Raw genomic sequence first — 57,671 nt, forward strand, 5'->3', positions numbered from 1 at the left:
TGGGCAAACACAAATAGCCAGAGTACTTCAGCACGGTATTGATGAGAGCCGCAGACATCCGGTGCAAGGGCTGGTTTTTATAGGTGACTGCGTCGAAGAGCCTATCGATCTTCTATGCGATCTGGCTGGGCAGCTAAAGCTTTGTGGTACCCCGGTTTTTATTTTTCATGAGGGTGGCGAGCACGCTGCAGCTCAGTGCTTGAAGCAGATTGCGCGGGTAAGTGGCGGAGTGTATGTGCCGTTCAATAGTTCTGGAGCTGCGGTATTAAGCGCGCTGCTCAGTGCGGCTGCGGCCTTCAGCCTGGGCGGTGTTGAGGCTGTTGAAAAACTCCCCGCCTCTCAAATGATCTATCTTGAGCAGCTAAAACAACAGTTGAGGAGTTAGCGTGTGCAGTTCCTGATGTTAGGCTTGTTCGTTGCTGGTATGGGGCTTTGGATCGCTTCCCAGCCCCCATTGCGCAGGCGCAAGATATCTCTTGCTCTACTGGTCGCCCTATTATCAATAGTCGCTGTCTATCTCTTGGTGAGTGGGAAAGGGACTGTTTTGATCGCGTTCTTTGCAGCGCTGCTCCCTTTCGTAAGAAGGTTTTTGCCGCTATTGCGATGGTTGCCCCAGATTAAACAGCTATGGAGCCGCCGAGCGCGACAAAAAACAGCAAATACTTCAGAAGTTGTGACCGAAATGTTGCGTATGACCCTGGATCAGGGGACCGGTGAGATGGATGGAGAGATACTGGTCGGCAGGCACCGTGGCGCAAAGCTCAGCGAACTCGACTTCGATGCTATCCTGAATCTTTATAATCATTGCCCGCCTGCGCAACAAGATACGCTTCGCCTTTTACAGGGTTACCTGGAAAAAATGCACCAAAGGCAGTGGAGAGAGTATCAGGGCTCCAGTAGCGCAACTGATCAGCAAACCAAAACGATGGGTGAGATTGACGCCTATAGGGTTCTTGGGCTAGATGAAGGTGCTAGTCGACAGCAAATAATCGATGCCCACCGGCGACTTATATCCAGGGTTCACCCCGATAAAGGCGGTAGTGCCTACCTTGCAGCGGAGCTTAATGCTGCTAAGGAGAAGTTACTGGGGGAGAGCGGGCGGTGACCACGTTCTTAATAACCGTCCTGCTTGCCACCCTTATACTGCTTGGCTTTTATGCACTGTTTTATTTATCCCAACGCAAGCGCAGGCGACTCGGTCGTGATGATGTTCTGCAGTTGATAAGCGCTCGGGTCAGTGGTGAGGGTGGTATCCAGTGGGTTTCGTTCCTTTCGCTTCCTATATATTATGATGTGTTTCTTGAAAGCGTTAGAATTGATTGTAACAGGATAGAGAGCGACGAAAATCTGGTTGGGCAGGGGCAGCCTGTACAGCTATCTGCTGATGCTTGCGACCGCTACCGGGAACTTATTCAACGTGTGCAGCATCATTTTGAATTGACCTGTTGAGAGGCGTTTAAAGAAACTGCTAACAGGCTTTTAATATGAGTTTTTTTGATATTTTCGTGCGAGCTTGCACGAATGCGGCGGCATTGCCGGTAGCCGGTTGAGATTTCGGACGAACCCCAACGCCGTTACAAAGGGTTTGGTTTCCTGGTGCCCAACTGCCCCCCGTTTTCCTCTTCTTTATATCGAGCGATAAAAAAACCCCGGCTATCCTGGGGGGTGGATACCGGGGCAAGACCATTAGGAGTGAAACAAAGGTACACATTCCTACGTAAGCAAGGTCATTGCTGACCCAGATCAAGACCGGCCAATTGGGGGATAGGAGCCGTCTTGATTCGCTAAGTATTGTCGCTTGTATAGAAAACGTCCAATGGAGAGAGGGCTATTTTTACATTTTTTTCGCATATCCTTATTGGGTTCCCCGCATTTTTATTATAGTTGTCGGGATCAATAGCACCTCTATCTCCCTCGCAGGGCCTCTATCTTGGGCGGTTGGGGTTCATTAGTTCCATTGGCCACTATTTTCATAGGGTTATTACGGTTTTTTTTAGTGGTAGGGTGCCGGTAGCAGTGGGCGCATCAATGGCCTAAAAAATGGGGTCGGGTGCAGTAGTTGTTCGTTAGGTTCGGTAGAAGGGTTGGCTGCTTGAATGAAAAAGGTATCACGTAAAGAGAGAGAGTTTTTGCGCCGCGAGCAGGAGATTCTTGATATCGCCTTGAATTTGTTTCTGCGCAAGGGGGAGGAAAACGTTACCGTTGAGCTTATTGCTGAAGAGGTTGGGATAGGCAAAGGCACAATCTATAAGCACTTTCGTTCCAAGGCGGAGATCTACCTTAGAATGATGATCGATTACGAGCGTGAGCTGGCAGACCTGTTTCAATCACAGGAGGTAACACGAGATAAGGACTCACTGGCGCGTAGCTATTTTGAGTATCGCCTGAAAGACCCGGAAAAATACTATCTTTTTGAGCGTTTGGAGGAGAAGCTGGCCCAACGCAATCCCTTGCCCGGTATGTTGGATGAGTTGCACCAAATTCGGGCCTCTAACTTTGATCGCTTAGCGGATCTAATTCGTGCCCGAATAGCTGCCGGAAGCCTTGAGGATGTGCCAGAGTACTATCATTACTGCGCCGCATGGGCCTTAATATCTGGTGGCGTAGCCATGTACCACTCTCCATTTTGGCGGGGCGTTATTAAGGATAAAGAAGGCTTTTTTGACTATATGATGGATATTGGTGTGCGCATGGGTAATCGTGGTCGTAGTCGGACCTCTGGCACTAAAGGGGAAGTTAACGCCGTGGATGAAGGGGATAACCTGTGAGTCGGCAACCTTTCGCTTATATAGAGCCTCTGTATCGTCCACCTAGTGAGGCGCGCTCGCTGATCTTGCAGGCTACCAACGGTTGTTCCTGGAATCGTTGTACCTTTTGCGAGATGTATACCGAGCCGCAAAAAAAATTCGGCGTGCGCCCGGACGAAGAGATCGAACAGGATCTGCGGTCAGCTGCCGCTTATAGGGGAGATATCAGGCGGGTGTTTCTTGCAGACGGGGACGCGATGGCGTTGTCGGTAAGGCGGTTAATCTCCATCCTTGAGATGATTCAGCGTCACCTTCCTAATGTTGAGCGCGTTTCAGCCTACTGTTTACCTCGCAACTTACGCGGTAAGAGCAGGCAGGAATTGGAGCAGCTGCGTATGCTTGGTTTGGGCCTGCTGTACGTTGGTGCGGAATCAGGAGACGATGAGGTGCTACAACGAGTAAACAAAGGGGAAACCCACAAGAGCACCTGTGACGCATTGCTGCTCGCCGGAGAAGCCGGGATAAAGCGCTCGGTGATGATTCTCAATGGTTTGGGGGGCGTTAGCTTGAGTCGCCAGCACGGGATTCAGTCGGCACGATTGGCCAACATCACGCAGCCAGAGTATCTTTCGACATTGGTGGTTAGCTTTCCAATGGGCGAAAACCGTTTCAGGGAGCATTTTCCCGACTATGTGCCCTTGCAGCAGGAGCAACTTTTTGAGGAAATGGAGTTGTTGTTATCGAGTTTAGAGCTCGACAATACGATTTTCAGGAGTGATCACGCCTCCAACTATCTCGTGCTGAAAGGACGGTTAGGGCGGGATAAGGCGCAGTTGTTGAAAGAGGTCAGGCGGGCCATGTCTGCACCGCAACAGGCGGGCTTGCGTCAGGAGTGGCAAAGGGGTTTATAAGGGGTGTTGGAATGAAGCGATTTTCGCTAGTGATGGGTTGCACGTTTATGCTGTTTTCGGTGGTGGCTTGTATGCCATCGGAGATCTATTCTGAAACGGAGCGTTATGCTCGAGATGCCCGTCTCTTGGATTCCTTTGATCTGTATCGAACCGGGAACTGGGGTCTTCCCAAAGACCCGGCGATATCGGTTGTTCGGGTCCAAAGCTCCAATATAGAAGCGGATCGATACAGCGCTCAGTTGGCCGATACGATGGTGGGAGGGCTGCGTAGTTACTTTCCCCATATTCATGAAGCCAGATCAGCAAAGAACTTTAACGCAGCCTTGACGATGGCGCGTAAAGAGAGGGCCGATTACTTACTGGTTCCCCAGTTACTGGTTTATGACGATGCCATTGGCGACTGGAAGCAATGGCGGGAATCTCAGGAAATATCAGAGGTTGGCAGGGATAAAATTAAAATCACCCTGGCGCTCTATACCGCGGCGACCGGTGGGTTGGTCGAGAACGCTTACATCGAAGGGCGCAGTGGCTGGCTTACGTTTATTAATAGCGATCCGGCAGACCTCCTTTATCCGGCTATTGAAGAGTATGCGCAGCAGCTCTACGGTAATCACTAGTTTGCATCGATGGGGGTAGTATGGGCAATACACCGGGGGCTTTAGCGAGGGCACTAGCCGGCCTGCGGCCTAATAAAGGCTTGCCCCCGGTAGAGGATTGGCAGCCTTCAACCCACGGCGATAGCGAGATGCGCATAGATCGTAATGGTGATTGGTATTATCAGGGGTCTACGATTGAGCGAAGCGCCCTGGTTCGCCTTTTTTCTACGATTTTGCGCTGTGATGAAGGTATTCACTACCTTGTGACCCCGGCGGAGAAACTAAGTATCGAGGTTGAAGATGCACCTTTTGTTGCGATCGACCTCGAACCGCAATCAATGCACGCTGACCCACTGCGCTTCGTCACTAATTTGGGAGATGTTGTCCCTCTTGATTCACAGCACCCCCTTGAAGTCGTGATCGATGCTAAAGGCGAAGGCATACCCTATATATTGGTTAGGGGGGCACTTAGAGCCCGTATTCACCGCAATCTGTTCTACCATCTAGTAGAGCATCATTGCATTGAGAAAGTTTTGGGAAATCAACGCCACCTTGGAGTCGTCAGTAGTGGAGCATTTTTTTCCCTGGGGAAACTGCAGGAACATTAACCGACTAACCGCAAGGTAAGGACACAGCTTGCAACCGACCTCTACTGATGACCGCCCCCATGAGATGCTTGAGATTCGTGATCTGGTGGTTGAATTCGAAATGCCCGGAGGCTCTATCAGGGCGCTTGATCGGGTCTCTTTCAATGTGCGTGAAGGAAAAACCCTCGCGCTAGTAGGGGAGTCCGGATCCGGAAAGTCAGTATGCTCCCAGGCTATTTTGGGAATACTGCCGGAGAATGCGCGTATTCGGTCTGGCAGTATCGAATTTAGAGATCCAAATCAGCCTGGAAACTGTGTCAATATTACAGCCCTGGATAATCGTGGCGCGGAAATGCGCAAGATACGTGGGGGCCAAATATCCATTATTTTTCAGGAGCCGATGGTCTCGATGTCGACGATGCATACCGTCGGAGATCAGGTGAGTGAAGCCCTCTTTTTGCACCGGAAAGTTAGTCGATCAAAAGGGTTAGAGCTAACTCAGGAGATGCTGGCACTGGTGGGTTTTAGAAATCCACAGCAGGCAATGAAGCTCTATCCGTTTGAGCTCTCCGGTGGTTTGCGTCAGCGGGCTATGATCGCTATGGCGCTAGTCTGTCATCCGGCGTTACTGATTGCCGATGAACCCACCACCGCACTGGATGTTACGGTACAGAAGCAGATTCTTCGTCTGATGCGTCGCCTGCAATCGGAACTGAACATGGGGGTTCTGCTGATAACCCACGACCTGGGTGTGGTTGCCAATATGGCGGATGAGGTCGTGGTGATGTACCACGGCCGGGTTATGGAGAGCGGTCCCGCCAAAACCCTGTTTGCGAAGCCCGGGCACGCTTATTTGCAATCTCTATTTCGGGCCGTACCGAGATTTAACTTGGGGCCTTCGGAGCGCCTGAACCCCATACGTTCGAGTGAAGGTGGGCTTGCAAACATACAGGAACTCTATACTCCCTGGACAGAGCAAGAGCGCCAACATGCGCCTCATCTCAGTATAAAAAGCTTGTCAAAAACCTATGTGCAAAGGAATAGCAGTTGGTTCGGAGGTGGGGAAGAGGAGCAGATTCATGCGGTTCGTGATTTCAATCTCGATATCGCGGTAGGAGAATCGGTGGGTCTGGTCGGCGAAAGCGGCTGCGGAAAAACCACTCTATCCAAGATGCTGATGCGAGGACTCGAGCCCAGTACCGGGTCAATATCGTACAATGACCGCGGTGTTACCGTACCGCTGCTGGAGCTGGAAGGGCGGGAGCTGGAGAAGTTTCGGCCACGAATGCAGTTGGTGTTCCAGGATCCCTATAGCTCCCTTAGCCCGCGCATGACCGTCAATGATATTATCTGCGAGCCGCTACTCATTCATCAGGTGGGAGATAAGAGATACCGTGAGCGACGTGCTTGTGAGCTAATGGAATTAGTTGGGCTCAGGCCCGAACTGCTTAATCGATATCCCCACAGCTTCTCTGGCGGGCAGCGTCAGAGGATCAGTATCGCTCGAGCGCTGGCTTTGTCTCCTGACTTGCTTATTCTGGACGAGCCTGTATCTGCGCTGGATGTTTCGGTTCAGGCGCAGATACTTAATCTGTTAAAAGACCTTCAACGAGAGCTGGGACTCACCTATCTGTTCATTAGTCACAACCTTGCGGTGGTTGATTATATTGCGGAGCGCGTAGTGGTGATGTGCCATGGTCAAGTTGTAGAAATCGCCCCTGCAGGAGAGCTTTTCGCCAAGCCCCTGCACCCCTACACAAGAGCCCTGATAGACGCAGTACCGGCTCCCGACCTCAACCAGTTGCTCGACTTTGACAATCAGGAGGCAGGGTTGGCACAGCCCGAATTTTGGCCCGCTCCCTATACGCTGTCGCCCCATATCAGCAGTGAGTTGGTGGAAGTGGAAGCCGCTCACTGGGTGAGGATGCATACCGATGAAAGCTAAACGTAGTTTATTCCGGTTGCTGTGCCTGCCCCTGTTGGGTTTGCTGCTGTTGCCGACCTCTTCGCAGGCGATTCAGCCGCAGCCCCCGGAGACCCCCCGGATTATGGAGCTTTTGCCGCCGCAAACTTACGGAAAACCCGGTGGAACAATCCGTATGCTAATGGCCAAGTCCAAGGATATTCGAATGATGAATGTCTATGGCTATGCACGGCTGGTCGGCTATGACCGCAACTTTGAGTTGATGCCCGATATTCTACTCGCCTACGAAAATGAAGATGACCGGGTCTTCACCTTCCACCTTCGTCCCGGACACCGCTGGTCCGACGGTGTTCCTTTTACCGCAGAAGATTTTCGCTTCTACTGGGAAGACGTAGCGCTGAACAAGGAGCTTTCGCCCTTTGGTCCCTCTAAATCCCTGCAAGTGGACTCTGAGCCACCTTTGGTGGAGGTCGTCGATGAGCTCACTATCCGTTACAGCTGGAGTACCCCCAACCCTCATTTTTTACCTCTGTTAGCCGGCCCCAGGGCATTGGCGATCTATCTGCCAGCCCATTATATGCGTCAGTTCCATAAGCAATATGCAGAGCCTGACCGGCTACTGGCCTTGCAAAAGGAGGCGAAAAAGCGAAACTGGGTCGCCCTGTTTAAATCTCGCGCACATCCCTACAAGATGGACAATCCTGAACTGCCTACGTTGCAGCCCTGGTATAACAGTACGAAACCTCCCGCAGACCGCTTTGTTTTTTTGCGCAATCCGTTTTATCACCGTGTCGATGCTAAAGGTACGCAGCTTCCCTATATTGACGAGATCGTCGTGAATATCGTTGGAAGCAGCTTGATTGCTGCCAAGACAAGAGCGGGGGAGAGCGATCTTCAGGGCAGGTATATACGTCTGGATAATTACACCTTTCTTAAAGAGGGTGAAACGCAAAACAATTATCAAGTTCGGTTTTGGAAGGCTGCGAGAGGGTCTCAGTTTGCCTTTTATCCAAACCTTAACGCAAATGATGATCAGTGGCGCACCCTCAACAGGGATGCGCGTTTTAGGCGGGCGCTGTCATTGGCGATCAATCGTCATGAAATTAATCAGGTCGTGTATTACGGACTGGCGAGCGAGGGAGGTAATACCCTGCTTCCAGAAAGTAGCCTGTTCCAGCAAGATTTTATGGAGGCCTGGAATCAGTATGATCCTGAACAAGCCAGCGCTTTGCTTGATGATATCGGTTTAATCGAAAGAGATGACCGGGGAATACGCCTGCTTCCTGATGGGCGCCCGATGGAAATTATTGTTAACACCGCAGGGGAGGAAACCGAGGAGACAGATGTTCTGCAGTTAGTACACGATCACTGGATGGACGTCGGCATCAAGTTGCATATTCGTCCCTCCCAGCGCGAGGTCTTTCGCAGCCGAGTTTTCTCCGGCGACTCCATTATGTCTGTGTGGAAAGGGTTGGACAATGCGTTGGCCACCAGCGATATGAGCCCTTGGGAGCTGGCTCCCTATTCCCAGCAACAATTACAGTGGCCGATGTGGGGAGACTATTATGAGACAGGCAAGGGATCTCCCCCCGACCTGCTCCCAGCCGTCCGTCTGCGTACCCTGGTGGAGACCTGGGAGCACTCCCGTAGCCGACAGCAGCGTTGGGACGTGTGGCAGGAGATGTTGAGAATATACTCCAATCAGGTGTTTAGCATAGGCACTGTCACCGGTATTATGCAGCCAATTGTTGTGAGTAATCGTCTAAAAAACGTCCCGAACCAGGGGTGGTATAGCTGGGAGCCGGGTTCCTATTTTGGTGTGTACAATCCAGACACATTCTGGGTTCAGGATGCTGGGGGGCGCCAATAGATGGGACAGTATATTGTTAAACGGGTGTTGATGATGATCCCCACTTTGCTGCTGATCAGCTTTGTGGTGTTTGTGATCATCCAGCTACCGCCAGGGGACTATCTGGAAAGCTATATCGCCGAGCTTCAGGCCCAGGGTGAAAGCGTCGACATGGAGAAGGTGGCCTACCTCCGCGAAGAGTATGGGCTGGACAAGAGCTTTCTAGAGCAGTATGTCTCCTGGGTGACTGGCTTTGTGCAGGGAGACTACGGCTACTCGTTTGAGTATGACCTGCCTGTTTCTGAAGTAGTGGGGGACCGAATGTACCTCACCATACTGGTATCGGTAATCACCATCCTGTTTACCTGGCTGATTGCCTTTCCTATCGGTTTGTATTCCGCGACCCATCAGTATAGCTGGGGTGATTACGGGCTCACATTAGTCGGTTTTATCGGCCTGGCGACACCGAACTTCCTGCTCGCTCTGGTGATGCTCTATTTTGCGAATGTCTATTTTGGGACCTCCATTGGTGGCCTGATGGATGAGCAGTACGTCAATCAACCATGGAGTTGGGACAAGGTGAAGTCGGTGCTGGAGCACCTCTGGATTCCTGTGATCGTAATTGGCACCTCAGGCACTGCGGGGATGATTCGGCGTCTGAGGGCGAATCTGCTGGACGAACTCCATAAGCCCTATGTTGTGACAGGTCGGGCGAAAGGCCTACCGGAAACTCGCCTGCTATTGAAGTATCCGTTTCGCGTATCGCTGAACTTTTTCATTGCCGATATTGGAAATATGCTTCCCAGTATTATTTCAGGAGCTGAAATTGTGGCTCTGGTGTTGTCATTGCCAACAACAGGACCCATGTTGCTCGGAGCTCTCCAAAGTCAGGATATGTATCTGGCCGGATCTTTCTTGATGTTTCTGGCAATGCTAACGGTCATTGGAGTGTTGATTTCGGACCTCCTACTCGCGGTACTCGACCCCAGGATTCGGCTTGAGGGGGGTGCGCAGCGATGAAGCAGCCCGCTAATCCTCATTTTGTCTGTGATGCGGAATACGATCCGCGTTCAATCGAAAAGGCTCATATTGAGCAGCAATCTTTTTTCCTTGCCTCGCAATGGCAGTTAATCTGGTGGAAATTCAAGAAGCACAAGCTCGCGCTTTACAGCGGCCTGTTCATCGTATTGCTGTACCTTTCGATTCTTATCTGTGAGTTTCTTGCGCCCTACAGTCTCCATAGCCGTCATGTTGACTCGATCTACTCGCCGCCGCAGCCGGTGCATCTATTCCATGAGGGAGAGTGGGTAGGCCCCTTTGTATATGGCTGGAACCAGACTTTGGATATGGATCGTTTGCTTCGGGTGTACAGTGAAGACCGGGAAAAAATATACCGGATTAACTTTTTTTGTGACGCAGAGGGTTACAAGTTTTGGGGGCTAGTGGAGTCAAATCTCCACCTGGCCTGCGTTGAAAAGGGCGGGACCATGTTTCTGTTGGGAACCGATCGTCTCGGCAGGGATATGCTATCTCGAATTATTTATGGCGCACGAATATCCATAACCATCGGCCTCGTCGGTATCTGCCTGAGTATGATTATGGGGGTGATTATAGGCAGTCTGGCGGGTTATTACGGTGGTTGGGTGGATAACGTTGTTCAACGGCTTATTGAAGTCATTCGCTCGTTTCCGGAGTTACCTTTGTGGATGGCGCTGTCGGCCATTATCCCCGTTACCTGGAGTCCCCTGTGGGTGTTTTTTGGTATTACCTTGATCCTGGCGCTGATGGACTGGACGGGCCTGGCAAGAGCGGTTCGTTCTAAGCTGTTGGCTTTGAGGGAGGAGGACTATGCAAGTGCTGCTCTATTGATGGGGGCGTCACCGCCACGGATTATACGCAAGCACCTGCTGCCGGGCTTTTTAAGTCACCTGATTGCCTCGGCAACGCTTTCGATTCCCGCAATGATTCTAGGTGAGACGGCACTGAGCTTTTTAGGCCTGGGGCTAAGGCCGCCTATAACCAGCTGGGGGGTATTGCTGGCTGAAGCTCAAAATGTGAACGTGGTTGCCATTTATCCCTGGCTCATGCTGCCTGTGGTTCCTGTCATTTTCGTTATATTAGCGTTCAATTTTCTCGGGGATGGCTTACGTGATGCTGCCGACCCCTACAAAAACTAAAGTCGAATACTGTGTATGACGATTCTTGGCCTGATAGGCGGTCCTGAGTACAGGGGGCTCCATGTTCACCAGCCTGCGCCCTGACAGCGAAGCTGTAGAGGGACGGTGACTATTTTATCGGTGAAGCTGTGCTTAGTGCTGGGCAGTAATTTGGCCCTTGGTCATCTCGACCCGGTGTTCAAACAAGGGTATGAGGTGCTGACGGTTTACTACCCAAACCAGCGAACATGGACTGCTGCTGATCAGGCGAGAAAGGATTCGTTGTTCTGATTGTTCGTCCAGGGCATTGCTTGCTTGATCGACCACCATTACGCGGGGTTGTTTAATCATTGCACGAATAAGCGCCAGCTTCTGCCGAGTGGCGGCCTGTAATTTGGCACCGGCGGTACCCACCTCGTATTCAAGTCCATAATGCAAAATATCCTCACGCAGTCCGTGCTCATCAATTAGCTGGTCGATGATCTCGGCAACCTTCTGCTGCGCATTGGCTTTACCGTAAGAGAGTTTACCGAAGAGAATATTTTCCTGGATGCTCAGTAGTTCATTGAATTGATCAAAACGATAGTGAACCAGTGTTCGACGGCCTTGCTGGACATCCGAAAACTCTTTACGAACCACAACCAGCGCCTGCTGGATCGCATCATCTACCAGGCCCAGGCGATGGCGCGCAGGGATCAGTTTCATAAACAGTGCCAACAATTTTTCCTGGGAATCTTTTGGCAGGGTTTCCACTTTATCCTGGGGATACTTGCTCACTAGCTCCTGATATTCGGGTAGATCCTCAGCGCTGATAAAGCTAAACCGCTCGTAAATCTCGTTACCGGGCTCAAGACCTGAAAACAGCTCGATCATAGTCTCCGCAATTTTGTAGCCGATGCTCAGGGCGACGGGCATCAACTTATTGCGTGTTAGTACCCGTTGCAGGGAGTCATCCAGGTGGAGTGTGTTGATATCCAGGGATTGATCCGTGCAACTACCGAACAGGATGTTCTCTGCCACACTAATGTTCGTGTTGTAGCGTTCAGGGTCGAAGGGTTCGACAAGGTCTTCCATACCTGCATCAGCAAGGTGTTTTTGAAGCTGGAACCTTAAGTTGATAAGTTTTTGAGCAAGCTCCCGGTCTGGAGCGTTAGCCATGGATTGCTGTAAGCCAAAACGATACAGGTCACTGTCCAGCTCAAATAGCGAGCTTAACGAGAGAATTTCATCTTGCAGTGCCTGTAATGAAGAGTAGGGCGTCTGCGTCAACTTCAGCCCGTCGTGATCAATTGTTTGCTCATAAATTTTAGGATCATAAGGTTCAAATGCGCTGGGTTGATGTAATCCGTAGAGCAGGTTGTCGCGTATTGTTCCAGCGAACAGGTGAGAACGTGATCCTACGAAGCAAATAGTGTGGCTTAAAGCGGGTTCATTGATCTGCTGCAAATCATGGCCAAACAGATTTATGCCGCCTCTATCAGGGTTCTGCAACCGGCAGATCAGTTGGGCGAGTTCTGATGCACCGCTTTCATTATCACCTACCAAGGCGATGGACTGCCTGAGGTTGAGCTTCAGGCTGATGCCTTCAAGCTGAGTGCTGGCATCGCTATCAGAAAAGAAGATTCGATCGAACGCTATCTCATCATTGAGCTGTTCTAAACGGGTATCGCCTTCATTAAGCCGATGCTCGGGCAGCATGGCATCCGGGGAAAACTGTTCCACAATTTGCTCGTACTTTATACGAACATCTTCTTTGGTTTGATAATACTTGAGCAGCTCCTTCCAGGGAGCGTCCAGATCCTGATAGGCCGCAAGGACTGCCACCAACGCACCCAGTGTTAACTCACCCTGGATCACATAGTAGCCACCAATCGAATAGAAGAAAAAAGGCGTTACCTTGGATAGAAAGTTATTAAGGAACTTGATAAAAAACTTTCGTTTGTAAATATCAAAGCGAATTTCGAATATGTTTTGCAAACGGGATGCGATTTTGACACGTTCGTACTCTGTGGTACCCAGGGTATGAACATCCTGAATACCCGCCATGCTGTCGCCCACCTTGTCGCCGAGGCGTCGTGCCGCCAGCACCCGCTCCTTGGATAGCGCGTTAACCTTGCGCTGAAGCTTGGGTATTACGTACATTTGGAGCGGGTAGAGGCCGATTGCAGCCATCCCCAGAAAGGGGTCCTGGTTAAAGATAAAGACAAGATAGGTGAGAAGAAGGCCGCCTTGGAAAGCAGGCAAGGCGAAAGCATCGCCAATAAATCCGCCCAAAGGTTCAGTTTCTGCAGTAATTATCGGTATGATCTCCCCTTGGGAGACTTTTTTGAAATGGGGCAGGGGGAAACGCAGGATGCGGCTATAGAGTTCGAGCCGCAGGTTGCGCAACATTCGCTCACCTACCACTCCCCGGTAGACGTTGAGGACGTACTTCAGGGCTCCGTTGATGATAACCAGAGCCAGGAAGAGGAAGCAGAGCGCTAATAGATAGGAGATCTGGTTCATTTCGTATCCCAGGATCATCTCCGGGATATCTTTACCGGCTAAGGCTTTATTGATGATCTGCTTGGGAACATCCAGAGAAGCATAGACCAGCGGAAAGGTGACAAGCGTCAGCAGAAGGATGAGAACCTGATCCCTCAGTGTGTGCTTAATAATATATGTGAAGATAGATCTATCCATCTGCTCCGATCACTCCCTGCGAAAGGGTGGGGGCTCGCTGGGAGGTCCCGTTTGCATTATCGTTGAAAATCAACGCCTGCCACAAGCGTTGGTAGAAGAAGAAGGAAAGAGAGGCGGTCTTGGGGAAGAAAATTGCATTGGTGCTAAAGGGGTATCCGCGTTTATCGGAAACCTTTATAGCGCAGGAAATACGGGAGCTGGAGAAGCGGGGGATGGATATTCACCTGGTTTCCCTACGCCATCCCACAGATAAACAGCGCCACCCGATACACGATGAGATCAGGGCTCCGGTGCTCTATTTGCCCGAATACCTTTATCAAGAGCCTTTGCGGGTTGGCAAGGCGTTGCTGGCCACCTGCTTCACGGCGGGGTTTTGGCGTGCCGCTGGTAACTGGTGGAAGGATCTTAGGCGAGACCCGACAGCGAACCGTATGCGCCGTTTTGGGCAAGCGCTGGTGTTAGCCCGTGAGCTGCCGGAAGGGATAGAGATGCTCTATGCGCATTTTATCCATACGCCAGGTTCCGTAACCCGTTATACAAGCGACCTGACCGGTATTCATTGGTGCGCATCGGCCCATGCCAAGGATATCTGGACCACTCCGCGATGGGAGCTGCAGGAAAAATTGTCCAGCGTCCGTTGGCTTACCACCTGTACCGAAGCCAACACACAGTACTTGAAAGGGCTAAGCGACCGGGAAGAAAAGGTCTTTTTGAGTTACCACGGTCTCGACTTTAACCGGTTTCCGCAACCGGACTTCTCAGGCGAACCCGACCAGATCCACCCGGATGGAGCAACTGATTCTGTCGAACTGCTTTCGGTAGGGCGAGCGGTGCCTAAAAAGGGATACGATCTGTTGTTAAATGCCTTGGCCCGCTTGCCCAAAGAGCTGCAATGGCACTTTACCCACATCGGTGGCGGAGAGTTGTCGTCAGTTCTGCGGGAGCAGGCGGTGGCGCTGGGGATAGAGGGCCGGGTCACCTGGCTCGGGGCTCAGTCTCAGCAGCGAGTTCTGGACGCTTATCAGCGCGCCCAGGTTTTTATACTGGCGTCCAGGGTCAATGGAGATGGCGACCGGGATGGGCTGCCTAATGTCCTGATGGAGGCGCAAAGTCAGGGACTTGCGTGCCTGTCGACTGATATTTCAGGCATCCCCGAGTTGATTATCGATGGCGAGAGTGGGCTGCTGGTTCCTCAAGAGGATGAGGTGGCGCTAAGTGAAGCGTTGGCGCGTTTGATAGCCGACCCTGACCTTCGCCAAACCCTTGGCCGTAAAGGCTGCGCTCGCGTTTATGAGCATTTTTCGTTGGATCAGGGTATCGGCCAAATTTTGCACAAGTTTGAGGCAAGTGCGTGAGCCAGCGTGTTGCCTTTTATGCGCCTATGAAGTCGCCGAATTACCCGACCCCCTCGGGTGACCAGCGAATCGCTCGGCTTTTCATGGGGGCATTGGCGGAGGCTGGGTATAGTGTCGAACTTGCCAGCGAGCTACGGTGCTGGGAGGGGCAGGGAGAGCGATTGCAGCAGGGTATGATCCGGCAAAAGGCGCAGGCGGAGTGTGAGCGGCTCATTAACGATTACGGCAGCCTACCCAAGGGGCAGCGCCCCGACTACTGGTTTACCTATCACCTGTACCATAAGGCCCCTGACTGGATCGGCCCTGCTGTATCCAAGGCGTTGGGTATTCCTTACGTTATTGCCGAAGCCTCTATTGCCAACAAACAAAGGGATGGGAGCTGGAGCGCGGGCTGGCAACAGTCCAGGGTCGCTTTGGGGCAAGCCGCGGCGGTGGTTACATTGAATCCTCGCGATGAACCGGCTCTCCATGACTGTGTATTACGAGAAAGAATTCATCATCTCACGCCTTTTCTGGAGTATGCACCGCCGCCGCTGTCGTCCAGAGCCGTAGTGGCTGATCAGTTTGGGATGGACCCACAGGCAACCTGGTTGGTGACCTCCGCAATGATGCGGCCAGGGGATAAGCTGGCCAGTTATGAGCGCTTATCATGCAGCCTTTCGGGGCTATCCGGGCAAAACTGGCAGCTTCTGGTGATAGGTGATGGCAAAGAGCGAGAGGCCGTTGAGGCACTGTTTGCGGACAAATCCGACCGGGTTTTCTTTGCCGGTGAGTTGTCTATGAATGAAATCCAGCACTGCTTACCAGCCTGTGACCTGTTCGTGTGGCCTGCGGTTAATGAAGCGATTGGGATGGCAATGCTTGAGGCCCTCAATGCCGGGGTTCCCGTGTTATCCGGATACAGCCCTGCGTTGTACCCACTCTCTTTACAGAGCCCTGCGTTAACTATGCTAAATGGAAACGATGCCTCAAGTTTTGAAAAAGAGCTTGGGGGTATGCTCAACTCCCCCGGCATGATTCGTCACGCTGCCGAAAGCTGCCACCGGTTAATTCGGGAAAACTGCAGCCTCAGCGCCGCTGCGGTTCGTTTAAGGGGAATTCTGGAGCCACTTTTATGATTCATATCTATATGTTGCGCCATGGAACTACCCTTTGGAACCAGCAAAAAAGAATACAGGGGCATACGGATATTCCCCTGTTGCCCGAATCCATTCGTGTGCTTTCAGGGTTAGTGTTAGCGGCCCCATTTCGTGATTTACAATGGTATTGCAGTCCTTTAACGAGAGCACAGCAGACCGCACAAGCCCTTGGGCTAAAGCCCATCCTCAGTGCCGGGTTAGTCGAAATGGAGTGGGGCGAGTGGGAGGGACGAACCATTTCCGAGTTGCGTTCCGAGTCCCCCGCTTTGATGGCAAACGAGGAGGGCAGAGGGCGGTTTATGACGCCTCCCGGAGGAGAGTGTCCGCAGCAGGTCGTCGACCGACTGATGCAGTGGTTGGATGAACTGCAGCCCGGGTGCGATATCGGCCTGGTGACCCACAAGGGCGTTATCCGCGCTGCGATGGCCGAAGCATGTCAATGGGATATGCTGGGTCGGTCTCCAGTAAAACCGGACTGGGGAAAATTGCTGCAGTTTTCCTGGTCGTCTGGTGCCGGGCTCCGCTTCTGTGGTTGTGATCTGTCGCTGGAGAAAGATCTAATCCCGGGCGGGAAATAGAGGTCCGATATCGGGCCATACCACCTGTTCATACGCAGACAGGAACTCCAGGAGTTGACGCAGAAACACCCAGGATGCCGCATCATGAGCCAAATGATGGGTCATAATGCCCGTGGCTTCAGTGCTATCAACCTGCCCCTGGCGGCGCTGTTTCAAGTGCTCAATCAGCTGACTAATAACAGAGTCTTCACCGGCGAAGCAGCGTCGTTTCCAGTCAATCAGGTCAAGGTGCACATTGTTAACCGAAAGCTGGGGGCGGGGGATGCGCGGGCCCAGCGTCGATAACCCGGACAGGCCGATCTCTGGCAGGTGCGATAGCAGGCGTTGGTTGATCCGGTTCCAGGGCGGCACCAGTACCGGCTGATAGTGGTGGGGGAGCTCCTGTTGCAGGTGTTGGTGGCCCCGTCGTAGTGACTGCAACACAACGTCGATGGGCCTATGGTCACCTAACTCCTGATTACGCTCACCAGGAGCTGCATAGCTGGTGTGATCGTAACCGTGGAGCAGACAAGAGACGCCTGTTACGGAATCAAGGCAGGATATCAGCGATCGCTCCAGCCGCTGGGGGATAACGGCTAGCGATAAGGGCAGCCGATACTGATCGGCCAGGGTTAAAAGCTGTTCCAATGCCGCTGTGTCGCTGCATGCATCATCGTCTCTCCACCACAGGGTGAGGGGCGTATTGTGATCCTTCCAGAGTTCCAACTCCTCGTTTAATCTGGACCAGCACGGATGCTTCACAATCCCCACCCTTGCAGTATGTTGAGGAGCTGTTGGGCGCTGGCGTCAGCGCCGTTAAGGTCGATGGCGCTGGTGGGCGGCGCCTGCGTGGCTGCACCATTGATCGCCGCCACAAGTTGCTGCTGGGTGAGAGAGGACTCGGGCAATAGCCTAAGATAGCCATGGCGTTGCAGTATCTCGCTGCGCTGGAGTTGCTCTGTTTCACCGCCTTCACTGTAAGGTATCACTAGTGCGGGTGTTCGTGTCGCGAGAATATCCATCGTGGTGTTGTAGCCGGCCTGTGATATCGAGAGGTTGCTGCTGGCGAGGAGGGAGGCAAAATCTTCGCGGAAGCGCTCAACCGAAACGTTGTGTGTACGCCCCTGCTGTTGTAGTTGATCGAACAGCTGTGCATCCAGGCCGGGGCCGGTGATCAGGGTCCAGGGCTGGTCGTCTAGTTTGGTCGCGGGTTTACTCTGGAGTATGGCTCGGAGCAGGGGGTAGCCGACGGCACCTCCACCGGCCGAAACCGTTACCCCAAGGCGAGGTTGCCGAGCGGGGGGCGGTGAGGCGATATCGGCCACGTAGCCCGTGTAGCGGAGCTTGTCCTGAATCTGGCTCGCAAAGGGGAAGCTGTCCTCTAGTCGGATCACCGTTGGATCACTGTGCACGAGTACTGCGTCAAAAAAACGCTGTACCAGGTCCGCACTTTCCTGGCTTCTATGCTGTTTGGATAAGGGTTTCTGGACCAGAATGTCCCGCAATGAACAGACAACGGGAATGTTTTTTGATTTGACCTGACTTATGAGCGGCAAAAGTTCAAAGCGAAATTGCCGGCGACCAAATGGATAGAGCTCCAGCAGCAGTAGGTCGGGTCGTACGGTCGCCTCAATCTCCAGTAACTGCGCACGGCGTCTGGCCCGGTAGTGATCATCTACCGGTTGTTGTTCTGCATCCACGAGGGTGGAAAAGTTGGCGTCCTGACAGCTAATCGAGGGGAGGTAATGAGTCTGTGCGCAGGGAAAAGAAATAGGGCTCTGCGCACCTCCCTGCACCAAGTGGACTTCCATGCCTGCACGTTCGAGTGCGTTACTGATCAGCGCTGCCCGTTTAAGATGGCCGATGCCGAGCAGGTGCTGGACATAGAACAGTATTCGGGGTTTAGCGGGGATCATTCTTCGGGTTGGTTTGGCTGCAAGTCATGCCCACGGTCGGACATTACCTGGTGAACGGATGAAACCAGGTTACCGATACCGTTGAGCATCCCCTTGCACATGGCATCTCCTGGAGGGGGCGTGTGCTCAAGCTGTTTCAGGGCGGCAATCATCAGGTTGGTATCTAGCAAATGGTCGGGGTCAACCATCTGTATTAACCCACCTTCATAGGCCTTCTTTGCACGAATATACTGCTCGAGGCGCGGGGTCTTACGAGGGACGATGATGGCCGGTTTGTTAAACGAGAGAATTTCGCAAAAAGTATTGTAACCGCCCATGGACACAATTGCTTCAGCTTTGGCAATCAGGCCTTCAAGGTGGTTGTTGAAGGTGATGACCTTTACTCGTTGCAAGAGCGCAGCTCTCGCGGCGAAGATTTCTCGCTCCTCACTTGGCATAAAGGGCCCCAACACGATCAGCGCCGGGAGGGGGAGCTCGGTCTCGGCCTTTTCATAGGCACGGAGAATCCAGTCGACCAACTCCAAACCATCGCCGCCGCCGCCGGTAGTCACTAACAGGTAGGGTTGCTCAATGGGGAGCGGTTGACTCAGCGCCGCTTTGGGTAAACGCCGGTTGAGGTAGCCAGTATAGTGCATCTTGTGGTCAATCGGCTGCGGAAGGGAAACTCCCTCCAAGGGGTTGCCCATCGACTCGGGGCCGTATACCCAGACCTGATCAAATAAAGCATCAAGATGTTCTGGGATTCCCTTGGCTTGCCACTCCCGGTCGAGCGCACCGGCCTCGTCCATAACGTCTCGCAGGCCGAGGACATTGGTGGTTCCAAGTGCCTTCAGCATTTTCAGGGTGTGTTTGACTTCCCCTTTTAGGCCCAGGGGTTCCTTATCAACGAGGAAGATATCAGGTGAAAAACTCAGTGCGGTGTTATAGATAATAGATTCACGGATAGCCAGGGTCTGGGAGAGATCGATATGCAGGCCGAGGCTGGTGTAATCACCATCATAGAGCTTGATGACACCGGGAATGCGCACGAAATCGACCCTTGCCCGGAAATCGAAGCGGCCAATAATCGGTGATCCTGTCAAAATGAGTACGGATATTGATTTGTAATGCCTGACCAATGCGTGAGCAATGGTATGGCAGCGCCTCAAGTGGCCAAGTCCGTAGCTGTCGTGGCTATAGATCAGCACCCTGGCGTCGGGTTTAATAGACTGCGTCATGTTTCCTTCAACGTGATAGGCAAGCGGCTGGTATCCGTCGCAGGGGTGATACTATATGTTAGTGAAGCGACAAATTGTAGCACTGACAGGGAAAGAAATTTTGAGGGGCAGGGTTCTATTGAGTATTCGGTCAAGAGCGACGGGGATAGCCTAAATAATGGACCTACGAGGGCGAGGGAACATGATGTTGGAGCGCCTGACCCACGGGCAGTCCAAGGAGCGCGCTGGCGCAATCCTCAAAAACTCCCGGGTAAACGCGGCTATCTATAGGCAGCAGCAGGGAAGTGAGCGACTGATTGCCTGGGTGGAGCTGACGATTGTAGTGACCTTCCTGTTGCTCTATTCCCTAACCCCTAAAACCTTTATCGCACCAGAACTCGATTTTTCTCTGGATACCCGTTTGCCGCAACAAATTCTTGGTGCGATTAGTCAGGAACCGGTCCCCTGGGCTCTGGGGCTCTATTTTGTTGTCGCCGTTGGAGGGCTGCTGCAAGCTTACTCCGAACGGTTACTCAACTGGCGCTCATACAGTGCGATAGTGCTCAATTTTGCGCTGCTTTATGCCCTTATCTGGAGCTTTCATATGCAGTATGACCAGCCTCCAGCGTTTTACCTGAAGGCTCCCACGCTATTGTATGTGTTCATTTTTATCGCGATCAGGGCGCTTAGGTTTGAGGCCCGTTATGTTCTTTTTGCTGGCACCTGTGCAGTGGTAGGCTGGATGTTAATGGTCTACTACGTGTTGTATGCCAGTGGAGGAGAGATGCCCCTGACCCGTGATTACGTGCACTACCTGACCTCCAACTCCGTACTGTTGGGCGCCGAGTTCGACAAGATGCTCTCGATGGTGCTGGTGACCTCTATTTTAGCCCTTGCCATTACCCGTGCCCGGGGTTTGTTGGTCGAGGCGGTGGTAGAGACCAAAATAGCAACAGATCTGGCGCGCTTTGTCCCCGCGGAGGTAGCTCGGCAGGTTTCGTTGGATGCTCCCGAGCTGGAACTGGGGGCGGGTAAGGTCGGTGAGGCGACGATCCTGTTTAGTGATATAGAGGGTTTTACCAGTTTTAGTGAAAAGACTGCGCCGGTGGATCTGATTCAACGCCTTAATCGGTATTTTAGTGTCTTGTCGGGTCCCATTGTGGAGTGGAAAGGGGCAATAAATCAGTTTCAGGGGGACGCGGTCCTTGCCTCATTCAATATGCCGATCGAAGATGAAAATCATGCGGTCAATGCAATTCACGCCGCGCTGAAGATTCAGGCGCTGTTGCGCGAGCACGATCCCGAGCTGGTCACTCGCATCGGTATTAACACCGGTAGCGTGGTGGGCGGTCTGGTTGGAACGCAAGAGCGTTTGAGCTATACGGTGCATGGCGACGCGGTGAATATGGCGGCGCGTCTTGAGCAGCTTAACAAGGAGTACGGAACCCGGATTCTTATATCGGAGGCCTGCCGCTTACAAGCGGGTGATCTGTTTAGATTTAGAGAGGTTGGCGAGGTCACTATTCGTGGTCGCAGCGGGAAGACCAAGCTGTATACCGTCGAGGAGCAAGTCTAGATAGACAAAGTCAGCATTTTCTCGAGATTATCTCGTGCTTGTTGCTCACTGTGTTGGCGAAAATACTGGGTGTAGAAAACATGGGGTCTGTTTAGCAGGCTTTGAAAGAATTTCCTTTGTCCCGCCTTATAATCCACGTCGCTCAGGTGCGGGCTTTCTTTGCGAACATTAAGGCTGTCTTGTAGGAACTCCTCCCAGGGTCTGGCCAACGAGGAGATATCGACATCAGCCAGATAACGCCCGTCGATACTAGCTGGCGCCGATTTATGGGTCGTGTCCATGATCAGGCTAGCGATACGGTCTCGAGCCTTAAGGCAGTTTTGTTTGTCCCCGACAAGCTGGCAAAAGAAGTCGGCACTATCAGCCTCATTCTTCTCACTGTCCATCTGGTAGATGATGTCATGGAACCAAAGGGCCATTTCGACCTCCCTGGCGGCCTCCAGATGGGTGCAGGCCTCATCAAATTGTTGCAGGCAAAAGGTTATGTGCTCACCGGTGTGATAGAAGCGATCCTTGAGGGCATAATAGTGGGCGATCTCCCTCCATGCGTTCTCTGCCGGAGTTTTCGCATCTATACCAAACAGGCTGTTCCATAGCCTTGTAAATCGTAACTTGTCCATTAGTGTTTTACCCGCCGGCGCGAAGTTTCTCCTGCAGCTCTTCATAGGCGGTCTGCAACTCGGCGAGTTTGTTGCTCAGCTGTCGCATCACATCCAGTGAGACTTCCGGGTTTTCCGTTAATAACTTAATAAAAACATCTTCTGCAATTCGAAGTACCTGAACATCCGAGCTCGCGCGCAGGGTTGCGGAGCGGGTCTCTTTGGAGATAACGGCCATCTCGCCGATCAGTGAATTGGCTCCCCGCACAGCGACCACCACGTCAGCTCCCGATGTGTCGGCAAGAACTTCGACCTCTCCGGACATGACCACGTAGGCACTGTCAGCGGGCTCACCCTTCTTAAAGAGTATCTCACCCGGGGTGTAAGTGAGCGCCTCGCTGGTGAACGCGATCAGGCGAAGCTTCGATGTGTCCAGTTTGGAAAACATCGGAACCTTGGCCAGTTGGCAGACTTCCTCATCAATTTCCAAGCGGGTACTCCTGACGGATAGGTACAGTTATTTTGCGCAAGAAAGGGGTGGCAGGCAACCATCGCGCTTCAATCCCATAAAAAAAGGGGCTAAAAAGCCCCTTTTGAACCCAATATCACATGTTGGGGTAGTTGGGGCCGCCAGCCCCTTCCGGTGTTACCCAGGTGATATTCTGCGCTGGATCCTTAATGTCGCAGGTTTTGCAGTGCACACAGTTCTGCGAGTTAATCTGGAAGCGCTTGCCTGCATCATCTTCGATGATCTCATACACGCCAGCGGGGCAGTAACGTTGGGCGGGTTCATTAAACCGCTCGAGGTTAGCCCCCATTGGAATGCTGTCATCGGCAAGCTGAAGGTGGCAGGGTTGATCCTCTTCGTGGTTGGTGTTGGAAAGGAACACAGAGCTTAGCTTGTCGAAGCTTATTACCCCGTCGGGTTTGGGGTAATTGATCACCGGGCACTCGCTAGCGGGTTTGAGGGTCGCGTGATCCGGCGTACTGTCCTGAAGCGTGAAGGGAAGCTTACCGTTGAATATATTAAGGTCCACAAAGGCGAAGGCGCCGCCCAGGATGTTGCCAAATTTATGCATCGCTGGGCCGAAATTACGTTGTTGGTAAAGCTCTTTATACGCCCAGGACGCTTCAAATGCGGCTTGAAAACTATCGAGATCCTCACCACCCTGAGTGCCGTTTTGAACCGCGTTGAAGACCTCTTCTGCGGCGATCATGCCCGACTTCATGGCGGTATGAGTCCCTTTAATTTTGGCAAAATTGAGAGTGCCGGCATCGCAGCCAATTAACAGCCCACCGGGGAAGCTCATTTTAGGTAATGCTTGAGGGCCGCCCTTGGCAATTGCGCGGGCACCGTAGGAGATGCGCTTGCCGCCTTCCAGGTACTGCTTGATAACCGGGTTTTGCTTAAATCGCTGCATCTCATCGAAGGGGCTAAGGTGCGGGTTGCTGTAGCAAAGATCGGTGATCAACCCCAATACAACCTGGTTGTTTTCGGTGTGGTAGAGAAAGCCGCCGCCCTTGCTCCCACTTTCATCCAGGGGCCAGCCAGCGGTATGCACTACCAGGCCTTCCTTGTGCGCTTCCGGCTTCACGTCCCATAGCTCTTTAATGCCAATACCATAGTGCTGTGGGCCCGCATCTTTATCCAGGGCGTAGTGTTTGATCAGCTGCTTTCCGAGGTGGCCACGACAACCCTCCGAGAAGAGCGTGAATTTTGCGTGCAGCTCCATGCCGGGCATATAGCTATCTTTCTGACTACCGTCGGCTGCGATCCCCATGTCGCCGGTCGCTATCCCTTTAACGCTGCCGTCTTCATTGAACAGGACCTCGGCAGCGGCAAAACCGGGAAAGATTTCGACTCCCAGGGATTCCGCCTGCTCTGCAAGCCAGCGGCACAGGTTGCCCAGGCTAACGATATAGTTGCCGTGGTTATGCATGGTTTTGGGAACAAAGAAATTCGGGACCTTTTGCGCCTTTTCCTGGTTTTTTAGCACGAAGATCTGATCATCGTTAACCGGGGTGTTGAGGGGGGCGCCTAACTCCTTCCAGTCGGGGAAGAGCTCATTAATAGCTGTGGTTTCAATAACCGCACCAGACAGGATATGGGCTCCGACCTCAGAACCTTTTTCGACTACGCATACGCTGAGCTCGCTTTCCGCGTCCCTTGCCTGTTGCATTAGGCGGCAGGCTGCAGATAAGCCGGATGGCCCGGCCCCTACGATGACGACGTCAAACTCCATCGATTCTCGTTCCACGCTGTATCTCCTCAAGGTTTTTCTGTTGTTATTTGAAGCCAATTATTGGTTAGCTCCCAAAAGATGCTTGCTCGATTTTAAACAACTGTTTTAATATTGTCTAACTGGTTGTTTCACAAGGGTTCCGTTTAGGGGCCAAAACCCGTTCGAAGTTTGAGTGGTTTGTCTGCGTGAAGCACTCACTCCAAGGAGTGAAGTTGACCCAGGGTAGTGGTAGGCGCCTTGACCTGATATAGGGAAGGGTTCAAGATACCGGCCACTTGTTACCAGTGCCTGCCTGTTTCCATGGGCCTCTGGGTGAGATTACACCGGCTCCATCGATTCCGTATTTGGTCGATGGATATTATTACAAACGGACATTATACGAGGATTCCATGAAGGTTCTTGTAGCTGTAAAGCGAGTCATAGATTACAACGTAAAGGTTCGTGTAAAAGCGGATAACTCTGATGTTGATCTTACCAACGTCAAAATGGCAATGAACCCTTTCGATGAGATCGCGGTTGAAGAGGCGGTGCGCCTGAAGGAAAGCGGTGTCGTCACTGAGGTGGTTGCGGTTTCCATGGGGGGCAAAGAGTGCCAAGAGCAGATTCGTACGGCTCTGGCGCTGGGGGCTGATCGTGGGATTCTTGTAGAAACCGATGAGAAACTTGGATCACTCAGCGTTGCCAAGCTGTTAAAAGCTCTGGTTGACGAGGAGAAGCCGGACCTGGTTATCCTTGGTAAGCAGGCAATCGATAGCGATAACAATCAAACAGGCCAGATGCTGGGCGCTTTGGCTGGGCTGCCTCAGGGCACCTTTGCCTCCGAAGTAAAAGTCGCCGAGGGCAAGGTCGCTGTTACCCGTGAGGTGGATAGCGGACTGCAAACCGTGTCTCTTTCACTGCCTGCGATTGTCACCGTAGATCTGCGTCTCAATGAACCTCGATATGCATCCCTGCCTAATATTATGAAGGCCAAGCGCAAGCCGTTGGATACTAAAACCCCCTCTGATCTGGGCGTGGAGATCACCTCAAGCGTAACAACGCTGAAGGTTGAGCCGCCAGCAGAGCGTCAGGCCGGTATCAAGGTGGCCAGCGTTGAGGAGTTGGTTGAGAAATTGAAGAACGAAGCGAAGGTGATCTAATGTCTATTCTAGTAATCGCAGAGCACTCAAATGAAACTCTGGCCGGCGCTACCCTTAATACAATTACTGCAGCCAAGGCGATTGGTGGTGACATCGACCTCTTGGTCGCGGGTAGCGGGTGTGGCGTCGTGGCAGAGGCTGCCGCCAAAGTTGCCGGTATTAGCAAGGTTCTTGTTGCTGATAATGCCGTTTACGGTCACCAGTTAGCTGAAAATATGGGCTTGTTGGTTGCGGAGCTTGGCAAGGCCTACAGCCACATCTTGGCGCCGGCAACGACCAGCGGCAAAAACTATATGCCCCGGGTAGCGGCATTGTTGGATGTTGACCAAATCTCCGAAGTTGTTCGGGTCGATAGTGCCGATACCTTTGCTCGTCCTATCTATGCCGGTAACGCCATCGCTACAGTACAATCGAGTGCGGCGATCAAGGTCATTACCGTGCGTATCACCGGTTTTGATGCAGCGCCAGCTGAGGGTGGTAGTGCAACAGTAGAAGTGGTTGCCAGCGTATCCGACGCTGGGGTTTCCAGTTTTGTCGGTGAAGAGCTGGCGAAATCAGACCGTCCTGAACTCACCTCCGCTGATATCGTTGTTTCTGGCGGTCGCGGCATGGGTAACGGTGAAAACTTCGAGCTGCTTTACAGTCTGGCCGACAAGTTGGGGGCTGCAGTGGGTGCATCTCGAGCAGCCGTTGATGCGGGCTTTGTTCCTAACGATATGCAGGTTGGACAAACCGGTAAGGTGGTAGCGCCGAACCTGTATGTCGCGGTGGGTATCTCTGGTGCGATCCAGCACCTGGCTGGCATGAAGGACAGCAAGGTTATCGTAGCGATCAACAAGGATGAGGAGGCCCCTATTTTTCAGGTGGCTGACTACGGTCTTGTTGCGGATCTATTCGAAGCGGTTCCTGCACTGGAAAAGCTCGTCTAGAGCCTTTGTGATCGGCTTCACAGAAGGCCTATACCGAAATGGTGTAGGCCTTTTTTTCTGTCTAAAAAATTAGCTATCTGCTATTTTAACCGCTTAATAATACTAGCTAATGTTGCATTTGAATTTAACTTGTTGCGATAACTTGTTGAATCTAATTGAAAAGCAGAAAGGGGGTTCGTTTGATAAATGTATTGGTAGCTGATGATCACGATCTGGTGCGTACCGGTATCACGCGAATGCTGGCCGATGTCGAAGGTATCCTTGTTGTTGGTGAGGCCAGTAGTGGCGAAGCTGCCGTAGATCTGGCGCGACGGCTCGATGTTAATGTGGTGCTGATGGACGTAAAGATGCCTGGTATAGGGGGGCTCGAAGCAACCCGAAAAATCACCCGCTCCAACCCCGATATCAAGGTGATTGCAGTTACTGTTTGCGAGGATGAGCCTTTCCCTTCAAGGCTTTTGAAGGCCGGGGCTTCCGGCTACGTTACCAAGGGTGCCGGGCTTGATGATATGGTCAACGCGATCCGAATGGCAGCCAAAGGGAAGCGCTATATCAGTGCAGATATTGCTCAGCAGATGGCGTTGAAACCCTACCAGGATGAAGATCATGCCTCTCCTTTTGATCAGCTGTCGGAACGGGAGATTCAGATAGCGATGATGATCGTTAACTGCCATAAGGTACAGGTCATTTCAGATAAGCTGTGTTTGAGTCCTAAAACCGTTAACAGCTATCGCTATCGGATCTTCGATAAGTTGGGAATTAGTAGTGATGTTGAGCTTACCTTGCTGGCTGTTCGCCATGGGATGGTTGATGGCGAAAGCGTGGCGGGCTAACCTCTTTGTACGATTGCTGATCCGCTATCAGGAGTATTATGGCGGCGCCTTCCCCCGAGTTTGATCACAAAGCCTTCCTTGCTACCCAGCAGCACCAGCCCGGCATCTACCAAATGTACGATGCCGGGGGGGCGATTCTCTATGTGGGAAAGGCCAAAAGCCTGAAAAGCAGGCTATCCAGTTATTTTCGCAGCAGTGGACTGGCACCAAAGACAGCGGCTCTGGTTTCCCGTATTGCGCAAATTGAAACCATAGTCACCAATACCGAAGCCGAAGCCTTGATCCTTGAGCAGAGCCTGATCAAGCTCAATCGGCCACCCTATAATATCTTGCTGCGGGATGATAAATCCTACCCCTATGTGTTTCTATCTACAGGTAATACGTACCCCAGACTTGGGTTTTATCGCGGGCGAAAAAAACCGGGCGTAGAGTATTTTGGTCCCTACCCGAGTGCGGGTGCTATCCGAGAGAGCATGAACGTGTTGCAGCGTGTATTTCGGGTGCGCCAATGCGAGGATAGCTACTTTCGAAACAGAACCCGGCCTTGCCTTCAGTACCAGATCAAGCGGTGCAAAGCGCCCTGTACCGGGCTGGTTAGTCAGCAAGAGTACCAAACGGATGTAGAGCGTTCACGATTATTTTTGCGCGGTAAAAGTCAGGAGCTCATCTATCTGTTGCTGGATGAGATGGAGCAAGCCGCCAAGGCGCTTGAATTCGAAAAAGCGGCGGATTTGAGGGATCAGGTATCTCAGTTACGTAGTGCTCAGGAGCAGCAGGTAATTGACCGCAATGGGGGTGATGTTGATGTGATCGCAATGGCCGAGCAGGGTGATAACCTCTGTTTTTCGCGGATCAGTATTCGAAATGGACAGGTGGTGGGCAGCCATAGCACTTATCACCAGCGTAAGACGGATGATTCTGTCGCTGAGATCTACGCAGGCTTTCTGGCCCAACTTTATCTGGGAGGGGAAAGCCTGAGGGAGCTGCCAGACGAAGTTGTGGCTGCCGAGGCGGTGGAGGGTGCTGATTTGCTCGAACAAGCGATAACCAAAGAGCGGGGGCAAGGGGTAAAAATCCGCTACCGAGTGAGGGGGGATAGGGCAAGCTGGGTTCGGTTGGCCCAAAAAAACGCGATACAAAGCCTTCAGGCTCGCTTAAGCAATCGATCAAGTACGCGTCAGCGCTACATCGAATTGCAACAGCTGCTGGAGCTTGAGCAGCTTCCGGCTCGCATGGAGTGCTTTGATATCAGCCACAGTTCGGGGGAGGCGACGGTGGCATCCTGCGTGGTATTCAATGATGAGGGCCCCCTGAAATCCGCCTATCGCCGATTTAATATAAGCGGCATTACGCCTGGAGATGACTATGCGGCGATGCGCCAGGCGCTGTTAAGACGCTATAGCCGGGTCATAAAAGAGGAGGGCCCTCTTCCTGATCTACTATTCATCGATGGAGGCAAGGGGCAGTTATCAATGGCCAACCAGGTTGTTGAGGAGCTTGGGCTGAATGCAATGTTGTTGGTGGGTGTTGCCAAGGGGGAGTCTCGCAAGCCTGGCCTCGAAACCCTTATTGTTAACGGCACCTTTGAGGAGATTCAGCTACCGAGAGGGTCGGGGGCTTTATTATTGGTTCAATCAATACGTGACGAGGCCCACCGCTTCGCCATTACCGGCCACCGCCAAAGGCGGGCGAAGTCGCGCAATCGCTCAGTGTTGGAGGATGTACCGGGTATTGGTGCCAAGCGCCGACAGCAGTTACTCAAGTTTTTCGGTGGTCTGCAAGGGGTGGGTGAGGCTTCGGTTAATGAGCTGCAAAAGGTGCAGGGCATCAGTGTTCATTTAGCCCAAGCGATCCATGATGCTTTACATCCAGATTAATCGCTCTAATATCTACGCTTTCATCGAAGTGTCGCTTTAAGGAACCAATGAATATCCCCAACATCTTAACTTTGCTACGGGTTGTACTTATCCCCGTTATCGTGGTGGTCTACTATCTCCCGGTTGGCTGGAGTTATCTGGCCGCTTCCGGGATATTTTTTGTTGCCGGCTGCACTGATATGCTCGACGGTTACCTGGCCAGACGATGGAACCAGAGCACGCCCTTCGGAGCGTTCCTGGATCCTGTAGCAGATAAATTAATGGTCGCTGTCTCTTTGACGATGCTGGTTGAGGAGTATGCGAGTATCTGGATTACGATCCCCGCGATGATCATTATTGGTCGTGAAATAGTAATATCGGCGCTCAGGGAGTGGATGGCCGAGCTCGGTAAACGAACGAGTGTCGCAGTTTCCTATATTGGCAAAATCAAAACAGCGGGGCAGATGGGGGCGATTTTTTTCCTGTTAGCGACACCTGCAGAGCTGGACACTATCATTGGCCGGATCGGGTATGGTTTTCTTTACGCCGCTGCACTATTGACTATATGGTCAATGTGGCAATACCTATCCGCAGCCTGGAACGATCTAATGCCTCCTGAAGAGAGTGAGTAGGTGTCTAAAAATCGACCAAAACTCTTTTTTGAATCAATGGCTTGACAGAAATTTCCGAGCGCATACAATACGCACCACCTGATCACGGGCGCAGCGGTAGCTGGTTAAATATATGTGTGCGGGAATAGCTCAGGGAGCACAACCTTGTTAAGGTTGGGTCGCCCGGAGCTGGAGAGTGAGTCTCGTTTCCCGCCCAGCGGTAGCTGGTTAAATATATGTGTGCGGGAATAGCTCAGTTGGTAGAGCACAACCTTGTTAAGGTTGGGTCGCCCGGAGCTGGAGAGTGAGTCTCGTTTCCCGCCCAGTGGTAGCTGGTTAAATATATGTGTGCGGGAATAGCTCAGTTGGTAGAGCACAACCTTGCCAAGGTTGGGGTCGCGAGTTCGAGTCTCGTTTCCCGCTCCAAATTTTTGAATTTAGGATGCTGTGTGATTTTACAGCGTCCAACCTGTTAAGGCTGAGTGGCAGAGTGGTCATGCAGCGGACTGCAACTCCGTGTACGCCGGTTCGATTCCGACCTCAGCCTCCATATCCAGTTAAAAACAAGGATGTTTTTAGCGACTGGCAAGCTTCTTCCAAAATAGATTATTCGCAACAGCTTATTTGTTGGTGTTATGGGTAAAAACACTTAAAAAACAGCTTGTTAGGATAAAGTTATCCGTTGTAAACTAACCCTGCATTATATCCAATGCAGCGATTGCTTTCCTCTGGCCCGGATGGCGAAATTGGTAGACGCAAGGGATTTAAAATCCCTCGATCGTAAGATCGTGCCGGTTCGATTCCGGCTCCGGGCACCACTTATTATTAAGCCTTTCCTTAGGCCCCCCCTATAAATATCCGCTACTATCTTTAGGTACATTCGATTGCCTAACAGGGATAGTTCATGATCGTTCCAGTAATTCTTTCCGGGGGCAGTGGCTCCAGGCTCTGGCCTCTTTCGCGGGAATCCTACCCCAAACAGCTGATTCGAATGCTGTCCGATGACGACAGTATGATTCAGCAAACCTGGCGTCGTATCGCTGCGGTCGAAACGATTGCTCCACCCCTTATCATTTGCAACGAGCAGCACCGTTTTATTGTTGCCGAGCAGATGCAACAGTGCGGGGCGGAGCAACGAACCGTTGTGTTGGAGCCCTGCGCCCGGAATACAGCGCCCGCTATAGCAGCCGCCGCAATGATAGCGATCCGCAATGGTAAGAACCCTACGTTGCTGGTGCTACCTGCCGATCATATGATCGGCAGGGTGGAAGAGTTTCATTCGCGTATAGAGCTTGCGTACCAGTTGGCCAGCAAAGGACGATTGGTTACTTTCGGTATCGTCGCCGATCGGCCTGAAACCGGTTATGGCTACATCAAGGGGGGCGGTTCACTCAGTGATGGGGGCTTGGAGCTGGAACATTTTGTTGAGAAACCCTCTTTGGAGCATGCGCGCACGTTGGTGAGCAGTGGGGATTATTTCTGGAACAGTGGCATGTTTATGTTCCAGGCAAGCCAGTTGCTGCAAGAGCTGAAGAGGTATCAACCGGAATTAATCGACGCAGTTACCGCCTCTGTCGATGGGGCTCGTGAGGATCTGGACTTTATTCGCCTTGAGCAAAAAGGGTTTTCTGCGGCCCCTGACCTGTCGATCGACTATGGGCTGATGGAGCACACGAAAAAGGGGGCGGTTGTTCCAGCGGATATTCGTTGGAGTGACGTTGGCGCCTGGGACTCCCTTGCCGATCTTCAGCCTGCCGATGCAGCGGGGAATGGTGGGGTTGGTGACCGCTTGTTGGTTGATTGTCATAACACCTATATCCATGCAGACAGTCGATTGGTCGCCGCTGTGGGTATCGATAACCTGATTGTGGTTGAAACCGATGATGCGGTGCTGGTTGCCGACCGCAGCCGAGCCCAGTCTGTGAAGGAGCTGGTTAGCCTGCTGAAGCAACAGCAGCGGCGAGAAGCGCAACAGCATCGAACGGTTTATCGGCCCTGGGGCAAGTACGAGGAGATCGATACCTCTGAGCGATTCCAGGTGAAGCATATACGGGTTAATCCCGGCGCCCGGCTATCGTTGCAGATGCATCACCATCGAGCAGAGCACTGGATTGTTGTTCAGGGTACCGCCAAGGTGACCTGCGGCGAGCGCCAATATCTGGTGAGCGAAAACGAATCAACTTACATCCCGTTAGGAGAGCAGCATTGCCTGGAGAATCCGGGTAAAATTCCCCTGGATCTTATCGAGGTGCAGTCTGGCAGTTACCTTGGTGAAGATGATATTGTACGCTTGGACGATATCTACGGCCGCATTGACATGAATCCCACGGAAGGAGCCTCCGATTAATGATACGTAAATGCCTTTTTCCCGCCGCCGGATACGGCACTCGTTTTCTCCCTGCAACCAAGTCCATGCCCAAGGAGATGATGCCGATCGTTAATAAACCGCTGATTGAGTATGGTGTGGAAGAGGCGCTTGAGGCGGGGTTAAATCAGATCAGCATTGTGACGGGGCGTGGCAAGCGTGCGCTGGCCGACCACTTTGACACCAACTATGAGCTAGAGCACCAGATCGCCGGTAGCTCTAAAGAGGCGATGCTCAATGATATACGGCACTTGATCGATTCCTGTACGTTCTCCTATATCCGGCAAAAAGAGATGAAGGGGCTAGGTCACGCCATCCTTACCGGTGAGCCCCTGATTGGAGATGAAGCCTTCGCCGTTGTGCTGGCAGATGACCTCTGCGTTAACCCGGAAGATGGGGTTCTATCGCAGATGGTTAAACTCTACCGCCAGTTTCGTTGCAGCATCGTCGCCATCCAGGAAGTACCTGCGGACGAAACTTACAAATACGGGGTGATTGATGGGGAGATGATCAAGGATGATCTGTATCGGGTCAACGACATGGTCGAGAAGCCTGCGCCGGAAAATGCACCCAGTAATATGGCCATTATCGGGCGCTACATACTCACCCCGGATATCTTCGAAATCATTCGTAACACCGAGCCTGGAAAGGGTGGCGAAATCCAACTGACGGATGCTTTGTTACAGCAGGCAAAAGATGGCTGCGTGCTGGCCTATAAATTCAAAGGCAAGCGCTTCGATTGCGGTAGCGTCGATGGGTATATTGAAGCGACCAACTATTGCTATGAGAATCTCTACAAGAGCGAATAGGCACCCTACATAGCCAGGGTGGCGACCCAGTGCCCTTTGACTCGTTTAACGGTGAAATGCTCTGCCCCCAGCTGAATTAGCCGCGTAATACACTCATTTAGTGTCGGTGTGGTTACCCTGATCATCGCTTGGTCCCAATCATAGTATTGAGGTTTAAGGATACCGGGCTGCTTGTTAATGGATATTGGCAGATTCCACATGGTGCAGGGTACTAATACCTATACCACCGGTGGCGGCCCGTAGAGTGATAACGACCGGGAGCAGGTTTTCTTGAATGATGAAAGGGTAATGGAATCACTCACCCAGTGGATGCTGAACGATGGCTGGCAGTTAGCCGATGCAGAACAGCTGACCCTGGCACTGGTCGAGCGATTACTCGAGCTTGGGGTTCCGCTGTGCCGAATTCGAATCACCCTCCGTTTGCTGCACCCCCAGGTTTCCGGATTTAGCTACACCTGGGTGAGCGGAGTAGAGGGAATTGATGTGTTTCAACCCCCTCACGAGATGCTCATGTCGGAGACCTATAGAGATAGTCCGTACTGGGCAATTTTCGAAGAGGGGGCCGGAGCGATTCGGCGCCGCCTGAATGGACCGGACGCCCAGCTTGACTATCCACTTCTGGTTGAGCTGGCTGAATCTGGTGCTACCGATTATGTTGCCCTGCCTATCGCCTTTATGGACGGCAGCATCAATGCAATGACCCTGGCAGCGAACTCGCCGGAAGGGTTTTCTACCGCCCACCTGGCGATGATTTATGAGTTGCTGCCGGCTTTGGCAAGAGTGTTGGAGATTCATGCTCTGCGCGCCTCCTCGCGGATTTTACTGGAAACCTACCTGGGAAAGCGCACCGGTAACCAGGTGTTGCAGGGAAGGGTCAAGCGCGGGGATGGCGAACAGATCAAAGCAGTGATCTGGTTTTGTGATCTGAGAGGCTCCACCCGGATGGCCGATCAGATGGGGCTCGAGCCGTTTATCGAGAAGTTGAATCGGTTTTTCGAGGCGATGGCCGAATCGGTGCTGGAGCAGGAGGGGGAGGTGCTGCGCTATATCGGTGATGCCATGCTGGCTATATTCCCCGTGGGTAGCCGTGGTTGTGATACACGCACGCGGAAGGTGGCGAATAGGGCATTACAGGCTGCCCACTGTGCCATCTCCAGAATGGAGACAGACCCGGAATGTCATTCGATGGAGTTCGGTATAGGGCTTCATTTCGGTACCGTTATGTACGGCAATATTGGTTCTCCGGGCCGTCTCGAGTTTACCGCCATCGGCGCAGCGGCCAATGAGGCCGCCAGGATCGAGGGGCTCACCAAGACCTTGCAAGAACCTTTGCTGGCCTCTCATCAGTTTGTTGAGGTCCATGGTGGCAAAGGTTGGAGAAACTGTGGTTCTTTCCCCCTGAGGGGAGTCTCTGGCGAGAAGCGAATCTATGCGCCTGAAAGTAAAGGCTGCGATACCTCTGGCTGATTCGTCGAGCCGCCGAAAACCCATGAACGGTTAATGTGCTATCGGGCCTTTTCTCGCCGGGAGAAAAAAACCTCATGGCTACTAGCGCCTATAGCAGCTGTAAAAATCGAGGGGCGTTCAGAATTTTTCACCTTGGCAAAATCTGCCGGTGCCTGCGCCTTTAGGGGGTAGTTTCGCTTGGAGTGAGAGGGAGAGGGAGAGGGAGCCCCTATCCATAACCGCGGGGATAGGAAGAGGAGATCCTAGGCGCGAGCGATATCCTCTTGTAGCCACTCGATAAAAGTGCTCACCGGTTGCTGGCACAGCATCTCCTTGCGGCACACCAATCCCCACTCTCCCAACCCCTCGGCGTAATGGGAGACCGGTTGCACCAACCGCCCGGCTGCCAGGTCGCGGTCTGCAAAGGGACCATTAACCAGAGTCATTCCCTCGCCGTCCATCGCCATTTCCAGTGCAATAGCGGTACTGTCTACGCTGATAGCGCGTTGGCACTGTAGGTCGTATAAACCGGCCGATGCAAACCAGTCCTGCCATTGCCAATCTTCCGAGGTTACCGTCAGCAGTGGGTAGTTCACCAAATCCCCGGGGGAGAGTTCAGAGGACGCTGAGGCGATCAAGCCGGGGCTGCAAACGGGAAACAGCTGTGGCCGAATCAAGGGTATCCAATGCAGGTGTTTTGCCGGAGGGGTACGGCAAAAGATCAACCCGATGTCGGCATTGGCCTCATCAAAATTTTGCTCGCGAATACTGGAGATCAGGTGCAGCTCAAGCTCAGGGTAAAGGGCCCTGAACCGTGGAAGTCTTCGGGATAACCAGCGGATGGAGACTGAGATATAGGTCTGGAGCCGTAGACTAGGTTGCTGCACGCTACGTCGAACCTCCTCGCTGCCGTGGAACAGCAGCTCAAGGGCTTGGCGAACCACTGGATAAAACTGTCGCCCCTGTTCGGTGAGTACGGTATGGCGTCCCTCCCGAACGCAGAGCTTGACCCCGAGGCTGTTTTCCAGCGCCTGTATCTGGTGGCTAACTGCGGGATGGGTCAGGTTTAACTCATCGGCAGCCCGCCGGAAGCTCTGCAATCGCGCCGTACTCTCAAACCCTTTCAGGGCTTTCAAGGGGGGTAGCTTACGAAAATCAAAAGAATCACTCATGCCTCAGACCCCTTCCCAAGCACTGGCTACGGTTTAATATCGGATATCTTACTGGTAACTAAAGTTACCGCTACGAAAAAAAATGTCAATTGATCCCCGCATGAAGAGGTGTGAATATCAAGGCGGCTGGAGAGTGCAGGGAGCCGTTGGCTGGCATGCTATAGCGGTGGACAGCGATGTCGAGGATCGCTCCGGTTGAGCGCGCTATCGAAACAGGCATTGGTAAACAATACGACGAAACCTAACCCCACGGACTTACTCAGTGTACCAGTGCAGTATTTAACCCAGCAGAAGGTTTTTGCCCATGACAAGTAAAGGGAATCTTCCATCCCGTGCCCAGGTGGTGATCATCGGCGGCGGCATCGTAGGCTGTTCTATCGCCTACCATCTCGCCAAACGGGGCATCAACGATGTTGTTGTACTGGAGCGCAAACAGCTAACGTGCGGTACCACCTGGCACGCGGCCGGTCTCGTCAGCATGCTTTGGCCTACCCCTTACCTGACGCACCTTGCCAAATACAGCCATGAACTCTATGCCTCACTGGAGGAGGAGACGGGACAGGCTACCGGCTATCGGAGCATCGGGAGTTTGTCGGTGGCTCGTACCCCTGAACGACTGGAAGAGCTGCGTCGAACCTCCTCCATGGCTGCGGTTTTCGGGGTGGAATCCGAGATGATTGACAATGATCGACTACTCGACCTCTACCCCGGCATCGACACCGACGGCATCCTTGGGACCCTCTATATCGAAAAAGATGGCCAGACCAACCCTGTGGATACCACCATGGCGCTGGCCAAAGGCGCGCGGATGCGTGGGGCCCGGGTGATTGAAAACGTTAAAGTAGAAGAGGTTTTACTGGAGGGTGGTAAGGCGGTCGGTGTTAAAACGGAACAGGGTTCGATTATTGCCGATACGGTTGTGTTAGCGGGAGGGCTTTGGTCGCGGGATATTGCGGCTCAAATTGGTATCGATCTACCCTTGTACGCGTGTGAGCACTTTTATGTTGTGACCGAGGATATGGCGGGGCTAACCAAGCGGCCCGTACTGCGGGATTTCGACAAGGGTGTCTACTTCAAGGAAGACGCCGGTAAGCTGTTGGTAGGGTGGTTCGAGCACAATGCCCGCGGTTGCCCGATGGATCGTATCTCCGAAGATTTCTGCTTCGATGAGTTTCCCTGTGAGCTCGACCATATCGAAGAGTACCTGATGCGCGGTGTGGAGACTTTTCCTCCGCTGGGCGAAACCGGTATTCGCACCTTCTTTAACGGTCCAGAGAGTTTTACCCCGGATAATCTTCACCTGTTGGGGCCTACGCCGGAGGTCGATAATTTTTACGTTGCCTGCGGGCTTAACTCAAAAGGCATTGGGGCTGGTGGTGGCTTAGGTTTGTTAATGGCCGACTGGATCATCGATGGCCATCCCTCGGGCGACATCTGGGAGTGTGACGTGCGCCGCCATCATCCGGCTCAGCGGACCCAGGCCTTTATTGAGGAGCGAATCCCGGAGGCGTTGGGTCACACCTACGCCATGCACTGGCCTTTCTATCAGTATAAAACCGCGCGCAACCGGATTCGCTCACCCCTGCATGAGACGCTTCAAGCACAGGGCGCCTGCTTTGGAGAGGTGGGCGGTTACGAGCGTCCTAACTGGTTCGCCAGCAATGGCGTTGAAGCGAAGTACGAATACAGTTACAAGCGGCAAAACTGGTTTGAACTCCACGCAGCAGAGCATCGTGCGATGAGGGAAAATGTAGGGGTTTATGACATCTCCTCATTCGGCAAGTTCGAGGTTTCAGGTTCAGGGGCAGAGCAGGCCTTGCAATGGATCTGCGCCGGGGATGTTGCTGTCGAACCCGGCTCGCTGGTCTACACGCAATGGCTCAACCCCCGGGGGGGCATTGAGGCGGATGTCACCCTGTCGCGGCTGGGGAGGGATCGTTATCTGGTGACAACCGGAGTGGGTTCGTTCAATAGGGATTGGTGGTATCTTAAAAAGAACCTGGGAGCCGAGGTTAAACTTCGTGATATCAGTGCCGACTATGCCTGCCTGTCGATTCAAGGCCCAAGGTCCCGCGCTGTCCTTGAGCAACTAGCCGACACCGATATGAGTTGCCAAGGATTCGCATTCGGCACCGGTCGGTTTGCGCAGGTAGCGGGTATTGACGTTTGGTTGCAGCGGCTCTCCTTCGTGGGAGAGTTGGGCTGGGAGGTTTTTGTTCCGGCTGCCAGGGCGACCGAATTCTACCGAAAATTACAGCAGGTGGGCGCGACCTATGAGCTGCGTAACCTGGGCATGCATGCGCTCAATAGTTTACGCCTCGAAAAAGGGTTTCGTCACTGGGGGCACGACATTGGAGCCGAGGATAACCTGCTGCAGGCGGGCTTGGGCTTTGCTGCCAAGCCCGATGCAAGTGACTTTATTGGCCGCGACGCATTCCTGGCAGCCAAGGTCGCAGGCGTGCCCGACCGACGTTTAGTGCAGTTCAAGTTGAACGACCCGGAGCCGCTGCTCTATCACAACGAGCCCATTGTAATGGATGGGTCCATTGTGGGTTACCTGACCTCAGGCATGTACGGCCATAGTGTTGGGGGCGCGATCGGCATGGGTTATGTCGATGTTCCGGGGTTAACCAAAGAGCGCATCGAAACGGCAAGCTTTGAGATTGAGGTTGCCAGGGAGCGGTTTAGTGCCGACGCATCCTTGCGAGCCTTCTATGACCCCTCGGGTAGTCGTATGAAGGTTTAAGGTCTCGACGAGTAAATCTATGTTCTCGGGACTCTAACTGGAAGCGATCGGTGCGGAAAAGCGGGCGTGGTGCGCTGATCGTTCCATTATCAAGTTATTCACTCTAAGCACCTTGTGCGCAAACTCATTTTCGGGTTCGCCGTCAGAGTCGTTATGGTTATACTGTCTGGAGTGGGTTTGGATTAAACAGGGAGACTAGTAATGAAAACACCCCTTCGCAGGATCACCTTTTTAGTTGGGGCTCTGTTTGCCTCTGGAACAGCCTTGGCGCAGGAGCTTTATATCTATCCAGCAAAAGGGCAAAGTGCCGAGCAGCTGGATAAGGACAAATACGAGTGTTACAGCTGGGCCAAGCGGGACACAGGATTTGATCCCATGGCGATTCCGACTGCCACTACGGCTGCGCCCAGTACCGAAAAGAGATCCGGTGGTGTGGTGAGGGGGGGGCTCGGCGGAGCGGCCCTTGGCGCGATTATTGGCGATAGTTCCAAAGCCGCCAAACGGGGAGCGGCAGCGGGGGGCTTGATCGGTGGGGTGCGGCAGTCTTCCCAAAATAGCGCGGCCGAGCGTGAACGCAAGGAGTGGGAACAGCGGGAAGGCTCCAATTACGCCAATAACCGCAATAATTACAACCGAGCCTATTCCGCCTGCCTTGAAGGCCGCGGCTATACCGTGAAGTAAGGGAGCAAAACCAGATGAAAACAGCTAAATACTGCATAGCGTTCGGCGGGCTTATGCTCATCTCTACCATGGCTAGCGCCGCTTTCGATGGCAAAAAAGAGTTGGTGTGCGCGACTCAGGCGGTCAATGAGTGTGTAATGGGGCAGGGGTGTGCATCCGTAGCGCCGAGTCTTGTCAACATACCGGATTTTTTTATTGTTGATGGGGCAGGTAAAACCATTCAAGGCGCTGAGCGTAAGACGCCAATCGAGCGCTCTGAAATTCTCGATGGGAAGTTGATTCTTCAAGGCGCCGAAGATGGTGTCGAAACTGTACGCGATGGCCTGGGCTGGACCATGGTTATCGAACAGGATTCCGGAAAAATGTCCCTCACCGGTGCCGGTGACGGCTTTGCCATCGTCCTGTTCGGGGCTTGTATGGAGCGCTAGAGGGTCTTCTAAGTGGTGGCCGCTCTTTCGAGGGGGCACACATAACCGAACCGTACCACACCGTTTTTTTGCTACCAGAGGGCAAGAGGCTGGTTTCAGAAGAGACTGGAGTCGCGGGGTTGGATCGTTGAGCGGTAATTACTTGACAGCCCCAGTCAGTGATGAAACTATTGCCGTCGTGAAATTCACAAAAATCTGAATCTCTTTTCGCCGCCACGGATGTCGCATGACGTTAAGCTTCCATCAACAAGCGCATAAACACAGTAGCAGGATTAACATCCTGGTCGTGTTGTTGGTGCTGTTTGTTGTTAGTGGAAACTGCTCAGCAGCGATGGGGCAAAGCCAGTTGGTGGGTACCGAGAACTCGGTCGATCTATCCTCCCACGGCGGGCATTGCGATGATGTTCCGCGTAATAGTTCCACCGATGTAAGCAACGACATCAACAATTGTTGGGATGAACTCTGCTCCTCCAGCATGGCTCCCTTTAAGTCGTCATCAGCTCAACTGGGCAAGCAGCAGGTAGATGATGGCGAATTCACTGAGTTAGTACCGGTGTACGCGCAACGTGCGCGTGCAGGCCCCTGTGCCCAGCCCTCCTATAGTTTACAAAGCTCAGACTTTGTGACTCCCCCACTGTACTACACCCTCTGCGTTCTTCGTATTTGAGTATTACCCTTTTGCCCTATTAGGGCTCGTTCACATCTTTTTTTGATTGATCTTATGGCTGTTTTTGAACCGTTGGTTCAGGCCATCCGCTGAACGTGGAGTAATACAATGCGTAGTATTCGCAGGCTATTGGTTGCGATGGCTTTTGTGCCGCCCCTTATATTTTCCGTGCCCGTTTGGGCATCCCTTAGTGTCCATGACGCTCAACAACGAGCGTTGGCCGAAAACCCCCGCCTTAGTGAGATTGAAGCGCGTTATCGCGCAGCGCTTGAGGTGCCAGAGCAGGTGTCTGCGCTACCTGATCCTACCCTTACCCTGGGTATTCTCAACGTCCCGACCGATACCTTCGATATGGATCAGGAGGCGATGACCCAGATGCAGGTGGGTTTTTCCCAGGCGTTGCCCTGGCTTAAAGAGCGTGAATTGGCAGCATCGGCGGCAAAGCACATCGCCGACGCCACCGCTGACGAGCGGGACGAAGCTCGCAACATGTTGTTGCGTGATGTTTCACGTATCTGGTGGGGGCTCTATTTTGTTGAGCGATCGCTGCAAGTAACCGACGAAAACCTCCAGCGCCTGCGAGAGTTTAACCGCATTGCCGAGAGTCGTTACCGGGTCGGCAAGGGGCTGCAACAGGATACCCTGCAGGCTCAACTTGAACTCTCCAATCAGCTTTCCCGGCAGTTGCAGCTTCAAAATCAGCAGCGTCAATTGAGCGCGCAGCTCAATGCACTTCTAGCGCAGCCTGCGGATCAACTGATTTTAGTTTCGCTCGATGAGAAACCCGATCAGCAGGAGTTGGCACCACTGCCATCGCTGCTGTCCCGCGCCCTTGAGCAACGTCCCAGAATACTGCAGCAGCAAAAATTGGTTCGGGCGGCAGAAGATCGGCAAGCGCGGGCACGGGTTGAGCTACGCCCCGATATTACACTGGGGGGAGCCTATGGCTATCGGCAAGATGATCCCCGAGGTGCCGATAGAGCCGACTTTGTCTCTTTTAATATTGGTATAAAACTACCTATTTATGCCGGTTCCAAACAACACAAAGCCATCAGTCAGCGCGGTGCGGAGCTGGTTAGCCGTCAGGAGGCGCTTTATCTGGCGCAACTCAATGTGCGCTCTGAAGTGGTTCAGGCAGCATCAGACTACCGGCGGGCACAGGAGCAGACCCTTTTGCTGGAGCAGGGGATCATTCCCCAGTCCCGCCTGACTGTCGCCTCGATGCTATCGGGCTACCAATTTAACAAGGTGGACTTCTCCGCCTTGATTCAAGCTCAGCTGATGGCAAACCGGGTACAGGTTCAGTACTGGAAAGTGCTCACTGAGGGCCAACAAGCCCTCGCAACCCTTGAGGCCGCGATCGGCGGCGCCCCTATTTTCGCACCCGTTAACGGAGAGCGCCCCAATGAATAAAAACCTTATTGCTACTGGTACCGCACTGGCGATTGGAATCGGACTGGGTATCGGTTGGCCCCACCTTCAGCCGTTGCTGATGCCCGAGGCCAATGGCATGGCGCAGACTGTTGAAGCGTCTGGCCCCAAGCCGCTGTTTTATCGTAATCCGATGAATCCGGCGATCACCTCGCCGGTACCTGCGCAAGATGAGATGGGGATGGACTATATCCCGGTATACGCCGATAAGCCCAAAGCCGAGCGCAAGCCCCTGTTTTATCGCAATCCCATGAATCCAGCCATTACCTCACCGGTTGCCGCGCAAGATGAGATGGGGATGGACTATATCCCGGTCTATGCCGATGACGAGGCCAGCTCGGATGCCGATGAGCCCGCCGGCACCGTCAAGATCGATCCGGTGATGGTTCAGAATATCGGCGTTCGTATCGCTCCAGTTGAACGGCGGGATCTGGTGCGCAGTATTCGCGCCAGTGGCCGTATCACAGTGGATGAAACTCTCATGTCTCGTATTCATCCGCGAACCGAAGGGTGGGTGGAGGCGCAGATGGTGTCCCGTATTGGCGACCAGGTGCGTAAGGGAGAAGATCTGCTGAAGCTTTACTCTCCCCAGTTGGTTACCAGCCAGCAGGAATATCTGCTGGCGCTGGATAATTTGGCGGCACTCAAGGACAGCCCCTTCGAAGATATTCGTCGCGGTGCTGAAGAGATGGCGGTGAGCGCCGAGCAACGCCTGCGCTTGCTCGATATGCCCAAGCACGAGGTTCAGGCACTAAAAGAGCGTCGGCAGGTGCAGCGAGCGGTGGCCATTGAGTCTCCCTTCGATGGTGTTGTGTTGGCAATCGGTGCGCGAGAAGGCCAGTACATTAAGCCCGGCACCGAACTCTATCGACTGGCGGACCTATCCGAGGTGTGGATGATCGCTGATGTGTACGAGTATGAGCTGCCCTGGATTTCAGTTGGGGATCAAGCCTCGTTGTCGAGTGCGGCGCTGGGTGACAAGTCATTTACCGGGACCGTTGCTTATATCTATCCCTACGCAGAAGCCAAGACCCGGACGGTCAAGGTGCGGATCGAATTTGATAACGCTGATGGATTACTGAAACCGGATATGTTCGCCAACGTCACCATTGGTGCCAGTTCTCGCAAACAGGCAGTTGTGGTGCCGAGCGAGGCCATCGTGCGTTCTGGCTCCCGTGAGCAGGTGTTCGTGGTGCGAGACGCAGGCAAGTTTGAACCACGGCTGGTAGAGCTTGGCTACAGTAGTGACGGGTGGGTAGAGGTGACCTCGGGGTTGAAACCGGGGGAGAAGGTGGTCAGCTCTGCGCTGTTCCTGATCGATTCTGAATCAAAGCTGCGCGAGGCGACCGCCAAGATGATGGAGTCCCTGGCCGACAATGATACGGCCGCAGCACCGATGGATGATCTATCCATGGATAGTGCAGAGATGGAGTCACTGTCGATGGACGATATGGTCATGGATTCACTAACGATGGACGACATCTCCGTGGGAGAGCTCGAGGCTCAGAGCTCCTCTCCCACGGAGACTCCGCTCATGGATTCTATGAACATGGATTCTATGAACATGGATTCTATGAGCATGGATTCTATGAGCATGGATTCTACGAACATGGATTCTACGAACATGGATTCTACGAACATGGATTCTACGAGCATGAATTCCACGAACATGGATTCTACGAGCATGAATTCCACGAACATGGATCCTCCGGTAACCGCAAGCGATGGGCAGCACACCGAAGGAGCGATGAAACATGATTAATGCGATCATTAACGGTTCCCTGCGAAACCGTTTTCTGGTGCTGATCGCTACGGCGCTGGTCGTTGCTACGGGTATCTGGGCAGTGAAACAGACACCGCTGGATGCGATTCCTGACCTGTCGGATGTTCAGGTTATTGTGTTTACCGAGTTCCCGGGCCAGGCACCCCAAGTGGTTGAGGATCAGGTGACCTATCCGTTGACCACCGCCATGCTTGGCGTGCCGTATTCGAAGGTGGTGCGAGGTTTCTCCTTCTTTGGTTACTCTTTTGTCTATGTCATCTTTGAAGATGGCACCGATATGTACTGGGCGCGCTCTCGAGTTCTGGAGCAGCTGAATTATGCCGCCAGTCGTTTGCCCACGGGGGTTCAGCCAGTGCTGGGGCCTGACGCAACCGGAGTTGGTTGGGTATATGAGTACGCACTGGTTGACCGCAGTGGGCGTCATGACCTTGCGCAGCTGCGTTCCATTCAGGACTGGTATCTACGCTATCAGCTGCAAACCGTACCGGGAGTGTCGGAAGTGGCTAGCATTGGCGGTCACATTAAACAGTATCAGGTGGAGGTCGACCCTAACCTGATGGCACGCTATAACGTGCCCCTGTCACGAGTAAAAAGTGCCATTCAGCGTTCCAATAACGATGTTGGCGGGCGCTTGATCGAGATGGCGGAAACCGAATACATGGTGCGGGGGCTGGGTTATATCCGCACATTGGAGGATCTGGAGCAGATCCCCCTGGGCAGCACCCCTGAGGGAGCAGCGCTGTTGTTGAAGGATATCGCCAACGTACAGCTCGGGCCTGAATTGCGCCGAGGTGTGGCGGAACTCGATGGAGAGGGTGAAGCGGTCGGTGGCATTATCGTGATGCGCTACGGCGAAAATGCGCAGGCAACCATCGAGGCGGTAAAGGAAAAGCTGGAGCAGCTGAAACCTGGGTTACCCGAAGGGGTAGAGATCATCCCGGTTTATGATCGGGGTGATCTGATTCAACGTGCGGTGGACAACCTGACCTTCAAATTGATCGAAGAATCGATCGTGGTGTCGCTGGTTTGTATTCTCTTTCTACTCCATGTGCGTTCGGCTCTGGTCGCTATTATTACCCTGCCGATCGGAATCTTGATGGCGTTTATGGTGATGCAGTGGCAAGGCATCAATGCCAACATCATGTCCCTGGGGGGAATTGCAATCGCGATTGGTGCCATGGTCGATGGTGCTATCGTCATGATCGAAAACGCCCACAAGCATCTCGAACAAGCCCACGAGCGTCTGGGGCGAGAGCTGAACGATAACGAACGCTGGATGTCGATCGCAGACTCTGCCCGAGAAGTTGGACCCGCGCTCTTTTTCTCATTGTTAATTATCACGGTCTCTTTTTTGCCGGTGTTTACCCTGCAAGCGCAAGAGGGGCGCATGTTTGGTCCGCTGGCATTTACCAAAACCTACGCCATGGCGGCCGCGGCCATTCTGGCGGTGACCCTGATCCCAGTGCTGATGGGGTACTTGATTCGGGGGAAAATTCTTCCCGAATCACGCAACCCAGTGAACCGCACCTTGCATTGGATGCATGCACCTGTGCTCGCGACGGCGATGCGCTGGCGCTGGATCACATTGGCGCTGGCAACCTCTATTGTCCTGGTAACCGCCTATCCGGTGACCAAGCTCGGCAGTGAATTTATGCCGCCGCTGGATGAGGGTGACATCCTCTATATGCCAACCACCTATCCGGGCATTTCGATTACCAAGGCGAAGGAGCTACTGCAGCAAACTGACAAAATTCTGCGCAGCTTTCCCGAGGTGGAAAGAGTGTTTGGCAAGGCCGGCCGTGCCGATACCGCAACCGATCCTGCACCGCTGGGTATGTTGGAAACCACCATCAAACTCAAACCCAAGGAGCAGTGGCCGGATCCGGATAAAACGACCAAAGAGTTGATGAATGAGATGGATCAGGCGATCAAGTTTCCCGGCCTGGCCAATGCCTGGACCATGCCAATAAAAACTCGTATCGACATGCTATCGACCGGTATCAAAACGCCCGTGGGCATCAAGGTGAGTGGGCCCAGTTTGGCCAAGCTCGAAGAGATGGTAATGGAGATAGAGCAGGTGGTGCGAGGTGTGTCCGGCACCCTGACCGCGTTCGGTGACCGAGCGGTGGGTGGCTACTATCTGGATTTTACCATCGATCGTGAGGCTTCTGCTCGATACGGTCTCACTACAGGTGATGTACAGGATGTGATTCAGAGCGCCATCGGCGGCATGAACGTTACCCGCACCGTCGAGGGACTGGAGCGTTACCCGGTGAATATCCGTTATCCCAGGGAGTTGCGCGACGACATCGAGTCCTTGCGTCGAGTGCTGGTGCCGACAAAAGGCGGGGCCCAGATACCCCTGGCACAATTGGCGCAGCTGGATCTGCGGCGGGGGCCGCCGGGGATCAAGAGCGAGGATGCGCGTTTGACCTCATGGATCTACGTTGACATCTATGTTTCGGATATTGGCGGCTATGTGAAAGAGGCTCAAAAAGCCGTGGCCGAGCAGGTGCTGGTTCCTGCCGGGTACAGCATCAGTTGGTCAGGCCAGTACGAGTACATGGAAAGGGCGGCCGAACGCCTGAAGATTGTTATCCCTGGAACATTGATGATCATCTTCCTGCTGCTTTATCTCAATTTCCGCAACATCAGTGCACCCCTGGTGGTCATGCTTTCCATTCCGTTCGGATTGGTGGGCGGCATCTGGCTGATCCACTGGTTGGATTTCAATTTGTCGGTTGCTGTTGCCGTTGGCTTTATCGCCTTGGCCGGTGTGGCCGCAGAGATCGGCGTGCTGGTGCTTACCTTTATCGATCAGGCGGTCGCCGCCGCGCGACAAGCAAAAGGTGCCAGTGGTGCCCGCCTGACAAGTGGGGAGATTCACAGGGCCGTACACGAGGGGACATCGGAGCGCGTGCGCCCCATCGCGATGACCGCAGTTACCGTAATTGCAGGCTTGTTGCCAATCATGTGGAGTCAGGGCTCAGGTTCTGGGGTTATGCAGCGAATCGCCGCACCGATGGTGGGAGGAATGATCAGTGTCACCGTGCTCTGTCTGGTGGTGCTGCCCGTTATCTATGCTCTGGTATTGCAGTTTAAGGAGCGCCGCCGCAAAGCTCATCATCCGATTCAGGAGGCAGCCGAAGGCCATAGCGAAACGACCTAGCAGTTATTAGTTGAAACCGAGATTTACAGAAAATCACTTTTACGAGGAAAACAAAATGAAATTTAATCATATTTTTATGGCCGTTGGCTTAACACTGACTGCCCTGTCGGGCAACCTTTACGCCAGTGCCGGACACGCCGAGGGCGGTCATGATGCGATGGATCAGAGTGCGGCCGGCAATAAGATGTTTCTGGTGAAGCGCGATATCGACGGTTACAAGGTCAGTTTTCATGTTATGGAAGCCAATGAAAGTATGCGCAACGGCGGTAGTTATAACCTGATGATCAAGGTGGAAAACCAGGGTAAGGCTATAGACGATCTTCGTGTCAATTCCAAAGTGGTTTTCCCGGATGGTAATGATCAGAGCAAACCCCTGAAAAAGATGGGGGACTGGTATGTAACCGGTTACGACCTGAAGCCTGGAGGCAAGCATCAGTTGATGGTGCTCTTTATGACCCCGGATGGGAAGAAGCATTTCGGCGGTGTCCACTACCAATAATTACCCGCTATAACAACGGATCGAAGGCGGGGGTAGCAGGCTACCCCTGCCTGAACAACAGGAAGAAAATACAATGGTAAAAATCAATTCTGCCGCAATGATTATGACCCTGGCACTGGGCTCGCCGATGGTGCTGGCCAGTGGTTCCCACGGTGGCGGCCATAGTGATGCAAAGGGTGCCCAATCAGAACTCAGTATGGATTCGATGTCCATGGATTCTCTCAATATGGACTCGATGTCTATGGACTCGATGTCGATGGATTCCATGGATATGGGTGATATGGGATCGGATCATGGAGCGATGGGTGGCCATATGCACTCGTCCTGGGAGGAGGCTCCAGCGAGCTACCAAAAGAGCGCTTACAGCCGGTGGGACAGCTTTGAAATGGCCAAGCAGGGCATGACGGTTTATCGGGACAGTTGTATGTCCTGCCATGGCGTATCAGGGAGGGGTACCGGCCCTATTGCCTCTGGGTTAAAGCACCCCCCCGCTGACCTGACCAACCATTTTCATGAGGCACCAGGCAAGGGTGACGCCTATCTCTATTGGCGAGTTAGCGAAGGTGGGGCCGTTGAGCCCTTCGCTTCCATGGATTCTGCTATGCCCGCCTTCAAAAATGTTCTCAGCGAACAGCAGCGTTGGAGCGTACTGGTTTATGTCCATCAGGCCTTTCACAAAGGGTTCTCCGGACCAGAGCCTGTGGCAGAGGGTGGCCATGGTGCACACCACTGATAAAGGGAGGTAGCGGGATCATGCAGAAGACAAAGGGACTTGCCGTTGCGCAATACTCACCCCGTGCAATGAAGCGTTGTGCGCTGCTGGTTATAGCCTCTGCACTGTTCGGCGTACTCTATGGACTGGTATTCGCCGAAGGCGTTATTTTTGGCCTAATCAATGGCGTGATGAACGGTATTGCCATCGGCCTGCTCGACACGGTTTGGGTGCGAAAAAAATGGGGCCGGCGCTTGCGGCAGCTTCCCCTGTTGGTTTACACACTGGTGCTCAGTCTGGTGTGGACGCTGGTGATCGTTATTAACATGACCCTCACACGTCATTGGACCGGACTGGATCATGACTGGGGACTGCAGTGGATGCAGAGCTCTGGGTTTTTGGGGCACTTCCTGTTCTGCCTGTTTCTTGCGTTTACCTTCAACCTGTTGATACGGGTGAGTGACTTTTTAGGGAGTCATTCTCTGCTGGAAATTCTTCTAGGCGTTTACCAGGAGCCGGTTGAACAACATTTAGCGTTTCTCTTTCTTGATGTGGTGGGGTCAACCCGCTTGATCGAGCAGGTGGGGGATGTTGCAGCTCAAAAAATGATTGGAAAGCTATTTTTTGAAATTGCCGGAATCGTCGATCGCTTTGAGGGCGAAGTTCACCGTTATATCGGCGACGGAATGGTGGTTAGCTGGGACCTGAACAGGGTAACCACACCGCCCGATATTCTGGCGTGCCTGGCGGAGATCTACCGCGTTGTTGATAGCCGTCGCCACCATAGCGAATCTACGGGTACTCTTTTTGTCGATATTCGCGCAGGCCTGAATGATGGACCGGTTTTGATTTGTGAGTTTGGAGACCAGAAACGTGAGTTGGTCTACTTTGGAGATGCTATCAATGTGGCCGCTGCGCTGGAAGCTCACTGCAAGCATGCTGGTGTGCGCGCTGCGATCTCATCTCAGCTTTATAACCAACTTCCACCATCGGATAGTTTTCAAACTGTCGGCCTTGGCGCAGTAACGATGAAGGGTAAGCTGCAATCCGTTGAGTGTCTGGCTTTGAACCTGTTGGAACTAAAGGCCGCTCCGAACGAAGCGAAAGCAGCTCCAGAACCCGGTAATGGCTATGGTCGTCTATTAAAACTGATGTCGAAAGTAGGAGGTTCACAATGAATGAGTTACGTTGGATGGTAGTACCTATGCTGCTCCTTGTTGCCGGTTGCAGCCTGCCAAACGAGGAGGAGCGGCTGGCGGAGCAGGGGCTTCCCCCCACAGATTTTGTGGCCTCAAGCGAACAGGGGAGAGGGCTTTACCAGCAATATTGTGCCGAGTGCCACGGCCGGCAGATGCGAGGGGTGGAGCTCAAAGGACCACCCTTGATGCACGGTTACTATAAACCTGGACATCACGCTGATCTTGCGTTTTACCGTGCGGTAAAATTTGGCGCCCAGGCTCATCACTGGCAGTTCGGTGATATGCCTGCCCAGCCCGAGGTCAGTCCCAAACAGGTCGCCCATATCGTCGCGTTCGTGCGGGAGCGTCAGAGGCGGGGTGGGATTCAATAGTCAGGAGGTTTTATGGGGCGTGCACAGGTAGTCTGGTTGATTGCGATTGTTTTTTTGGTGGCGGGCCTGATCATTGCGGAACAAGACGAGTTTGATCCTTACCATCAGGATTCCACGACGGGTCGTTGGTACGACTTACAGCAAGTTGAACAGGGCGCATTACTGTTTGCCCAGCACTGCGCCAACTGCCATGGAGGCAACGCCCAAGCCACCCCCAACTGGACAAAACCCGATGCTCAAGGGGTTTATCCACCGCCTCCGCTCAATGGCAGTGCCCATGCCTGGCATCACTCGCTTCCAAAGTTGAAGGCGATGATTTTGGATGGATCTCAAGGGCGTATGCCTGCCTGGCGCGATCGGCTGGCGGAACATGAGGTAGTAGCCATTATTGCCTGGTTCCAAAGTCTGTGGCCCGACCAGGGCTACGAGGCCTGGCAGCGGACCCATAAACGATGAGTGCTCGGTTATTGGCGCGGCGAGCAGTGGCTTCCTCGCGTTACTTTTATTGCATTAACGGATTAATGACAAGAATATTCTCCATAAAGGGGGTGCTATGAAATCCACACAAAAACATATCGTTCTATCTCTGTTTAGCGTGCTTTTAACGGGCTGTGGGATGGGGATGGATGATCACATGGGGGCGGCAAACGGTCCCCGACAGACCTTTTCAAGCCTGGGTGAGCAGATCTATTTCACAGGGATTGGAGCTGACGGCAGGGCCATTCCGTTCAGTGGTGGCAATATGCACTACAGCATGCACGGAGGAGGGTGCGCTGGCTGTCACGGTCAAGAGCGCGAAGGAGGCGATATCATGTACCCCTATTTCTGGGTGCGTTCAGCTCCACTGACAAATGAGGCGCTGTTTAGTGATCATGAAGACGGTCATGGAGATCACGACGTCTATTCCTCTCAATCCCTTGCCGAGGCGATCCGAAACGGGGTAGATCCAGACGGGGAACCACTGCATTCGGCGATGCCCCGATGGAACATGAGCGAGCGAGATCTTAAGGCTCTGATTCGTTACCTGACCGAGCAGATTAAAAACGACTCTCTGTCATGGAATGGAGCATCATTCGCTAATAAACGAGAGGTTTTTCTGTTATGAAGCGCGTTTCATGGATGGGTCAACGGGCCCTGCTTCTGGTTTTTGCGCTAGCGTCGTTCGCAGGGCAGGCCAATGACCTGCAAAAGCTGGGGCATATTCATGGTATTGCGTTTGGCGGGGAAGAGGGTGAGACGCTGCTGCTGGCAACCCATCAGGGGCTGTTTAGCTATGAGCAGGAGCGTGCGCAACGGATCTCCGATGAAGTTTTCGACGTCATGGGGTTCGCTATCGACGCTAACCGGAAAGCGATTTTTGCCAGCGGGCACCCGGCATCCGGTGGCAATACCGGACTGCTGAAATCAATCGATGGTGGCATCAGCTTCGAACGCCTCTCATTAGGGGTGGCAGGCCCCGTCGATTTTCACCAACTAACGGTCAGTGGTATCAACCCTGAGATAGTCTACGGGGTGCATGGGAAATTACAGATCAGTGCGGACGGAGGAGCAAGTTGGCGTGTCCAGAGCGGTTCGTTGCCACCGAAACTTCTTCAATTAGCGGCTTCTGATGTGAGTGACCAGCGGCTGTATGCAGCCAGTGAACAAGGCCTGTATCTCAGTGATGATCAGGGGAAAAGTTGGCGCCAATTGTTTCCCTATCCAGCGACTAGCGTGGTGGTAGCACACCGGCGAGTGTATGCATTTGTGGTAGGCAAAGGAGTTGTTGCTAGCGCAGAAGAGACTCTGTTCTGGCGAGAGATTGACAATCGTTTTGGTGCACAGGTGCTGCTTGATCTGGCAATAGCCGAGGAGGGGCTGCGTATGGTTGGCCTTACCCAGATGGGCACACTGGTAGAGAGCGTCGATCAGGGGCTAAACTGGCGCTCGTTACCCCCCGGCCCACAACCATCGAGTGCTCAGGAGAAAAGAGGGCAGCTGCTATTTCAGAAAAACTGCCAAAGTTGTCATGGAATTGCGGCGGTTGGAGAAACCTATAGCATTGAGTCGTTGACCACCCAGAACTACCTGTTTGCCCCGGCTCTCAATGGCAGCGCCCATGCCTGGCATCATCTCGATGAACAGTTGGTGGATACCATTTTGGAAGGCTCACCCAGAACACCGAAGATGCCCGCATGGAAAGAATCGATGAGCGAGCAGGACGCTCGGGATGTAGTCGCTTATTTCAAATCGCTGTGGCAGGAGAAACACCGACGATGCCAAGGCCCCAAGCACATGGACCGAGACTGTTTGGCAGAGTAACCGCGGGGGATCAATGGGCAACAATCGAGTGCCTTTGACCCCTGGCGGCTGTTGAGTGGTTCTGTGATAGAGAGTAGGGTGGCAGCTAGCACCGGCTTGGCCATCGAGGTATAAGCGCATGAAACCAAAGCTTGAATCTACTATCACTTGCCCAGTCTGTGGGCACGTTGAAGTGGAGGTCATGCCCGAGGATTTCTGCCAGTACTACTATGATTGCAAGGGCTGTAAAGCCCTGCTCAAAGCGAAGGCCGGGGATTGTTGTGTGTACTGCTCTTATGGCGATACTCCGTGCCCACCGATCCAGCTAGATAAGCCTTGCTGCAGCCGATGAATAAACTTACGAAAATCGGCTTAACCGGCAGTCTAGTAGCCGCCCTATGCTGCTTTACGCCAATATTGGTATGGCTTTTCGCAGCGCTGGGCCTATCGGCAATGGTCGGCTACCTGGATTTAGTTCTGTTCCCATTACTCGGCGTTTTTACTCTTCTGCTGCTAATAGGGTTGGTAAAAAGTGCAAGCAAAGACAAAGCATAACAAGGCAGTTAACTATCGGCCCAGCTGCGCCAGCCCCTTACTGCGGTGTTAACTTACCCGCGTCACCCCTAACCCATAGCCACCTCCTAATGATCCTGCAGCCTGCTTTATGACAAGCTGACGCCGGAGGCTGTTTGCCATGTTTGAAAGATATTGCTGCGCGTAGGGGGTTCCATTCACCCCCGGTTTCAAACACTCAGCCTGTGCCTTTTTTTTGACATCGGTGGACCGGTGGGGTGCGGGCGTGGGGCATGGGGGCTCGCTTAAGGGTTTAAGCATGGCTATCGCCCTGTTGATTGCTGATTACGTGGCCGCAAATGCTTAGAGATCTAACCTTTAGCCTTGTAATTAGCTCATCGAATCTTTATTCTTAATTAAACGTTCATTTAATTAAGAGCCTTGGAGTAATTCAATGCCGAAAGTTGGCATGCCTGAAATCCGCAAACCCCAGCTTATCAATGCAACGATGGAAGCGATCAACTCCGGTGGCCTGCACAAGGCCAGTGTGGCCGTGATCGGCCGCTATGCGGGGGTTTCTCCGGCGATTATCAATCACTACTTCGGGGGTAAAGATGAATTGGTGGAAGCGACCATGCGCTCGGTATTACGTGATCTTTCCACCGCGGTCAGGTGCCAGCTGGCGGAGGTGAGTCGTCAGGATGTGGTTGGCCGCATTGTCGCCATCGTTAAAGGTAATTTCGACCCTAAGCAAATTGACAGTAAAGTGGCCAAAACCTGGCTGACTTTTTGGTCCCACTCCATGCACAACCCGGCGCTGCACCGACTGCAAAGGGTTAACGAAAAACGACTGCTGTCACACCTGCGCTATGAGCTGAAACAAGTAGTTCCCGCCCATGAGGCTGTCTTTATTGCCCAGGGCGTTGCTGCACTGATCGACGGTCTTTGGTTGCGAGGGGCGCTTTCGCCCCAGGGTATTGATGAAAAATCGGCGCAATCGACCATCATCGATTACCTGCGACGAAGCCTGCCTGCCGATGTATGGCATAGCTACAGCTCACCGATGAATGAAGCAAACTCCGGGTCCCAGTTGCCCGGTAACCATAGTGATAAGCGAGAAATAACCCCATGACACTTGTCCAGCATTACGTTAACGGCCGTTACACCGACACTCCTGCACGCGAAACCTTTACGAGCCTGAACCCGGCTACCGGTGAAACCTTGGCGACCATCGCGCAGGCAGATACTGAGGTTATGCAGCAAGCCATGACCTCTGCGGCCGCAGGCCAGGCACGTTGGGCGGCGATGAGTGGTGCGGAGCGAGGCCAGATACTACGCCAGGCGGCGGCGCTGCTTAGGGAGCGCAATGAAGAGCTGGCGCTGCTGGAAGTACGGGATACCGGTAAGCCGATTCAGGAAGCCGTTGCGGTGGACATCCTCTCGGGTGCCGAGGTGATCGACTACTACGCGGGACTGGCGGATAAAATTCAGGGTGAGTACCAGGATCTGGGGGGGAGCAACTTTTTTTACAGTCGCCGCGAGCCACTGGGTATCTGCGCCGGTATTGGTGCATGGAACTATCCTATTCAGATCGCCTGCTGGAAATCCGCCCCGGCATTGGCCGCGGGCAACGCGATGATCTTCAAACCCTCTGAAGAGACGCCGCTCACCGCGCTAAAACTAGCGGAGATCTATACGGAGGCGGGCTTACCCGATGGCGTGTTCAATGTACTGCAAGGCGATTATCGCACGGGTGAGATGCTGACCAACCACCCGCAGATCGCCAAGGTGTCGTTTACCGGCGAGTGCGGCACCGGCAAAATCGTTATGGCGGCTGCCGCCGGCAGCCTGAAGCAGGTGACTATGGAGTTAGGCGGCAAGTCGCCGCTGATCGTCTTTCCTGACAGCTCGGTCGACAACGCAGTTTCCGGGGCGATGCTGGCCAATTTCTATACCCAGGGTGAAGTTTGCACCCACGGAACCCGTGTTTTTGTCCATGATGATCTGTATGACGCATTTCTGGCTGAACTCAAGCTGCGAACCGAGCAGATGGTGATCGGCAACCCTGAAGATCCTGCTACCCAGGTGGGGGCGCTGATCTCTGAGCAGCATCTGCAGAAAGTGCTGGGCTATATCGATGCGGCGCGCGCAGCCGGGGCTCGTTTGTTGTGCGGAGGCCAGCGGGTTATGAGCAACGGCCTCGATAAGGGTGCCTTTGTACAGCCGACGGTATTTGCCGACTGTCTCGATGAGATGCCCAATGTCACCGACGAGATCTTTGGCCCGGTTATGTCGGTGCTCCGTTTCAGTGATGAAGAGGAGGTGATTGCCCGAGCTAACAACACCCCCTATGGCTTGGCCGCCGGCGTTTTTACCCGGGACATTAGCCGTGCACATCGAGTCATTAATCGCTTGCAGGCCGGTATCTGCTGGATCAATACCTGGGGAAGTTCACCTGCCGAAATGCCGGTAGGGGGCTACAAGCAGTCCGGGGTTGGCCGCGAGAATGGCATCGAGAGTCTCTACCATTACACCCAGACCAAGAGTGTTTACGTCGAGCTGGGTGATATTGAGCGCCCGTACTGATCTGCAGGCATTGGTTGCCCGGATCATTTGTTACCTAACCCACTAATTTCAGGAATTATCGTCAGCATGACGCAGGAATACGACTACATCATTGTCGGCGCTGGATCAGCAGGCTGCGTGCTGGCCGACCGACTCTCGGCCAGCGGAGACCATTCAGTCTTGTTGTTGGAGCGGGGCGGAAGCGACAAAAGTATATTTATACAGATGCCGACAGCACTCTCCTATCCGATGAATACCGAGCGCTTGTGCTGGCAGTTCCACAGCGAGCCGGAACCCTTTGTTAACAACCGCTCGCTGCATACTCCACGAGGCAAGGTGCTTGGGGGGTCGTCTTCAATTAACGGTATGGTTTATGTTCGCGGTCACGCTTGCGACTTTGACCAGTGGCAGGAGGCGGGTGCTTCAGGCTGGGATTATCAGCACTGCCTGCCTTACTTTCAGCGTTCGGAGAGCTGGGAAGGTGGCGCAGACGACTACCGTGGCGGGACCGGGCCGGTTGGAACCTGCAACGGTAACGGCATGGAGCTTAACCCTCTCTATCAAGCGTTTATCGATGCCGGTGCCGACGCCGGGTATCCGAAGACCGGCGATTATAACGGCTACCAGCAGGAAGGTTTCGGCCCCATGCACATGACCGTTAAAGGCGGGGTTCGCAGCTCGACCTCCAACGCGTATCTACGCCGTGCGATGAAACGAAGCAACCTGACGGTGCTTACCCAGGTGCTGAGTCGCAAGGTGATTACCGAAGGGGCCGCGGCACCCGGCGCTGAGGATCGACCAGCAGGGGTTCGGGCCACCGCCATCGAGTATGAGCATCGCGGCAAGGTTTATCAGGCACGCGCCCGACACGAGGTGATTTTGTCTGCCGGTTCGGTGGGTTCGCCGCAGCTGCTGCAGCTGTCCGGCATCGGTCCACGTGCGGTGCTCGAAAACGCGGGTGTCCCCGTTGTTGTTGATCTTCCGGGTGTCGGGGACAATCTACAGGATCATCTGGAGGTCTATTTCCAGTTCGAATGCACCCAGCCGGTTAGTCTCAATAGCAAGTTGGGGTTGGTCAGCAAAGGGCTCATTGGTCTACGCTGGCTACTGACAAAAAAAGGCCTCGGCGCCACCAATCACTTTGAATCCTGCGGTTTTATTCGCTCGCGGGCGGGGCTTAAATGGCCCGATATCCAGTATCATTTTTTACCGGCTGCCATGCGCTACGATGGTAATCGGGCGTTCGATGGCCACGGTTTTCAGGTACACGTCGGGCCCAACAAGCCCCTGAGTCGCGGCACGATCCGTATCAACAGCGCCGATCCGGCCGAGGCTCCGGTTATCCAGTTTAACTATCTGGCGGCAGAACAGGACCGTGAAGACTGGCGTCGTTGCATTCGTTTGACCCGAGAGCTGCTTAATCAACCTGCCCTCGATGGGTACCGGGGAAAAGAGATCCAACCCGGTGCCGATGTGCAAACCGACGAGCAGATCGACGCCTGGGTGCGTGAGAATGTAGAAAGTGCTTACCACCCCAGCTGCAGCTGCAAGATAGGCGCTGACAGCGATCCTATGGCGGTATTGGACGCCCAGTGTCGGGTGCGCGGGGTTGAGGGGTTGCGAGTGGTGGATTCCTCAATTTTTCCGACCATCACCAACGGTAACCTGAACGCACCCACCATTATGGCGGCGGAAAAGGCCGCAGATATGATTCTTGGTCAGCCACCGCTGCCTGCGGCGAATGTTCCGGTGTGGATTCATCCGCACTATGAGACCGAGCAGCGTTAATAACCAAGACCGAGTTTTAAATATGCCAGATATGTCGCGAGAACAGAGACGGATTAGACATACAGCAGGACTGTCCATTAACAATAACAGGAGTAACAGATGAAAATAATGACCAGATCTTTCGCTTACAAAACAGCCGCAGTGACATTGGCACTGTCCGCCATGGTGGCCGGAACTGCATCGGCAGCTTCTGCTACAGATTGCTCCACGGTGCGCTTTGCCGATGTGGGTTGGACTGATATTACCGCTACTACGGCGATCACCTCGGAGATCGTAAAGGGGCTGGGCTACACGCCCAAAGATCAGCTGCTGTCCGTTCCGGTAACCTACTCTTCACTGGCCTCCAATGATCTGGATGTGTTTCTCGGTAACTGGATGCCGACCATGGAAGGGGATATCGCCAGCTACCGTGAAGCTGGAACCGTAGAGACAGTGCGCGCTAATCTGACGGGCGCCAAGTACACCCTGGCGGTTAACAAAGCCGCCTTCGATGGTGGCCTGCGTAGCTTTGCCGATATTGCTCGTTATCGCGATCAACTGAACGGCCGTATCTATGGCATCGAACCCGGCAACGACGGTAACCGCCTGATTCAGGATATGATCGACAAGGACGCCTTCGGTCTCAAGGGGTTTCGTCTGGTTGAGTCATCCGAGGCTGGCATGATGTCCGAGGTCAAGCGCTCTGAGCGACGTAATAAGTGGGTGGTCTTCCTGGGTTGGGCTCCGCACCCTATGAACAGTAACTTCGATATCGTTTATCTGGATGGTGGTGACGACTGGTTTGGCCCCGACTTTGGCGGCGCCAGCGTTTATACCAACACCCGCAAGGACTACAGCACGCAGTGCCCGAATATGGGCCAGTTGCTGAAGAACCTGGTTTTCTCGCTGGATATGGAAAACCGCGTTATGGCCGCCATCCTCGATGATGGCAAAGACCCTGCAACGGCTGCAGTGGAATGGCTGCAAGCCAACCCGCAGGCGCTGGCGACCTGGTTGGACGGTGTCACAACCCTGGATGGTCAGCCCGGACTGCCCGCGGTACGCAAGCACCTGGACCTGTAGTCCTCGCACCGGTGGCTGTGTGCCATAAGACCTCGGCCTTCGGGCCGGGTATTACAGAGCGCGTCGCGTATCCTGCGCACCGTTTTCAGTTAAGCTAATCACCCGAGATATTATCGATGAACTGGATAACCGATCACAAAATCCCGCTAGGCCAATGGATAGAGATGATGGTCGACTGGCTGATCAGCAACGCCGCTGGATTTTTTGATGCGATATCCTACTCGTTGGAGTGGCTCATTCTGGGGCTGACGGGACTGTTGTTACAGTGCCCACCCATGTTGGTTGTCGCTTTTCTGGCGGGCCTGGCTTACTGGCTGCATCGCTCCGTGGGACTGGTGATCTTTATCGTTCTGTCGCTGCTATTGATCGCGAATCTCGGTTACTGGGAGGAGATGATTGAAACCGTCGTACTGGTTCTGATGGCCACGTTTCTCTGTATCCTGTTTGGTATTCCGTTGGGTATTTTTGCGGCCCATTATCCGCGCTTTCATATCGCGATTCGTCCTGTATTAGACCTGATGCAGACGGTCCCAACGTTCGTATACCTGATACCCACTTTGATTTTGTTTGGTTTGGGGGTTGTT

The 57,671-nt window shown here is 53.4% G+C and carries 52 protein-coding genes and 5 tRNA genes (2 of these 57 running past the window's edge); 49 read left to right on the forward strand and 8 right to left on the reverse strand.

The annotated features are described in order from the left end of the window. The 11 genes from ACP3PW_RS15985 to ACP3PW_RS16035 all read left to right on the forward strand — a co-directional run. Nucleotides 1-385: the 3' portion of a VWA domain-containing protein gene (locus ACP3PW_RS15985; protein WP_426417739.1), read on the forward strand. 323 nt of this gene lie to the left of the window's left edge; only the last 385 of its 708 coding nucleotides appear in the window; its start codon lies off the left edge, out of view; its stop codon occupies nucleotides 383-385. Between the two features lie 297 nt (nucleotides 386-682). Next, entirely contained in the window at nucleotides 683-1,105 is a 423-nt protein-coding gene (locus tag ACP3PW_RS15990) for a DnaJ domain-containing protein (RefSeq protein WP_426417740.1), read from the forward strand. Continuing rightward, entirely contained in the window at nucleotides 1,102-1,449 is a 348-nt protein-coding gene (locus tag ACP3PW_RS15995) for a hypothetical protein (RefSeq protein ID WP_426417741.1), read from the forward strand. Before ACP3PW_RS15990 ends, ACP3PW_RS15995 begins: the two co-directional genes overlap by 4 nt. Nucleotides 1,450-2,096: 647 nt before the next feature. Then, nucleotides 2,097-2,768, forward strand: a complete 672-nt coding sequence (locus tag ACP3PW_RS16000) for a TetR/AcrR family transcriptional regulator (RefSeq protein WP_426417742.1) — start codon at nucleotides 2,097-2,099, stop codon at nucleotides 2,766-2,768. Beyond that, nucleotides 2,765-3,658, forward strand: coding sequence for a radical SAM protein (locus tag ACP3PW_RS16005; RefSeq protein ID WP_426417743.1), 894 nt, complete (start codon nucleotides 2,765-2,767; stop codon nucleotides 3,656-3,658). The genes ACP3PW_RS16000 and ACP3PW_RS16005 overlap by 4 nt, the downstream gene beginning before the upstream one ends. Nucleotides 3,659-3,669: 11 nt before the next feature. Continuing rightward, nucleotides 3,670-4,275 (forward strand): DUF4823 domain-containing protein, encoded by a 606-nt coding sequence (locus tag ACP3PW_RS16010; RefSeq protein ID WP_426417744.1) that lies wholly within the window; start codon nucleotides 3,670-3,672, stop codon nucleotides 4,273-4,275. Between the two features lie 20 nt (nucleotides 4,276-4,295). Further along, a complete protein-coding gene (locus ACP3PW_RS16015) occupies nucleotides 4,296-4,862 on the forward strand; it encodes a DUF1285 domain-containing protein (RefSeq protein ID WP_426417745.1) in 567 nt (188 codons plus the stop codon). 28 nt (nucleotides 4,863-4,890) lie between these two features. Continuing rightward, complete coding sequence (locus tag ACP3PW_RS16020) at nucleotides 4,891-6,786, forward strand: dipeptide ABC transporter ATP-binding protein (protein ID WP_426417746.1); 1,896 nt, start codon at nucleotides 4,891-4,893, stop codon at nucleotides 6,784-6,786. After that, nucleotides 6,776-8,635 (forward strand): ABC transporter substrate-binding protein, encoded by a 1,860-nt coding sequence (locus tag ACP3PW_RS16025; protein WP_426417747.1) that lies wholly within the window; start codon nucleotides 6,776-6,778, stop codon nucleotides 8,633-8,635. Before ACP3PW_RS16020 ends, ACP3PW_RS16025 begins: the two co-directional genes overlap by 11 nt. After that, nucleotides 8,636-9,634: an ABC transporter permease gene (locus tag ACP3PW_RS16030; RefSeq protein ID WP_426417748.1), complete on the forward strand. Its 999-nt coding sequence runs from the start codon at nucleotides 8,636-8,638 to the stop codon at nucleotides 9,632-9,634. After that, nucleotides 9,631-10,791, forward strand: coding sequence for an ABC transporter permease (locus ACP3PW_RS16035; protein ID WP_426417749.1), 1,161 nt, complete (start codon nucleotides 9,631-9,633; stop codon nucleotides 10,789-10,791). Before ACP3PW_RS16030 ends, ACP3PW_RS16035 begins: the two co-directional genes overlap by 4 nt. Before the next feature lie 132 nt (nucleotides 10,792-10,923). Here the strand turns inward: ACP3PW_RS16035 and ACP3PW_RS16040 are convergent, their stop codons facing one another. Continuing rightward, nucleotides 10,924-13,452 (reverse strand): ABC transporter transmembrane domain-containing protein, encoded by a 2,529-nt coding sequence (locus ACP3PW_RS16040; RefSeq protein WP_426417750.1) that lies wholly within the window; start codon nucleotides 13,450-13,452, stop codon nucleotides 10,924-10,926. A gap of 119 nt (nucleotides 13,453-13,571) precedes the next feature. On the opposite strand from ACP3PW_RS16040, the gene ACP3PW_RS16045 reads away from it, so the two are divergent. The 3 genes from ACP3PW_RS16045 to ACP3PW_RS16055 are packed head-to-tail and all read left to right on the forward strand — an operon-like array spanning nucleotide 13,572 to nucleotide 16,524. Continuing rightward, on the forward strand, nucleotides 13,572-14,807 hold the full coding sequence (locus ACP3PW_RS16045) for a glycosyltransferase (protein WP_426417751.1): 1,236 nt from the start codon (nucleotides 13,572-13,574) through the stop codon (nucleotides 14,805-14,807). After that, complete coding sequence (locus tag ACP3PW_RS16050; protein ID WP_426417752.1) at nucleotides 14,804-15,925, forward strand: glycosyltransferase family 4 protein; 1,122 nt, start codon at nucleotides 14,804-14,806, stop codon at nucleotides 15,923-15,925. Before ACP3PW_RS16045 ends, ACP3PW_RS16050 begins: the two co-directional genes overlap by 4 nt. Continuing rightward, the gene (locus tag ACP3PW_RS16055) at nucleotides 15,922-16,524 is read left to right on the forward strand and encodes a histidine phosphatase family protein (protein ID WP_426417753.1); all 603 of its coding nucleotides are present in this window, start codon (nucleotides 15,922-15,924) and stop codon (nucleotides 16,522-16,524) included. The genes ACP3PW_RS16050 and ACP3PW_RS16055 overlap by 4 nt, the downstream gene beginning before the upstream one ends. On the opposite strand, the gene ACP3PW_RS16060 is transcribed toward ACP3PW_RS16055, so the two are convergent. Genes ACP3PW_RS16060 through ACP3PW_RS16070 form a run of 3 tightly spaced genes read right to left on the reverse strand, consistent with a single transcriptional unit; the run spans nucleotide 16,504 to nucleotide 19,636 of the window. After that, nucleotides 16,504-17,265 (reverse strand): polysaccharide deacetylase family protein, encoded by a 762-nt coding sequence (locus tag ACP3PW_RS16060; RefSeq protein ID WP_426417754.1) that lies wholly within the window; start codon nucleotides 17,263-17,265, stop codon nucleotides 16,504-16,506. The two genes, ACP3PW_RS16055 and ACP3PW_RS16060, sit on opposite strands and share 21 nt — an antisense overlap. Next, on the reverse strand, nucleotides 17,262-18,419 hold the full coding sequence (locus tag ACP3PW_RS16065) for a glycosyltransferase family protein (protein ID WP_426417755.1): 1,158 nt from the start codon (nucleotides 18,417-18,419) through the stop codon (nucleotides 17,262-17,264). The genes ACP3PW_RS16060 and ACP3PW_RS16065 overlap by 4 nt, the downstream gene beginning before the upstream one ends. Beyond that, complete coding sequence (locus ACP3PW_RS16070) at nucleotides 18,416-19,636, reverse strand: glycosyltransferase family protein (RefSeq protein WP_426417756.1); 1,221 nt, start codon at nucleotides 19,634-19,636, stop codon at nucleotides 18,416-18,418. Before ACP3PW_RS16070 ends, ACP3PW_RS16065 begins: the two co-directional genes overlap by 4 nt. A gap of 181 nt (nucleotides 19,637-19,817) precedes the next feature. Here ACP3PW_RS16070 and ACP3PW_RS16075 point away from each other — a divergent pair, with 181 nt between their 5' ends. After that, a complete protein-coding gene (locus ACP3PW_RS16075; RefSeq protein ID WP_426417757.1) occupies nucleotides 19,818-21,191 on the forward strand; it encodes an adenylate/guanylate cyclase domain-containing protein in 1,374 nt (457 codons plus the stop codon). On the opposite strand, the gene ACP3PW_RS16080 is transcribed toward ACP3PW_RS16075, so the two are convergent. The 3 genes from ACP3PW_RS16080 to ACP3PW_RS16090 form a co-directional block, all read right to left on the reverse strand. After that, nucleotides 21,188-21,811, reverse strand: coding sequence for an HD domain-containing protein (locus ACP3PW_RS16080; RefSeq protein ID WP_426417758.1), 624 nt, complete (start codon nucleotides 21,809-21,811; stop codon nucleotides 21,188-21,190). The genes ACP3PW_RS16075 and ACP3PW_RS16080 overlap by 4 nt on opposite strands. A 7-nt stretch (nucleotides 21,812-21,818) precedes the next feature. Then, nucleotides 21,819-22,280 carry a cyclic nucleotide-binding domain-containing protein gene (locus ACP3PW_RS16085; RefSeq protein WP_426417759.1) on the reverse strand — a complete coding sequence of 154 codons (462 nt, stop codon included), beginning with the start codon at nucleotides 22,278-22,280 and terminating at the stop codon, nucleotides 21,819-21,821. A gap of 115 nt (nucleotides 22,281-22,395) precedes the next feature. Beyond that, a complete protein-coding gene (locus tag ACP3PW_RS16090; RefSeq protein ID WP_426417760.1) occupies nucleotides 22,396-24,048 on the reverse strand; it encodes an electron transfer flavoprotein-ubiquinone oxidoreductase in 1,653 nt (550 codons plus the stop codon). Nucleotides 24,049-24,422: 374 nt separating this feature from the next. Here ACP3PW_RS16090 and ACP3PW_RS16095 point away from each other — a divergent pair, with 374 nt between their 5' ends. The 13 genes from ACP3PW_RS16095 (at nucleotide 24,423) to ACP3PW_RS16155 (ending at nucleotide 34,042) form a co-directional block, all read left to right on the forward strand. Beyond that, a complete protein-coding gene (locus tag ACP3PW_RS16095; protein WP_426417761.1) occupies nucleotides 24,423-25,172 on the forward strand; it encodes an electron transfer flavoprotein subunit beta/FixA family protein in 750 nt (249 codons plus the stop codon). Next, nucleotides 25,172-26,101, forward strand: a complete 930-nt coding sequence (locus tag ACP3PW_RS16100; RefSeq protein ID WP_426417762.1) for an electron transfer flavoprotein subunit alpha/FixB family protein — start codon at nucleotides 25,172-25,174, stop codon at nucleotides 26,099-26,101. Before ACP3PW_RS16095 ends, ACP3PW_RS16100 begins: the two co-directional genes overlap by 1 nt. 179 nt (nucleotides 26,102-26,280) lie before the next feature. Further along, nucleotides 26,281-26,934 carry a UvrY/SirA/GacA family response regulator transcription factor gene (uvrY, locus tag ACP3PW_RS16105; protein ID WP_426417763.1) on the forward strand — a complete coding sequence of 218 codons (654 nt, stop codon included), beginning with the start codon at nucleotides 26,281-26,283 and terminating at the stop codon, nucleotides 26,932-26,934. 38 nt (nucleotides 26,935-26,972) lie between these two features. Beyond that, nucleotides 26,973-28,811: an excinuclease ABC subunit UvrC gene (uvrC, locus tag ACP3PW_RS16110; RefSeq protein ID WP_426417764.1), complete on the forward strand. Its 1,839-nt coding sequence runs from the start codon at nucleotides 26,973-26,975 to the stop codon at nucleotides 28,809-28,811. 47 nt (nucleotides 28,812-28,858) lie between these two features. Next, complete coding sequence (gene pgsA, locus ACP3PW_RS16115; protein WP_426417765.1) at nucleotides 28,859-29,422, forward strand: CDP-diacylglycerol--glycerol-3-phosphate 3-phosphatidyltransferase; 564 nt, start codon at nucleotides 28,859-28,861, stop codon at nucleotides 29,420-29,422. A 118-nt stretch (nucleotides 29,423-29,540) separates the two neighbouring features. Next, nucleotides 29,541-29,616 (forward strand) — tRNA-Asn (locus ACP3PW_RS16120). Nucleotides 29,617-29,643: 27 nt separating this feature from the next. After that, nucleotides 29,644-29,724 (forward strand) — tRNA-Asn (locus ACP3PW_RS16125). Nucleotides 29,725-29,751: 27 nt separating this feature from the next. After that, nucleotides 29,752-29,827: transfer RNA gene (locus ACP3PW_RS16130), tRNA-Gly, on the forward strand. 50 nt (nucleotides 29,828-29,877) lie between these two features. Continuing rightward, nucleotides 29,878-29,951, forward strand: a tRNA-Cys gene (locus ACP3PW_RS16135). A gap of 181 nt (nucleotides 29,952-30,132) precedes the next feature. Next, a tRNA-Leu gene (locus ACP3PW_RS16140) sits at nucleotides 30,133-30,219 on the forward strand. An 86-nt stretch (nucleotides 30,220-30,305) separates the two neighbouring features. Beyond that, nucleotides 30,306-31,748, forward strand: a complete 1,443-nt coding sequence (locus ACP3PW_RS16145; RefSeq protein WP_426417766.1) for a mannose-1-phosphate guanylyltransferase/mannose-6-phosphate isomerase — start codon at nucleotides 30,306-30,308, stop codon at nucleotides 31,746-31,748. Further along, a complete protein-coding gene (gene galU / locus ACP3PW_RS16150) occupies nucleotides 31,748-32,575 on the forward strand; it encodes a UTP--glucose-1-phosphate uridylyltransferase GalU (RefSeq protein ID WP_426417767.1) in 828 nt (275 codons plus the stop codon). Before ACP3PW_RS16145 ends, galU begins: the two co-directional genes overlap by 1 nt. A gap of 288 nt (nucleotides 32,576-32,863) precedes the next feature. Further along, entirely contained in the window at nucleotides 32,864-34,042 is a 1,179-nt protein-coding gene (locus ACP3PW_RS16155; RefSeq protein ID WP_426417768.1) for an adenylate/guanylate cyclase domain-containing protein, read from the forward strand. A gap of 242 nt (nucleotides 34,043-34,284) precedes the next feature. Here ACP3PW_RS16155 and ACP3PW_RS16160 read toward each other — a convergent pair whose 3' ends face one another. Then, nucleotides 34,285-35,193, reverse strand: a complete 909-nt coding sequence (locus ACP3PW_RS16160; RefSeq protein ID WP_426417769.1) for a LysR substrate-binding domain-containing protein — start codon at nucleotides 35,191-35,193, stop codon at nucleotides 34,285-34,287. Between the two features lie 304 nt (nucleotides 35,194-35,497). Between ACP3PW_RS16160 and ACP3PW_RS16165 the strand changes: the two genes are divergently transcribed. The 21 genes from ACP3PW_RS16165 to choW all read left to right on the forward strand — a co-directional run. Then, nucleotides 35,498-37,939, forward strand: a complete 2,442-nt coding sequence (locus ACP3PW_RS16165) for a GcvT family protein (protein ID WP_426417770.1) — start codon at nucleotides 35,498-35,500, stop codon at nucleotides 37,937-37,939. A gap of 201 nt (nucleotides 37,940-38,140) precedes the next feature. Next, nucleotides 38,141-38,620 (forward strand): hypothetical protein, encoded by a 480-nt coding sequence (locus ACP3PW_RS16170; RefSeq protein WP_426417771.1) that lies wholly within the window; start codon nucleotides 38,141-38,143, stop codon nucleotides 38,618-38,620. A gap of 14 nt (nucleotides 38,621-38,634) precedes the next feature. Further along, a complete protein-coding gene (locus ACP3PW_RS16175; protein WP_426417772.1) occupies nucleotides 38,635-39,048 on the forward strand; it encodes a hypothetical protein in 414 nt (137 codons plus the stop codon). Nucleotides 39,049-39,274: 226 nt separating this feature from the next. After that, entirely contained in the window at nucleotides 39,275-39,715 is a 441-nt protein-coding gene (locus tag ACP3PW_RS16180; protein WP_426417773.1) for a hypothetical protein, read from the forward strand. Nucleotides 39,716-39,823: 108 nt separating this feature from the next. Continuing rightward, entirely contained in the window at nucleotides 39,824-41,128 is a 1,305-nt protein-coding gene (locus ACP3PW_RS16185) for a TolC family protein (RefSeq protein WP_426417774.1), read from the forward strand. Continuing rightward, a complete protein-coding gene (locus ACP3PW_RS16190; RefSeq protein WP_426417775.1) occupies nucleotides 41,121-42,908 on the forward strand; it encodes an efflux RND transporter periplasmic adaptor subunit in 1,788 nt (595 codons plus the stop codon). The genes ACP3PW_RS16185 and ACP3PW_RS16190 overlap by 8 nt, the downstream gene beginning before the upstream one ends. Then, nucleotides 42,901-46,098 (forward strand): efflux RND transporter permease subunit, encoded by a 3,198-nt coding sequence (locus ACP3PW_RS16195; protein ID WP_426417776.1) that lies wholly within the window; start codon nucleotides 42,901-42,903, stop codon nucleotides 46,096-46,098. Before ACP3PW_RS16190 ends, ACP3PW_RS16195 begins: the two co-directional genes overlap by 8 nt. A 55-nt stretch (nucleotides 46,099-46,153) precedes the next feature. Continuing rightward, nucleotides 46,154-46,597, forward strand: a complete 444-nt coding sequence (locus tag ACP3PW_RS16200; protein ID WP_426417777.1) for a hypothetical protein — start codon at nucleotides 46,154-46,156, stop codon at nucleotides 46,595-46,597. A 73-nt stretch (nucleotides 46,598-46,670) separates the two neighbouring features. Next, nucleotides 46,671-47,330 carry a c-type cytochrome gene (locus tag ACP3PW_RS16205; RefSeq protein ID WP_426417778.1) on the forward strand — a complete coding sequence of 220 codons (660 nt, stop codon included), beginning with the start codon at nucleotides 46,671-46,673 and terminating at the stop codon, nucleotides 47,328-47,330. 20 nt (nucleotides 47,331-47,350) lie between these two features. Further along, on the forward strand, nucleotides 47,351-48,487 hold the full coding sequence (locus ACP3PW_RS16210; RefSeq protein WP_426417779.1) for an adenylate/guanylate cyclase domain-containing protein: 1,137 nt from the start codon (nucleotides 47,351-47,353) through the stop codon (nucleotides 48,485-48,487). Beyond that, nucleotides 48,484-48,879, forward strand: coding sequence for a c-type cytochrome (locus tag ACP3PW_RS16215; RefSeq protein ID WP_426417780.1), 396 nt, complete (start codon nucleotides 48,484-48,486; stop codon nucleotides 48,877-48,879). Before ACP3PW_RS16210 ends, ACP3PW_RS16215 begins: the two co-directional genes overlap by 4 nt. 12 nt (nucleotides 48,880-48,891) lie before the next feature. Continuing rightward, nucleotides 48,892-49,335, forward strand: a complete 444-nt coding sequence (locus ACP3PW_RS16220; RefSeq protein ID WP_426417781.1) for a c-type cytochrome — start codon at nucleotides 48,892-48,894, stop codon at nucleotides 49,333-49,335. Nucleotides 49,336-49,432: 97 nt separating this feature from the next. After that, the gene (locus ACP3PW_RS16225; protein WP_426417782.1) at nucleotides 49,433-49,984 is read left to right on the forward strand and encodes a c-type cytochrome; all 552 of its coding nucleotides are present in this window, start codon (nucleotides 49,433-49,435) and stop codon (nucleotides 49,982-49,984) included. After that, on the forward strand, nucleotides 49,981-51,180 hold the full coding sequence (locus tag ACP3PW_RS16230; RefSeq protein ID WP_426417783.1) for a c-type cytochrome: 1,200 nt from the start codon (nucleotides 49,981-49,983) through the stop codon (nucleotides 51,178-51,180). The genes ACP3PW_RS16225 and ACP3PW_RS16230 overlap by 4 nt, the downstream gene beginning before the upstream one ends. A gap of 118 nt (nucleotides 51,181-51,298) precedes the next feature. Beyond that, on the forward strand, nucleotides 51,299-51,511 hold the full coding sequence (locus ACP3PW_RS16235; protein WP_426417784.1) for a GDCCVxC domain-containing (seleno)protein: 213 nt from the start codon (nucleotides 51,299-51,301) through the stop codon (nucleotides 51,509-51,511). Then, nucleotides 51,508-51,714 carry a mercury resistance system transport protein MerF gene (gene merF, locus ACP3PW_RS16240; protein WP_426417785.1) on the forward strand — a complete coding sequence of 69 codons (207 nt, stop codon included), beginning with the start codon at nucleotides 51,508-51,510 and terminating at the stop codon, nucleotides 51,712-51,714. Before ACP3PW_RS16235 ends, merF begins: the two co-directional genes overlap by 4 nt. Before the next feature lie 412 nt (nucleotides 51,715-52,126). Continuing rightward, entirely contained in the window at nucleotides 52,127-52,804 is a 678-nt protein-coding gene (gene betI, locus ACP3PW_RS16245; RefSeq protein WP_426417786.1) for a transcriptional regulator BetI, read from the forward strand. Further along, nucleotides 52,801-54,258 carry a betaine-aldehyde dehydrogenase gene (gene betB, locus ACP3PW_RS16250; protein ID WP_426417787.1) on the forward strand — a complete coding sequence of 486 codons (1,458 nt, stop codon included), beginning with the start codon at nucleotides 52,801-52,803 and terminating at the stop codon, nucleotides 54,256-54,258. The genes betI and betB overlap by 4 nt, the downstream gene beginning before the upstream one ends. A gap of 66 nt (nucleotides 54,259-54,324) precedes the next feature. Beyond that, nucleotides 54,325-56,025 (forward strand): choline dehydrogenase, encoded by a 1,701-nt coding sequence (betA, locus tag ACP3PW_RS16255; RefSeq protein ID WP_426417788.1) that lies wholly within the window; start codon nucleotides 54,325-54,327, stop codon nucleotides 56,023-56,025. Nucleotides 56,026-56,187: 162 nt separating this feature from the next. Next, on the forward strand, nucleotides 56,188-57,087 hold the full coding sequence (locus tag ACP3PW_RS16260) for a choline ABC transporter substrate-binding protein (protein WP_426417894.1): 900 nt from the start codon (nucleotides 56,188-56,190) through the stop codon (nucleotides 57,085-57,087). 116 nt (nucleotides 57,088-57,203) lie between these two features. Beyond that, nucleotides 57,204-57,671, forward strand: the 5' portion of a protein-coding gene (gene choW / locus ACP3PW_RS16265; RefSeq protein WP_426417789.1) for a choline ABC transporter permease subunit. The gene runs 381 nt beyond the window's last position; 468 of the gene's 849 nt are visible here — the first part of the coding sequence; the start codon lies at nucleotides 57,204-57,206; its stop codon lies off the right edge, out of view.

Source organism: Aestuariirhabdus sp. LZHN29 (genome assembly GCF_049985285.1).
In the GTDB taxonomy this organism is placed as follows: domain Bacteria; phylum Pseudomonadota; class Gammaproteobacteria; order Pseudomonadales; family Aestuariirhabdaceae; genus Aestuariirhabdus.

Bases quoted from the DNA above. Each gene is read 5' to 3' on its own strand.
- ACP3PW_RS15990 (WP_426417740.1), top strand. From the start codon at position 683: ATGTTGCGTATGACCCTGGATCAGGGGACCGGTGAGATGGATGGAGAG.
- ACP3PW_RS16000 (WP_426417742.1), top strand. From the start codon at position 2,097: ATGAAAAAGGTATCACGTAAAGAGAGAGAGTTTTTGCGCCGCGAGCAG.
- ACP3PW_RS16010 (WP_426417744.1), top strand. From the start codon at position 3,670: ATGAAGCGATTTTCGCTAGTGATGGGTTGCACGTTTATGCTGTTTTCG.
- ACP3PW_RS16015 (WP_426417745.1), top strand. From the start codon at position 4,296: ATGGGCAATACACCGGGGGCTTTAGCGAGGGCACTAGCCGGCCTGCGG.
- ACP3PW_RS16025 (WP_426417747.1), top strand. From the start codon at position 6,776: ATGAAAGCTAAACGTAGTTTATTCCGGTTGCTGTGCCTGCCCCTGTTG.
- ACP3PW_RS16030 (WP_426417748.1), top strand. From the start codon at position 8,636: ATGGGACAGTATATTGTTAAACGGGTGTTGATGATGATCCCCACTTTG.
- ACP3PW_RS16035 (WP_426417749.1), top strand. From the start codon at position 9,631: ATGAAGCAGCCCGCTAATCCTCATTTTGTCTGTGATGCGGAATACGAT.
- ACP3PW_RS16040 (WP_426417750.1), bottom strand. From the start codon at position 13,452: ATGGATAGATCTATCTTCACATATATTATTAAGCACACACTGAGGGAT.
- ACP3PW_RS16055 (WP_426417753.1), top strand. From the start codon at position 15,922: ATGATTCATATCTATATGTTGCGCCATGGAACTACCCTTTGGAACCAG.
- ACP3PW_RS16065 (WP_426417755.1), bottom strand. From the start codon at position 18,419: ATGATCCCCGCTAAACCCCGAATACTGTTCTATGTCCAGCACCTGCTC.
- ACP3PW_RS16070 (WP_426417756.1), bottom strand. From the start codon at position 19,636: ATGACGCAGTCTATTAAACCCGACGCCAGGGTGCTGATCTATAGCCAC.
- ACP3PW_RS16075 (WP_426417757.1), top strand. From the start codon at position 19,818: ATGATGTTGGAGCGCCTGACCCACGGGCAGTCCAAGGAGCGCGCTGGC.
- ACP3PW_RS16080 (WP_426417758.1), bottom strand. From the start codon at position 21,811: ATGGACAAGTTACGATTTACAAGGCTATGGAACAGCCTGTTTGGTATA.
- ACP3PW_RS16095 (WP_426417761.1), top strand. From the start codon at position 24,423: ATGAAGGTTCTTGTAGCTGTAAAGCGAGTCATAGATTACAACGTAAAG.
- ACP3PW_RS16100 (WP_426417762.1), top strand. From the start codon at position 25,172: ATGTCTATTCTAGTAATCGCAGAGCACTCAAATGAAACTCTGGCCGGC.
- uvrC (WP_426417764.1), top strand. From the start codon at position 26,973: ATGGCGGCGCCTTCCCCCGAGTTTGATCACAAAGCCTTCCTTGCTACC.
- pgsA (WP_426417765.1), top strand. From the start codon at position 28,859: ATGAATATCCCCAACATCTTAACTTTGCTACGGGTTGTACTTATCCCC.
- ACP3PW_RS16145 (WP_426417766.1), top strand. From the start codon at position 30,306: ATGATCGTTCCAGTAATTCTTTCCGGGGGCAGTGGCTCCAGGCTCTGG.
- galU (WP_426417767.1), top strand. From the start codon at position 31,748: ATGATACGTAAATGCCTTTTTCCCGCCGCCGGATACGGCACTCGTTTT.
- ACP3PW_RS16155 (WP_426417768.1), top strand. From the start codon at position 32,864: ATGGAATCACTCACCCAGTGGATGCTGAACGATGGCTGGCAGTTAGCC.
- ACP3PW_RS16160 (WP_426417769.1), bottom strand. From the start codon at position 35,193: ATGAGTGATTCTTTTGATTTTCGTAAGCTACCCCCCTTGAAAGCCCTG.
- ACP3PW_RS16165 (WP_426417770.1), top strand. From the start codon at position 35,498: ATGACAAGTAAAGGGAATCTTCCATCCCGTGCCCAGGTGGTGATCATC.
- ACP3PW_RS16170 (WP_426417771.1), top strand. From the start codon at position 38,141: ATGAAAACACCCCTTCGCAGGATCACCTTTTTAGTTGGGGCTCTGTTT.
- ACP3PW_RS16175 (WP_426417772.1), top strand. From the start codon at position 38,635: ATGAAAACAGCTAAATACTGCATAGCGTTCGGCGGGCTTATGCTCATC.
- ACP3PW_RS16180 (WP_426417773.1), top strand. From the start codon at position 39,275: ATGACGTTAAGCTTCCATCAACAAGCGCATAAACACAGTAGCAGGATT.
- ACP3PW_RS16185 (WP_426417774.1), top strand. From the start codon at position 39,824: ATGCGTAGTATTCGCAGGCTATTGGTTGCGATGGCTTTTGTGCCGCCC.
- ACP3PW_RS16190 (WP_426417775.1), top strand. From the start codon at position 41,121: ATGAATAAAAACCTTATTGCTACTGGTACCGCACTGGCGATTGGAATC.
- ACP3PW_RS16195 (WP_426417776.1), top strand. From the start codon at position 42,901: ATGATTAATGCGATCATTAACGGTTCCCTGCGAAACCGTTTTCTGGTG.
- ACP3PW_RS16200 (WP_426417777.1), top strand. From the start codon at position 46,154: ATGAAATTTAATCATATTTTTATGGCCGTTGGCTTAACACTGACTGCC.
- ACP3PW_RS16205 (WP_426417778.1), top strand. From the start codon at position 46,671: ATGGTAAAAATCAATTCTGCCGCAATGATTATGACCCTGGCACTGGGC.
- ACP3PW_RS16210 (WP_426417779.1), top strand. From the start codon at position 47,351: ATGCAGAAGACAAAGGGACTTGCCGTTGCGCAATACTCACCCCGTGCA.
- ACP3PW_RS16215 (WP_426417780.1), top strand. From the start codon at position 48,484: ATGAATGAGTTACGTTGGATGGTAGTACCTATGCTGCTCCTTGTTGCC.
- ACP3PW_RS16220 (WP_426417781.1), top strand. From the start codon at position 48,892: ATGGGGCGTGCACAGGTAGTCTGGTTGATTGCGATTGTTTTTTTGGTG.
- ACP3PW_RS16225 (WP_426417782.1), top strand. From the start codon at position 49,433: ATGAAATCCACACAAAAACATATCGTTCTATCTCTGTTTAGCGTGCTT.
- ACP3PW_RS16230 (WP_426417783.1), top strand. From the start codon at position 49,981: ATGAAGCGCGTTTCATGGATGGGTCAACGGGCCCTGCTTCTGGTTTTT.
- ACP3PW_RS16235 (WP_426417784.1), top strand. From the start codon at position 51,299: ATGAAACCAAAGCTTGAATCTACTATCACTTGCCCAGTCTGTGGGCAC.
- merF (WP_426417785.1), top strand. From the start codon at position 51,508: ATGAATAAACTTACGAAAATCGGCTTAACCGGCAGTCTAGTAGCCGCC.
- betI (WP_426417786.1), top strand. From the start codon at position 52,127: ATGCCGAAAGTTGGCATGCCTGAAATCCGCAAACCCCAGCTTATCAAT.
- betB (WP_426417787.1), top strand. From the start codon at position 52,801: ATGACACTTGTCCAGCATTACGTTAACGGCCGTTACACCGACACTCCT.
- betA (WP_426417788.1), top strand. From the start codon at position 54,325: ATGACGCAGGAATACGACTACATCATTGTCGGCGCTGGATCAGCAGGC.
- ACP3PW_RS16260 (WP_426417894.1), top strand. From the start codon at position 56,188: ATGGTGGCCGGAACTGCATCGGCAGCTTCTGCTACAGATTGCTCCACG.